This window comes from Halomonas sp. ISL-56, from assembly GCF_018612805.1.
Lineage (GTDB): Bacteria > Pseudomonadota > Gammaproteobacteria > Pseudomonadales > Halomonadaceae > Vreelandella.
On the sequence record NZ_JAGGRO010000018.1, the window covers coordinates 1 to 57,671 of the forward strand.

Below are 57,671 nucleotides of genomic sequence, written 5' to 3' on the forward strand. Positions count from 1 at the left end.
CTCAATCAGGGGGTGACGTCGAAGGCATCAATTCTGCTCATCAGCAGCTGTGCGCAAGATACCGCAGGACGGGCTATTGCAGCAGGCAAGGCGCTTGGTTTTCACATGCTCGGCTTTCTACCCAAAGCAAAGCTATTCACCGATCTAGCATCATTTCTTGAGCCATTCAAAAAAGCGCCCAAAGCGCCTACAAGCAATGAGTTGGCGAAAGCCATTCATGAAAAACAGCTGTTTCTCGTCTATCAACCCCAAATAGACCTTCAAAAAAACCAAGTCATCAGCGCCGAAGCACTGGTACGCTGGCAAGATCCCCAACGTGGAGTGCTTTACCCCGATAGCTTTATCCGCTTGGCAGAGCAGAGCGGGCTGATGCTTCCCCTCACCTGGTACGTTATTGAGCTTGCCATGAAGCAGCAAGCCCAATGGCTGTCACAAGGGTGGGATCTGAATATCTCGATTAATATACCGGCGGCCTTTATTCAAGCAGAAGGCGTCCTGGAGACATTTGATCAACTCACTCAAGTGCATAATGCTGTTCTTAGCAAGATCACCTTGGAACTCACCGAAACGGTGGGGGTGGAGTGTTTGGGCTACGCTTGCTATGTGCTCAAAGCGTTACGACAAAGAGGCTGTAAACTGTCGTTAGATGATTTTGGTACCGGTCACTCTTCGCTGAAGCAGCTCTATCGGTTGCCTTTCAGCGAGCTCAAAATTGATCGTAGCTTTGTCTCGCAGATTGACCGGGATCAAAAAGCACTGGTGATCACCGAGTCGATTATCGACTTAGGCAGACGCCTGGGATTGACTGTCGTCGCCGAGGGTATCGAAACATCGGCGCAGTTCACCCTGCTTGCTGAAGTTGGGTGTACGGTTGGACAAGGCTACTGTATTGCTCACCCGTTAACCGCTGGCGCTTTCAACACATGGCTACGCGAGTACTCACCCTCTACTCTAATAGCGCATCAAATGAGCATGCTTTCTTGCTCTAAAGCCTGCTGAGTAGTGACTTGGAGAGAAATTAAACGCTCCAGATAAATAGCCAATTCGTTTAATGGGGCTTCTAGCGCTGCCTGCTCCAATTGGCTGGCTTGTTCAGCAATCGCCGCACAACCTAGCGAAGAGGCGGCTCCCTTCAGTGAGTGCGCCTCTTGGCACAAGGCAGAGCGATCTTCTGACTGCCAGTAGGCGTTAAGACGGGCACTGCGCTCACTAAGCCGCATTAAAAATGTAGACAGCAGTGCCCCCAACGCTCTTGGCTCAAAAGTGCTTTTCAGCTCTTCACAAAGGCGCTTGTCGAGTACTTGAACAGCGCCGACGGTGTCACCCAGTGATTGGTGGCTTTTAGGCGAATAACCGTCAACGTTATCAACCGCTAAGATTTCATCGTTAGAAAGATAGCGGCAGACCACCAGGTTCAACTCATCCCGAGTAAAGGGCTTATGAATCATATCGTCCATACCGCTTTGCATACAGCGTTCGCGGTGCTCTGGCATAACATTAGCGGTCATCGCTACGATCGGTAGACGGGGTAGCTGATGCACGGCTTCGTAATCGCGCCAACGTTGGGTGGTTTCGGTTCCATCCAATTTAGGCATCTGCATATCCATTAAGACCAAATCGATCCTGCCGTGGTCTACGTTAAGCAGTTCAAGTGCTTCCACGCCGTTCTCTGCGATGGTCACCCGCTGGCCAAGGCGTTCAAGCATCACCCTTGCTACCGTTTGATTTAGCGGATTATCCTCAACCACTAAAATATGGTGCTTTTGCTTAGTAGTGAGTTCACGCTGGCTGTCACCGGCTTGATAGACCGTAAATGGCTCGGTTTCCGGCATTCTAACGGTAAACCAAAATCGACTACCCAGCCCCTGCTGGCTGTTAACGCCTATCTCTCCCTGCATGGCTTCAACCAACCGCTTACAGATCGCCAATCCAAGCCCTGTGCCCTCATGACGCCGCGCCATGGAGGTGTCCACTTGCGAGAAAGCCGAGAAGAGTTGTGAATGATCCACGTCTGCGATACCACAGCCGGTATCATGCACCTCGACGAGAATATTATCGTCGCCAAGTGGCTTTACGTGGCATTTAACGAAGCCCTCTTCCGTGAACTTCAATCCATTATTGATTAAGTTCATCATTACTTGGCGCAACCGCGCGATGTCGCCCACCACATATCGCGGCAAAGCAGGGTCGATAGCGTAACTGAAGGTGACCTTCCCCTTCGGCTCGCGAAGCGTGTAGCTTTCACATAGTTGGTCGATGCACTGATGGAGATCAAACGGCTGGACATCCAGATCAAGACGCCCAGACTCGATTTTGGTGTAATCAAGAATATCGTTAATCACTGCGCGTAGGCTTTCCGCACTGCGCTTCAAAGCAGCTAAATAAGTCTTCGCACTGGGTGTTTTTACTTCTTCGCTTAACAAATCCGCCATACCCACTACGCCATTTAACGGCGTGCGAATTTCATGGCTCATGACGGCCATAAACTCTGATTTTGCGAGGCTCGCTTTCTCTGCTCGCTTGGCAGCCTCATTTAACTCTTGCCCCTTGGCTTCTAACGCTTGAGCTTTGTGATGACTGGAGCGTCCTTCTAAAATCAGCGCGCGAACTAACATCCCACCAGAAAACATAAGCAAGATAATAAGCAGCAGCACCAATCCGTAGAGATGCGTTAATACGCGGCGTTCTTCGCTGCGCATATGTGAAACATGGGCATTGGTTTCGACCAGAATGGTACCGGTGAGCTGCTGTAGCTCAACCGTATCCTGCAGGAGGGTAGCTATTAGCGCGCTATTTAACCCGTCAGGGTTATCCCATAGCGTTTCGAGTAGGGTTTCCATCTCTAAAATGCGGGATTGAGTTTCTTTAACTACCTCCTCAATATCCTCAAGTTGCGCCACAATCCTGCCTATTTCACCTTGAAAAAAAAGTGACTGCCGACTGAAGAGAATTTCATAACGCAGCAATACATCGTCAACCATCACGTTATCGGATCTTTTTGATTCCATTAACGTTAAGCGAAACTCGCGCACCTCACGATCAAACTGATACCCGGCCCATAATAAGTTTTCGAGCAGGCGATTTTCCAGCGCATGCTGACGGTGGTAAATAACCCCGCCGGTGGTTAGCGCGGAAAGAAAAAAAAGGATCGCCGAAAATGTAGCGGCCCTCGTGCTGCGGGAAAAATAGAACTTAAAAAAGGCCAGCATAGCAATTACCCGGTTACATTATTCGACAACGATACGCGCCACCTGCCACACCGATCGCGAGAAGATTTCTTCATTCAGCAGCTCGGGGTGTGTATCAAAGGGGTAAATAACAAACAGCGGCCCTTGATCTCGAACACGTAGTGCTTTGCCGTTCGCCTGCATGGCTAAAATCACATCATAATGATCAACATCACTAACGGGTATGGTGGCCGCATACTCATTCAACGCTATCACACGCATGCTCTCCCCTTCGGCACCCGCAGCTTCCAATATGGCTCGCCCCAATGGGCCAGAGAAACGCGTCACGCCATCGTACCAGGGCGTGCGGGTAGTTGTTTCGTGCTGCGCCAAGGCCTCTAGCATCTCTTTATCAAAATGGGCCTCATCACCCACGTTTGGCTGCCCGACCTTACCACTCACCACTAATAATACCGGGCCTTCAGGTGCTTCCAAAGCGATAGCCTGGGCCGACAGCAAGGCAATTACCACTCCGGCTATGAGAACCTTGCATTTAGAAACCCTGCATTTATAAACCAAAGAACGACGCATTCAGTTGCACCTCAGTATTGGCGGTTGAGAGTACAAGGAGTATATATCGGCCATCTGCGGATAAACTGTGGACCTTTGTGTCAACGCATCATTATCAACTAAACTTTATGTATGAATTTTCCACGTCTACACGTGTGACGTTTATAAGACGACAATAAGGGAAATCACCATGCATATTGGCGTACTTGAAGATGACCTCGACCAGCAGGCCTTTATTGAGCAGTGCCTGCTAACGGCAGGCCACCAGGTTTCTTTATTTACTCGCGCAAGCGAGCTGCGTCGCGCGACCCAGCAGCGGTCGTTTGATTTCCTGATTATCGACTGGTGGTTGCCAGACAGCGACGGCATGGATGTTGTTGCCCACCTGCGCCAACACGATAGCTGGCGCGGCCCAATCCTGTTTATTACCGCTAGCCAGGGTGAAGACGATGTCGTGAAAGCCCTGGAACAGGGTGCAGACGATTTTCTCGCCAAGCCCCTTCGCCCCAGTGAGCTTATTGCCAGAGTAAGCGCTTTAGGTAGGCGGTCAGGGTATGCCACACCGCGCCCGGCACCGGCTTGCCCCGCAACCTTTAATTTGCATACTGATGAGCACTACATCAGTGTCGCGGGCAACCCCGTTGATTTAACCGAGCGCGAGTATCGCTTAGCCGCGCTCTTCTTCTCAAAAATTGGTGAGCTGATTACCCGCGCGCATTTATTAGAGCTGGTGTGGGGTATCAAAGGGGATGTTTCGACGCGCACCGTGGATACCCACGTAAGCCGCCTACGCAGAAAGTTAGAGCTGGATGGTCGTCATGGCCTTCGTCTGCGCAGCGTTTACCAGTCAGGGTATCGCATGGAGACCTGCCAAACTACCAACATAGAACAAGTGGCTAATTAGGGTTGACGCTCAGATGAGCATCGGTTAAAAGATAAGAGCTGCCTTGAAAAGGTAGCTTGGTTTTATTAACCAGAGTTTTATTAGCGAACTACTCTTAAAGTAAAACTTTTCAGAGATCTCATCATGCGCTGGCAAATCCCCGCGACACGAATGAATAAGCTGCATCGCATTATTAATAATGCGGTATCAGCTTATTATTGTCGCGTGCCAGAGATGTAGAGAGAAATTGGCCGCGGCAAGTGTCGCGGCCATGTGTTTTATCGTTACCTTTGATACTCCCTGATCGCGATGTTGCCCGGCCTCCTAACCCAGGAGACCGATTCCATGGCAATGGCAACCATTACTCGCAAGCTACTCAACGCGTTAAAGCACTCACGCACCCAGCGGCGCTTTTACGAAGATCCACGTTTTCATGACCCGCATCTGTTAAAAGATATCGGTTTACGCTGGGAGCAAGGCCAACTGGTATCCATTCACGGTGTGGAAGAGCCAAGCCAACGCAATCAGCGTCATCAGGCTGAAACCCGCGATGCCTACGAAAAATGTCCACATTGTGGGAGTATTTTGGCGTAGCCAACGCCCCGGTCACAGGAAGTGACCGGGGCGTTTTCAGTTTTAAGCCCGGCTTGGCGCACAATAAAAAAAGCCGATCCATTGGATCGGCCAAACTGATGGGAGTCTGCACAGCATGGGGGATACTGTGCAGAGATGCCTGGGGAAGGCATCGCCAAAACGCCGGGTTAAGCGGCTTGGCGATGCCCTCTCAGGGAGTTGCGACCTTTACGGGAGTAGCTGCCTTTGCCTTTTTTCGGCGTTTGCTGCTGCATTTTAAACATTGGTGTTCGTAGCTGCGCTTTTAATGCGTTGTCTTTAATCCTGCGCTGTTTCATTCACTTTCTCCATTGATTAGGTGCCTGCAAAAAGCAGGCACCGCTATGACAGACGCTAACGTTTAGCGTTCACCTCTTGTGTTCAAATGAGTGTTCAAAATTCTGGTTAAGCACACTGTTTACTCATCCCAAGCTGGTGCAAAGTCGGGGTTGGCAATACGCTCTTTACGATCAAGCGTAGCAATTTCCGCCATTTCGCTGTCGCTTAGCACTAAATCAAAGGCGGCAATGTTGCTTTGAATATTACGCGCTTTGGTCGATGAAGGGATCGTAATCATATTGCGCTGTTTCACCCAAGCAAGGGCAATTTGTGCGGGGGTGACGCTATGCGCCTCAGCGATCTGCTTAAGGGTCGGGTCGTCCATTACCTTGCCCACAGCCAGGGGCATAAAAGCAGTAATCTGAATACCATGCTGCTCGCAGTGATCAACCAGTTTACGGTTCTGTAAGAAAGGATGAACCTCGATCTGGTTGGTGAGAATTTCACCTTTGCCCAGAATACTGACTGCTTCGTCTACCTGCGCACAGGTAAAGTTGGAAATACCAATATTGCGCGTCTTACCCTCGGCTTTCACCTTTTTAAGCGCCGTCAAATAATCGACCATCGGCACTTCATCCTCTGGGGACGGCCAATGGATCAACAACAGATCAACGTAATCGGTGCCTAATTTCTTTAGGCTTTCATCCACGCTGGCTTCCAGCGTTGCGGGCTCCAGCTTATCGAACCACACCTTGGTGGTTAGACAAATATCGCTGCGTGGCACGCTGCTGTCGCGAATCGCTTCGCCTACGCCAGCTTCGTTGCCGTAAAACTGCGCCGTGTCGATGTGGCGGTACCCGGCCTCAAGCGCCGCGTGAATACTCTGCTTGAGCGTATCGCCTTCCAGGCGAAAAGTACCAAAACCGGGGTTCGGCATTACATGTTGCATCATTAACATCCTTTTCTATTGATAGCGTGTTAACTAACATGGGGTGGCAACTACGCTACTTCAACCCTTTGCTATTGAAACTTTGCTTACCATGAAGACGCCATGACCTCTAACGCCGCGCCAATCAACGCAACAGACGCTTTACTCCCGCTTCACCGCCAACCGGGCTTTTTAAGTTTTTTGCTGTCGCGGCTAGCCGCGGTATTTGCCATGCAGATTCAGGCCATCGTAGTGGCTTGGCAGGTTTACGATATCACCCGCGACCCGATGGCGTTGGCCTATGTGGGGTTGGCGCAGTTCCTGCCCATGGTGTTATTGCTGCTACCTGCAGGGGATTTCGTTGATCGCTTCTCGCGCAAACGTATTTTGCAGCTTAGCTGGATGGTGCAAGGGCTATGCAGCACCCTGCTGCTGACCCTTTCGCTGAATGAAAGTCATAATGTGGGCGGCTATTACGCGGTTCTGGCACTGTTTGGTGCTGCACGCGCCTTTACCGGCCCCGCCTTACAAAGCCTGCTGCCCAATATTGTGCCACGGGCGCAGCTGGCCTCTGCGATTGCCTTGAATAGCTCTATCATGAAAATTGCCGTGATTGCCGGCCCATTATTGGGCGGCATTCTTTATGGGTTAGGCGGTGGCAGCCTCGCATACAGCGTTTGCTTGGGCTGTTTTATTGCGGCACTCGTGCTGCTGCTCCCGGTACCTATTCGCTACGCTGAAACCGCCAAAATACTGGAAAGCACTGCCATAAAGCGCTTTACCGCGGGCATTCGTTATATCCGCTATCAGCCGATTATTTTGGGCGCTATTTCGTTGGATCTGTTCGCAGTGCTATTAGGCGGCGTCGTAGCGCTGCTACCTATCTACGCACAGGAAGTGCTTCACGTTGGGCCTGAAGGGTTAGGCGCGCTGCGTAGCGCTATTGCCGTGGGCGCCCTCCTCATGGGGCTCTACTTAGGTATTCGTGGTATTAAGCGCCGTGCTGGTTTGGTCATGTTTATGGCAGTAGCCGTTTTCGGCGTTGCCAATTTAGTGTTCGCTTTTTCAACGATTTTTTGGCTTTCCCTGATAGCCATGTTGGTGGCGGGTGCCGCCGATATGATTAGCGTCTATGTGCGCATGACGCTGATTCAGCTTGCCACCCCGGATGAGATGCGCGGCCGCGTGAATGCGGTCAACATGCTGTTTATCGGTTCCAGCAATGAGCTTGGCGAGTTCCGTGCGGGCAGTATGGCGGCAGGGTTTGGCGTAGTGCCCGCAGCTATCATTGGCGGCTTGGGCACTTTGGCGGTGGTCGGTGCCTGGATGAAGCTGTTCCCAACTTTGCGCCGGGTTGACCGTTTTGACGATGCCCGCTGATAACATTGCCCCCCTTCTTAACGCACTAACAGGGCAAACACCACAATAGCCAACAATAGCGACACGCCCTTCCAGAACAGCACAGGGTCTCGCTCCATCAGCGGTAACTGTGCGCGCTTCAGCATGTCTGAGCTTGGTGAGCGTAGCTCGAAGATAAGCTCCGAAAGCGCCGGGAAACGTTTATGGGGGCTGGGATGCAGCGCCTTTTTGAGCACCTCATCCACCCAGGCGGGCAGTTCGCGGTTTTCACTAAGCGCTGACTGATAGGCAAGCTTATGCTGCGCTGCCCGGGTGCGGGTCTTGGCCACCTCAGTGCCGTAGGGTAGCGTGCCGGTTAGCATTTGATAGGTAATCACCGCCAGGGAGTATTGATCCGAACGGGGCGTGCCGCCTTCCCCGAGAAAATACTCCGGCGCAGTATACTGGGCGGTGCCTAGAATATCGTCGCTAGCCGCCCTGCCCTCTTCGGCGATCCCCGCCACCTTGGCAGCACCAAAATCAATCAGCTTCACCGTGCCGTGGCCATCAATCATAACGTTGTCGGGGCGCAAATCCTGGTGCAGCATTTCCAGCCGATGAAAGGCGCGCAGCCCTTTGGCGATCTGCTCGACAATCGGACGTACGCTGGCTAAATCAGCGTCAGGATGGTCGCGCATCCACTGGGTCAGGGTTTGCCCTTCGATATACGCCAGCACGGTGTACAGGTAGTGGCGTGGCCGCTGTTGCACGGGCGCTTTTAGCACGTGCACATTATCAATGCGCCGGGCAATCCACTCCTCACGCACAAACCGCTCAATGCTTACCGGGTCTTGGCTTAACTCGGTCGAAAGCGTTTTCAGCGCTACTTTCTCACCGCTCTCTACTTCTTCTGCCAGAAACACATGGCTACGGCTGCTGGCATGCAGTTGACGCACAATGCGATAGCCATCCAGCTCGCTCCCCTCGCGCAACTCAGGCGGCTGCGGTAACGCGCCAAGCGCCGCGTAAAGCTCATTGGAATGGCGCTCTGGCAGGCTATCAATGCGCACAATCTGTGCGGTGAGGTTGTCATCGCTGCCATTGTCGAGGGCGGCGGCGATCAGTGCCTCAGCTGCCGCGTCCAGATCCCCCCAGTGGGCATAAATCAGCGCAGCCATTTCGGCGTCAGTCAGCCACTCATAAACGCCATCGGTGGCGAGTAGAAACACATCACCTGCATTTAACGATACCGCGCGGTAATCCAACTCCAGGTGCTGACCAGCTCCCATGGCACGGCTTAAATGACTGACCTCCCGCGAGGCCCAGAAGCGGTGATCCTCGGTCAACGGCTCCAGCGTATTACCGGAAAGCTGATAGATACGGCTATCGCCCACATGAAACAGGTGCGCGGTAGTGGATTTAATCACCATCGCGCTCAAGGTGCACACATAGCCACGGTCAAGATTGTAGCGGTATTGGCTCTGTCGGGTTTGGGCGTATAGCCACGCATTGGTGGCCTGCAGTACCCGCTGGGCGGAGGTTTTAACCGCCCACGTTGCCGGGGTGGCGTAGTAGTCTGTCAAAAAACCGCCCACTGCTGCTTCGCTGGCCTCGCGGCTTACCTCGCTGCTACTAATTCCATCGGCTAAAGCGATCGTAATACCCTTGGTGGCGCGCAGGGGTTCGCTGGGCAGGTAAGCGCCATAAAAATCCTGATTGCTTGGCTTGCGCCCTTTATCAGAGTGCTGGCCGAGCGAAATGGTCAGCGCTGCCATTATGCTTCCCCTAAAAAAAGCCTCCGCCGGAGCGAAGGCTTGGTTAATGACAAACTACTGCCTATCAAATCATAGGGCTTTTTGCGGCGCGGTACGTACGTGGGTGGTGTAGAGCGTCAGGCCGGTTAATGCCAAACCACCGATTAAGTTACCCAATACTACCGGTATCTCATTCCAGATCAGGTAATCCATAATCGAGAAATTACCGCCCATCATCAGCCCGGAGGGGAACAGGAACATGTTGACCACCGAGTGCTCAAAGCCCATGCCGAAGAACAGCATTATCGGCATCCACATGGCAATTACCTTGCCGCTCACCGTGGTTGAAATCATTGCACCCACCACGCCCAGCGAGACCATCCAATTACACAGTATGCCGCGAATAAAAATCGTCGCCATGCCGCCGGCACCATACTCCTTGTAACCCACGGTGCGTCCTTCGCCAACTTCGCCGATCACCCGCCCAACTTCGCTAGGCTCGGTACTAAAGCCGTAGGTAAACACAATCGCCATTAGAAAAGCGACCGTTAACGCCCCACCAAAATTACCCACAAACACAATACCCCAGTGCTTGAGAATACGCGGAATCGTCACGCCCGGCCGCTTATCCAGCCACGCCAGCGGGGTTAACACAAACACCCCGGTCAACAGATCAAAGCCCATCAAGTAGAGAATCGAGAAACCCACCGGAAACAGAATAGCGCCGATAATCGGGTAGCCGGTTTGCACCGCCACGGTCACCGCAAACACTGCCGCGATGGCCAAAATGGCTCCCGCCATAAAAGCACGAATCAGCGCATCGCGAGTAGACATATGCAGCTTTGCTTCACCGGCATCGACCATCTTGGTGGCAAATTCGGCAGGCAATAAATAGGACATAGAGTGCGTTTCCTTTGTTGTGAGTTTCAGGGTCAAATGAGAGGTGCAGCACAAACATCAGTGATTTTTACAACAGGTGTGGTGGCGACTCGCTGAACAACGCTGCCCACCACAATCAAGCAGGGTGATGGCAAGGGGGAGGCGGCAAGCTTCTCGGGCATATCCGCAAGCGTTCCCACCAGCGACTGCTGCTCACGCTGACTGGCGTTGGCCACCAGCATGATCGGCCACTCATCCGGCAGGCCTGCCAGGCGCAGCCCGTGGCAAATTGCGTCGACCTTGGAAAGCCCCATATAAAACACCAGGGTTTCATCCTTGCGCGCCAGCGAGGCCCAATCCGGGGTGCCGTCCTCGCGGCATAGCTGGGCAGTCACAAAGCGCAGCTGCTGGGCATGGCCGCGATCGGTGAGCGGAATGCCCATACACGCAGCAGCGGCAGAGGCGGCGGTAATCCCCGGGACGATAGCAGCGGGCACCTGGGCGGCAGCCAGGGCATCCAACTCTTCGCCCATCCGTGCAAATACCGCCGGGTCACCGCCTTTCAGGCGCACCACCGATTTTCCTTCGCCGGCGAGTTTTACCATCAGCTCGCCAATCTCAGCTTGCGGTACGCTGTGATGACCGCGGGCTTTGCCAACGTAGTAGCGCTCGCTGCTGCTAGGAATCAGCGCTAGCACGTCATCGCCTACCAAGCGGTCATACACCACCGCGTCCGCCTGCATAAGTAAGCGTGCAGCCTTGAGGGTTAGCAGCTCGGCATCGCCGCTGCCTGCACCGACCAGATAAACCTGCCCGGCGCGGCACTTATCCAGCCCCCCCCGCAGCGGCACATGTAACTCATCAGCATGGCGAGCCGATGGTAGGCGGGCACGGTGCGACAAACGCATAAAGGCGTTAAACCACTTCTGTAGCAAGGGGTTGCTTAGTGCGGGCATTGGGCCGCTCCTCTTCAATAAGTGATTTCAATTCGGGAATACAGCTACCGCACTGGGTGCCGCAGGCGAGCCTGGCACCTAGCGCCTCAACAGTGGTATCACCCTCGCGGATGGCGTTGGCAATGGTGGTTTGGCCCACTTGATGGCAGCTACACACCACCGGGCCAGTATCCGCAGCTCCGTCGTCGCAGCCCGCCAGTAGGCGGCGGCGGTGGCTATCGCTTAGTGCCAAGTCATTAAAACGCGCTTCCAACCACGCTAACCCTGGCAGCTCTTTGGGCGGGCCAACCATCAGCCACCAGCGCAGTTGATCGTTTTCCACGCAGGCGGCGCGCAGCCGCCCGTTAGTGGGGTCTTGACTGACGACCGATACGTCGCCGGGCAGCCATGTTTTCAGTTGCACCAGCCAGTCATTAACCGGCTGCGTATGGGCAAGCTGCCAACGCTGGCAACTGCGCATGGGAATACGTGTCCAGTAGGCGCTGGTGCACCAAGGCGTTGATTGCGTTGCCCCTTCGGCGACCAATAGGGTGGCCTGCCAATCAGTAGCAAGCGGCGCCAGCGCAACAGCGCCGTGCTTCGACTCCGGCTGCCCAGAGAGTGGATCGGTAATGCTGTCAATTAGCGCGCTGCTTCTGGCTTCCTGGGTAAAGCAGTCAGTCCAGTGGATAGGCACAAATATCTCACCGCGGCGCTGGGCATTGGAGACCCGCACCCGAGCGCGAAATTCGCCCTTCGCGGCGGTTAGCACGGCCAACCCCTGATCGGTGACACCGGCGCTATGGGCATCGTCCGGGTGCACGTCCATAAAGGGTTCGGCGCGGTGATTCATTAACCGCGGTGAGCGCGCGGTGCGGGTCATGGTATGCCACTGATCGCGGATTCGACCGGTATTCAGCCGCAGCGGGTAAACGGCGCTCAGCGCCTGTTCTGGCCCTTGGGGATGGATCGCCAGCAGCTTGGCGCGACCATTGGCGGTGGCAAATTCGCCATCCTCAAACAGCCGAGCAGTGCCGCGGGGTGCGGCCTTTGTGACCGGCCACTGAATGGGGGCCAAGGCGTCGTAGCCATCCCGGCCCAGGCCCACCAAACCCGAAATATCAAACAGCCGTTTTGGGCTGTCAGTCGAACCGTTATTTTCAAACCCCGAGAGCCGGGCGTGCTCGTCGAAAATCTCCCAGGGATGGGTGTAGTCAAACGCCTCGGCAAAACCCAACCGTTTTGCCACTTCGCACATTATCCACCAGTCGTGGCGAGCCTCACCTGGGGGCGGCAGCATGCCCCGCTGGCGAGAAATACGCCGCTCGGAGTTAGTCACGGTGCCATCTTTTTCTGACCACCCAGAGGCGGGTAACACGATATCCGCATAGGGCAGCAGATCGGTATGGGCCGCGCACTCGGAAACGATCACCAGCGGGCACTTTTCCAACGCAGCGCGCACCCGCGCGGCATCGGGCAGGCTGATGGCGGGGTTGGTGGCCATCACCCATAGCGCTTTTATCTCGCCGCGCTCAATGGCTTCAAACAGCTCCACGGCTTTGTAGCCCGGTTCTTCCGGAAGGGTTGGCGTCAGGCTGTCAGTAGCCCAGAAGCGGCTGACCAGATCGAGGGCGCCTGGGGTGTGGTAATCCATATGCGCCGCCAGCTGGTTGGCTAGCCCGCCCACTTCGCGGCCGCCCATGGCATTGGGCTGGCCGGTAATCGAGAACGGCCCCGCCCCCGGCAGGCCGATTTTGCCGCCGGCCAGATGGCAGTTAATAATCGCGTTGCACTTATCGGTACCGCTGGCGGATTGATTAACGCCCTGGGAGTAGAGCGTGACCACATGCAGCTGGCTGGCGAACCAGTAATAGAAGGTCTCCAGGCGCTCTGGGTCAACATCACAGGCCTGAGCTACCTCAGCCACTGTCCCCGCCGTTTGCTGCGCGGCTTCCAGGGCTTCGTCAAAGCCTTCGGTGTGGCGCTCAAGGTAGAGAGTATCGAGCTTGCGGCGCTTTGCCATCCACGCCAGCAGGCCATTAAACAGATAGGCATCGCTGCCCGGTTTTATGCCCAGGTAAAGGTCGGCGATTTCGCAGCTGTCGGTCACCCGCGGGTCGATCACTACCAGACGCATCAGCGGATTGCGCTCTTTAGCGACTTTAATGCGCTGGTAGAGCACTGGGTGATTCCAAGCCAGGTTGGAACCCACCAGCACGATCAGCTCCGCCTCTTCCAGATCCTCGTAGTTACACGGCACCGCATCGGCACCGAAGGCCCGCTTGTAGCCAACCACCGCCGAGGCCATACATAGTCTCGAATTGGTGTCTAAATGAGGTGTGCCCAAAAAGCCTTTAAACAACTTATTGGCCACGTAGTAGTCTTCGGTGAGCAACTGGCCGGAGAGATAGGCTGCCACGCAGTGATTACCGTGCTCGGCCCGCAGGTCATTCAAACGATCAGCGGTGGCGCTCAATGCAGTGCCCCAGGAGACCTCAACACCATCCACCCGAGGATGTGTCAGGCGGCCCTGCTCGCCCAAGGTTTCATGTAGCGCAGAACCTTTGACACACAGCCGCCCGAAGTTGGCCGGGTGCTCGCGGTCGCCCTCGACAGCGCTCAGCGTGCCCGCTTCAACGGTCGCCGTCACGCCACAGCCAACGCCGCAATAGGGGCAAGTCGTTTTGGCCTGAGTCATAGCTACTCCTCGGGTTGCTCATTAACGCCACGCATAAAAAAACGCCCAGTCCCTTTCTCTAAGGCGCTATATAAACGCATTAAGAGAAGAGGGCTGGACGTCGTTGCCGCAGCGCACCTTCGTCGGTGCAAAATTTACTTTAATCTCAGCTACACATTTTCTAACGGCTAGTTTTTTTTCGAACGGCTTTGGAATTGTTCGCTGCCATCGCCTAGCAATGAGCGCTTATCCCTTGTTAACTAACTTGTTGCCTATAATATGCAAAAGCCAAGCCTAAGAATGTCTTATTAAAAACTTATTTTTTATAAACAGTCACTTAAAAATAAGGAGATGACGACGCAGCACGCTTTTTGGCACTTGTTTAATACCTTTCACACGCTAAATGGTGTGCGAGAGTGCACGCCACCACCCTTTTCGCACCATCACTGTGCAGCCTATGTGAAGAACCGTGCCAGTGCTTATCCACCATCGACATCTAAACATCTGAAGTTATTTAAAAAAATATTCCAGACGGCCAATTGGCCAACTCCTTGCTTGTTACTGGGTAAGGTTTTTAATCAGCTGACAGCCAATGGCGGTTGTCGCAGGTTTAAAACATACGCTTTTAAATAGCGCTATCGGGCAACGACGCCCCTGCTGTGCTCTCCTTCTGCAAATTGCAGAACAGAGGGCGCGACAGGGGCGTTTTTTTGTTTGGTGCTCAAGCAGCCGCAACGACAAGAGGAGCCACCCATGGAAACCACTTCCCGGTGCTCACCCCACGACCATCTAGTGATTATTGGCAATGGTATGGCAAGCCACCGCCTCATCGAGGCGCTGGTCAAACAGCCCACACGCCCCCAGCGCATCACGGTGGTTGGCGCCGAGCCAACCCCTGCCTATAACCGTATTCTGCTTTCGCCACTGCTGGCTGGTGAGATGCAGCAAGATGCGCTTACCCTGCGCGATACCGCATGGTACGCCGATCAAGGCATCTCCCTGATACTGGGCGAAAAGGTCGAAACGCTTGACCGCGCACGCCAAACATTGACCACCGATAGCGGCCAATCGCTTGATTACGATCATTTGGTCATCGCCACTGGCTCGCGACCAGCGCTGCCCGACATTCCCGGTATTGAGCTTGAGGGCGTGCACGGTTTTCGTGACCTACAAGACGCCGAAGCACTTGAGGCAATTGCTCACAGCGGCGGCGACGCTGTCGTTATTGGTGGCGGCCTGCTGGGTCTTGAAGCGGCTGAAGGGCTACGTAAGCGCGGCAATGGTATCAAGGTTAGCGTGCTCCAGCGCAGCGAGCGGCTAATGAACCGACAGTTGGATGCTACCGCCGCGCACCTGCTCAAAGACACCCTCACTCAACGCGGCTTGAACATCATCACCGCTGCACAGCTAGCCCGGCTGGAGGGTGACGACCAGGGCCGGGTCGCCACGCTGCATCTTGCCGATGGCCGCCAGTTGAACGCCTCCAGTGTGATCGTTGCCGCGGGCATTACCCCTAATGCAGAACTGGGCCGCCAAGCGGGCCTGACCACCGAGCGCGCCATTGTTGTCAATGAGTTTCTAACCACCTCTGACCCGGCAATCTCCGCCCTCGGCGAGTGCTGTCAGTTTGACGACACCACCTACGGCCTGGTGGAGCCGATTTGGCGCCAGGTAGAGGTGCTTGCCGCAACGCTGTGCGGCACGGCTACCCAAGGCTACGCGGATGCCCCCAGCGCCACCAAACTTAAAATCAGCGGCGTAGCGCTCTATGCCTTTGGCCCTACCGAGGCCAGCGTCGAGCATGACGTGTTGAATTACCACGACATTGAGCGCGGCGACTACCGCCGCCTGCTGCTACGCAACGGCCAGATAGAGGGCGCGGTACTTTACGGCGACACCAGCCAGGGCCCCTGGTACTTCGAACAGGCGCTTGCGGGTAGCGACCTTGACGCTTACCGCCAAGCCCTGCTGTTTGGTGCGGCGGATGTCGACGTGCTTCGCGAAGCAGCATCTCAACATACCCCTGATTCGTCTGAACACTCTTCTAAATGCTCTTCTTCAAAACACTCTTCTCATACAACGTCGGAGGCGGCTTAGATGTCTACCCAAACGATGGCTTCACAACAGCAGCTTATTATTATTGGTAACGGCATGGTCGGCCACCACTTGGTCGAGCAGCTGATCGATAACGGCGGCCTTGAGCGTTATCAAGTCACCGTGTTTGGCGAAGAGCGCCACCGCGCCTATGACCGGGTGCACTTATCCGAATACTTCAGCGGCCGCGATGCAGACTCGTTAGCGCTTTGCGAGGCAGATTACTACGCCGTTAGCGGTGTGGAACTGCGCACCGGCGAAGCCGTGATTGAAATCGACCGCGACCAGCAAGAAGTGGTCACCGACCAAGGCCGTTACCCCTATGACCGCGTAGTGCTGGCCACCGGCTCTTTCCCCTTTGTGCCGCCGATTCCCGGCAACGACCGCGATGGCTGCCTGGTATACCGCACCCTGGACGACCTAGACGATATCCGTGCTGCCGCCGAAAACGCTACCACCGGCGTGGTGGTAGGCGGCGGTTTGCTCGGTTTGGAAGCGGCTAACGCCCTGCGCGGTTTGAATCTGGATACGGCGGTGGTGGAATTCGCCTCACGCCTGATGCCTATGCAGGTGGATAGCGAAGGCGGCGAGCTACTGCGCGAAAAAATCGAAGAACTGGGCGTACAAGTCCTCCTGGAACGGGCCACCCAGCGTATTGAAGATGGCGAAGCCAGCCGTCACCGCATGGTCTTCCAAGACGACAAGGTACTGGAAACCGACCTGATCGTGTTCTCCGCGGGCATCCGCCCCCGCGACCAGTTAGCCCGCGACTGCGGCCTGGAGATTGGCGAACGCGGCGGCGTGGTGGTAGATAACCACTGCCTGACCAGCGACCCGGCCATTCTCGCCATTGGCGAGGTGGCACTGTGGAACCAGAGTATTTTTGGCTTGGTGGCCCCCGGTTACCAAATGGCCAAAGCGGCGTTTTCGACGCTGACCGATGGTGACACCCAGTTTGGCGGTGCCGACATGAGCACCAAGCTCAAGCTGCTGGGCGTGGATGTGGGCTCGATTGGTGATGCCCATGGCAACCAGAACCCCGGCGCGCGGATGTTCCGCTACCTGGATCCCATCAAGCAGGAGTACCGCAAGCTGGTAGTCTCCAGCGACGGTAAAAAGCTGCTCGGCGCCATGCTGGTGGGCGACAACGGCGTTTACGACACCCTGCTGCAGTACTACTCCAACCGTATTGAGCTACCCGATGAGCCCGCCTCGCTGATACTGCCGCAAAGCAGCGGCGCAGCGCCCACGCTCGGCCCTGGTGCGCTACCGGAAACCGCCACCATCTGCTCCTGCCATAACGTCTCCAAGGGCGATATTTGCGCCTCTATTGATGCGGGTGCAATAGATCTAGGCGGGGTGAAAGGCGATACCAAAGCCAGTACCGGCTGCGGTGGCTGTACGGCGCTACTCAAAAGCGTTGTCGACCATGAGCTGGAAGCCCGGGGTGTCGAAGTCGACAAATCGATTTGCGAGCACTTCGCCCATACCCGCCAGGAGCTTTACGACATTGTGCGCGTGGAAGGCATCAAAACCTTCAGCGAGTTGATCGCCAAACACGGTAACCAGGACACCCATTGCCTGGGCTGCGATATCTGCAAACCCGCCGTGGCGTCCATTCTGGCCTCCTGCTTCAACGAGCCGATCACCGACGCGGCGCATATTCCCTTGCAGGACACCAACGACACCTTTATGGCCAACATGCAGAAGAACGGCACCTACTCGGTAGTGCCCCGCGTGGCCGGTGGCGAGATCACCCCAGACAAGCTGATCGTACTCGGCGAAGTAGCCAAAAAATACAACCTCTACTCCAAAGTCACCGGCGGCCAGCGCATCGACCTGTTCGGCGCCCGCCTGGAAGACCTGCCGGATATCTGGGGCGAGTTGATTGCTGCAGGTTTCGAGACTGGCCACGCCTACGGTAAATCCCTGCGCACGGTGAAGTCCTGCGTGGGTAGCACCTGGTGCCGCTACGGCGTGCAGGACAGCGTCGGAATGGCGATCTGGTTAGAGAATCGCTACAAGGGCCTACGCTCACCGCACAAGATCAAGTTCGGCGTTTCCGGCTGCACCCGGGAGTGCGCCGAGGCCCAGAGCAAAGATATCGGCATTATCGCCACCGAAAACGGCTGGAACCTCTACGTTTGCGGTAACGGCGGCATGCGCCCACGCCACGCCGAACTGTTCGCTACCGATCTCGACGACGAGCAGCTCTACCGCACCATTGACCGCTTCCTGATGTTTTACGTGCGTACCGCCGACCGGCTACAGCGCACCTCGGTATGGCGCGAAAACTTCGACGGCGGCCTGGAGTACCTCAAAGAAGTGATTTTGGAAGATAGCTTAGGCATTAACGACGAGCTGGATCGCCAGATGCAAAGCGTGGTGGATACCTACCAGTGCGAATGGGCCGACGCGATCAACGACCCGGAGAAGCTCAAGCGCTTCCGCAGCTTCGTCAACGACGACCGCCCGGATCCGTCAATCATTATGACCTCCGAGCGGGGACAGCTGCGCCCAGCCCAGTCCACTTCTCACTGACGCTTTCGAATAGCTAAAAAAGAGGCACCCAATGACCGCAACTGCATTGAAAAACGAGATGGATACCTTCGGGTCTAAAAACGCTATGGCATGGCAACAAGTATGTACCAAAGCTGACTTGGTGGCATTTTCTGGCGTCGCTGCCTGGCTCGAAACCGCCGAAGGCCCAGCACAAGTGGCGATCTTTTATCTCCCAAGCCCACATTCTAAAGGACTGAGCGGTGAGCTTTTCGCCCTTGACCACTTTGACCCTTTCTCCAACGCCAACGTGATCGCGCGTGGCATCATCGGCGACCTAAAAGGCGCCGCAGTGGTCGCCTCGCCCATCTACAAACAGCACTTCCGCCTTGAAGATGGGCAGTGTTTGGAAGATGAGAACGTCAAACTGCGCACCTGGAAGATCGAGTTTAAAGATGACGAGGTGTGGGTAGAGGGGAAGCCACATTGATTAGCTTTGTTAAATCGACAACGCCGATATTAGGGCAGCGTTGTCGCTAGCAGGCAGAAACTCTCAAACGTTCATCCAAAAAGGTAATCAGCGCCTGATTAAACTCATCAGTGGGCACTGATACCATCTGAATCGCCATGGAGAACTAGCGTGGGCATATCGATCTTGGGCAAGTCTTTGCGGAAATCGGTCACTAAACGCCTTAATACAGTCGTAGGTCGCTTGGGGTGACTCAAAGGCGGCAATATCGGCAGAAAATAAAGTGGGTGCGTGGCCTATAGTAGGAGTTTTTGCTAAAAGGCTTCCATTGGTAGGTCAGCGCAATAATGCTGCGTTTGCGCCATACCTTGATATGCTCGGTTTTCTCCCACGTCCACTCTTCATGTCGACTAGTACTCTGCTTCGCCTGTTGCGACCCCATTATCCACGCCATTAGGCCCATTCCCAATGGCCCTATACTCGCAATCACCAGCGAAGGATCCATTAAAATCAGCACACCCACGATGGGCAACAAAATAATCGCAGACCACTTCAGGAAAGAAGCAGCCGCAGCCTCTTGCGGTTTCCATGAATACTCCTCAGCCACTGTTTCGGTAAACCGGTAGACAAGGATAGTGGTGTCATGGGTTACGCTCATGGAGATCAGCATAAAAAACAGAAATGCCCCACCTCCCACTAGAAAGGAAAAAAATAACGTCTCTGCCAGGAGAGACACGGCATAGGCTGCACCTATATTAATTAATGCCAATACAAACAAAATTGTATTAGTCACAAAGGTATTATAATTCCGCGCTCGAACTTGCCAAGCCATAACCGCTGAATCATCGGCATGCTTCCAGGGTATTTCAGGAATATAGTCCTGCTTGGGTTGAATAAACCACATACCTGTATCCTTACTCTTTGGAAACCATGGAAACCGAAAATGCAAAATGGATGGGCGCGATGACTCACTGATATTCTCAAAATCAGCCCCAGAAAGTTACGAGTATCGGTACTGCCATGCACAAGGCATATTTATAAAAGAAACTTCTCTTCTACAATTTCAACATTTGGAAGCCTGACTTTAAAGAAATTTAAAACCTCTTCACGTTCACCTTTTCGACAATAAACTTCTCTAATGCCGTCCGGCTCTACTTCATGAGCATCTGGATGATACCAAGGTATATTAAGCCCAATAATGTCTCTTCCTGGATAAAGATAAATTTTATCGGTATCACGCCAATCAAGAGGGTGATGTCGACTATTACTCTGCTTCGCCTGTTGCGACCCCATCATCCCTGCCATCAACCCCATTCCTAATGGCCCGATACCCGCAATCACCAGCGAAGGATCCATTAAGATCAGCACGCCCACGATGGGCAGCAAAATAATCGCAGACCATTTCAGGAAAGAAGCAGCGGCAGCCGCTTGTGGCTTCCATGAATATTCCTCAGCCAACGTTTCGGTAAAGCGGTAAACAATAATGGTGGTATTATGGGTTACGCTCATGAAAATCAACATGGCCAACAGGAACGCCCCCCCCTCCCAGTAAAAATGAGCCTAACAATGATTGTGCGAATAAGGACATTACATACCCCCCTCCCAAGGCAATGAGTGACATTGGAATTAAAGCAAGGTTATCCGGAGTGGTGTTGTAATTACGCGCTCTAATTTGCCAAGCCATGACCGCTGGCTCATCGGCATGCTTCCAAGGTATTTCGGGAATATAGTCCTGCTTGGGTTGAATAAACCACATACCTTTATCCTTAGTCTTCTGGGGTTATGGGAACCATGAGTGCAAAACAGGTGGGCGCGCTGTCTCACGGCTCTCCTTAAAATTACCCTCTGGGCGATACGTGTATAAATATTTTCATGCACAAAGCGTATTCATAAAAAAAACTTTTCTTCCACAACCTCTACATTCGGCAGCCTGATTGTAAAGAAATTTAAAATTTCTTCTCGCTCACCTTTCTTGCAATAAATTTGTCTAACACCTTTAGGCATCGTCTTCTTTAATTCAGGGCTGTACCAAGGTATATTCAAGCCAATAATATCTCTTCCTGGATAAAGGTAGATTTTATTGGTTTTTTGCCAGGAAAGTGGATGGTGTTCATCTTCACTTTTTTTACCCCCCATCATTCCCGCCATTAGGCCCATTCCCAATGGCCCGATACCAGCTATCACGAGCGAAGGATCCATTAAAATCAGCACACCCACGATGGGCAACAAAATAATCGCAGACCATTTCAGGAAAGAAGCCGCCGCAACCTCTTGTGGTTTCCATGAAAACTCCTCAGCCAACGTTTCGGTAAAACGGTAGACGAGGATGGTGGAGTGATGGGTTATGCTCATTGAAAGCAATATGAGTATCAGGAACATCCCCCCCCCAACTACCAAGGAAACAGGAAGGGATCCCTCAGCAAGGGACGCAATATGGAAACCGAAATAGCCACCACCAAGACTAATGAGGGCCATTACGATTAATGAAAAATTAGATCCTGAAGTATCATAATTACGCGCTCTAATTTGCCATGCCATGACCGCTGGTTCATCGCCATGCTTCCAGGGTATTTCAGGAATATAGTCCTGCTTGGGTTGCATAAACCACATACCTGTATCCTTACTCTTTGGAAACCATGGAAACCGAAAATGCAAAATGGATGGGCGCGATGACTCACTGATCTTCTCAAAATCAGCCCCAGAAAGTTACGAGTATCGGTACTGCCATGCACAAGGCATATTTATAAAAGAAACTTCTCTTCTACAATTTCAACACTTGGAAGCCTGGTTTTAAAGAAATTTAAAACCTCTTCACGTTCACCTTTTCGACAATAAACTTCTCTAATGCCGTCCGGCTCTACTTCATGAGCATCTGGATGATACCAAGGTATATTAAGCCCAATAATATCTCTTTCTGGATAAAGATAAATTTTATCGGTATCCTGCCAATCAAGCGGGTGATGTCGACTATTACTCTGCTTCGCCTGTTGCGACCCCATTATCCCTGCCATCAGCCCCATCCCCAATGGCCCGATACCCGCAATCACCAGCGAAGGATCCATTAAAATCAGCACACCCACGATGGGCAGCAAAATAATCGCAGACCACTTCAGGAAAGAAGCAGCGGCAGCCGCTTGTGGCTTCCATGAATATTCCTCAGCCAACGTTTCGGTAAAGCGGTAAACAATAATGGTGGTATTATGGGTTATACTCATGGCAATTATAAGAAAAAAAACATACATCCCCCCTCCTAACAAAAAAGAGAAGAACAATGTTTCTGTCAAAAGTGAAGATACATAAGCCGCGCCTAAAAACAGGAACGCAAGTATAAAAAATCCAATATTTGCCACATGAGTATTATAATTTCGCGCTCGAACTTGCCAAGCCATGATCGCTGGCTTATCGCCATGCTTCCATGGTATTTCGGCAATATAATCCTGCTTGGGTTGAATAAACCACATACCTGTATCCTTACTCTTCTGGGGTTATGGGAATCGCAAGTGAAAAAAAGCGCGCTGACACCCCATCTCGAATCTCCCTATAAGGCATAGTTACTAAACACCTTAAGCTCTCGCTCGTGATACGGAACTTTTGGCAATGCCTTTCTCAGGTATTGGATATTTTCGTCAAAATTATGCGGCTGACAATAAATGGTGCTATAAAAAAAAGTCTCTATTCCATCTTCGTGAATGTCAGTAAAACGTAAACCAATTAAATTCCGCTTACGCCAAGCTACAATTTCCTCGGCTTCCGTCCATTTCACCTCTTTATGTTGACTTTTATTCTGCTTCGCCTGTTGCGTCCCCATCATCCATGCCATTAGGCCCATTCCCAATGGCCCGATACCAGCTATCACAAGCGAAGGATCCATTAAAATCAGCACACCCACGATGGGCAGCAAAATAATCGCAGACCATTTCAGGAAAGCAGCAGCGGCAGCCTCTTGTGGCTTCCATGAATACTCCTCAGCTAACGTTTCAGTAAAACGGTAGACAATAATGGTGGTCTGATGAGTCATACTCATACCAAGAAGAAGACCAAATAGAATCATCCCACCCCAAGCAAGAAGAGAGAAAACCAACGTCTCTGCCATCAGGGACATTACATACCCCACCCCAATGGCTAAGCACACTATAGGAATTAAAAAAATATTACTGATAAACGTATTATAATTACGCGCTCGAACTTGCCATACCATGACCGCTGGCTCATCGCCATGCTTCCAGGGTATTTCGGGAATATAGTCCTGCTTGGGTTGAATAAACCACATACCTGTATCCTTACTCTTCTGGGGTTATGGGTACCATGAGTGCAAAACGGGCAGGCGCACTGAGACCCTGGCTCTCCTCGCTATTGGGTTCGATCTCTTTTTTGCCTGCGGCAGCGTTGGGCTTGTAAAAGGTGAAACTTAAGTGATTTTCGCTTGAGAGCAACGTTTCGGCATAGTTTACCGTGAGGATGAAAGAGCCATTTTTGGCTTGTTCGCTGGCCGGTATCCAGGCCTGCCAGATTCGCACATCGCCAGGGTTATATTCTGCGTCGGCGGGTAACGCTGCTCCACGCTCCGCTTGTTGAGAGGGGTTTTGCGCAAAACTGTCGCCTGGTGCCCAGAAACCGCCTCCGGCGATTTCGGAGATTCTGACGGTGTCACCCGCTAGCGAAGCGGGGAAGGAGATTTGTAGCCAGTAGCCATGATACGTAGTACTCATTTTACCTGGGCTGTAATTGGACGCACTAGACATATCAAATGTCGTATGACTTACTTGGGTCAATTTAACGGAAGGGCGTAGCAGAGTTTCCATCAACGCCTGCCACTCGTTTTTTTCGCCTTCGTCGGTTTGCTCCCACTTATACTCTCCATTGCCCCAGGTGCTGGTGTATAGCCAAATGCGCACCCCTTCACGGTTATAGCGGGCAGCGAAATGTGAGGCGATTAGGTGAATAACACCCGCCGCAAACAGAATGCCGGAGACCCAGCCGCCAAGTATCCAAGCAAACCCAGCCCAAAAACCACGAACGGCACCAAGTATTTGAGCTCCAGCAGTTAAAAACATTACGCCACCCGCACTTGCTTTTGCTGCTAACGCTAAGCGCTCTTTCCCACTTGTCGCCTCTCCATAGTCACTTAGGCTATTCCACGTATCCAGCCCTGCAGAGATTGCCCCGATAGCCGACAAGCCCGCCACTCGGGTGGCTAATTTGGCCGCTAAACGCGCCGTTTGCGGCGAGTTCTGACCTGACCATTCGGTAATACCAACCTTTGCTACTTCTGTCATAGTTCGTGAAAGCATGAATTTTTGCGAAGCATACTTGTTCCAAAAGGGTGTGACCCATAGGCTCATAGTGGCCCCAGCGGCGAAACTGGCGGTCGTCGCCAAGTTCCGCGCTTCCTCTCCATCAATGCCTTCTTTGTTAGCGGTGCGTATCGCTTCCTGAAAGTTGTAAAGGTTCAGCCCCGCAATTAAAAGTGGCAAACCACCTCCCATGCGCTCAACGAACCCCGTTAGATGTCGGCGAGCCGCTCTTACGCCGCCCATGATTTTTGAACGATGTATTTCGCGCTGTTCGTAAAAGCCGACGGAGGCAAGATTATTCGCACGCGCCTGATTGCCTGGATTACTGCGATCTAGGGTATCGTCCGCACCGCTAACACGCCTGGGTTCGTCGTAGGCATGCTCATAGCGTTGTTGTTCCAGCCGCTTCATCTCATCGACATTTCTTTGCTGCTTTGCGGTACGAATGTCTCTGGTCAGCTTCCAGGACTTTTCCCGCCATTCGCGGTGCTTAGCCTCGTACTCAAGGTCAAGCACCAGCTGTGATGAAGCAACATCCGGGTGGACAAGCACGACCATAAGGGGATGCAACAGTGCTTTGGTTGCTTTTGCCACAGACACTTGGCCTCTGGCACTTAAGGAAGGTAGAAAGTGGTAGCCGATGCTTTCCCACACCTTAAGTGGGGGGCCACTTAGCATGCCGCGCAAAGTATCAAACGCCTCTTTCACATGCGGGGCGAGATTTTGGTAGATCTTTAAGTTCTGCACCTGCTCAAATTCAAGTATTCCGATAAAGCCACTGATCCGCGTTGCCACGCTTGCAGCGCCAATCCCATTATCGGCGGGCTCTCCATCTTCAGTACCTTGTTCGATGAAGTATTGTGCGATCGTCTCTAAGACTTCAGCTAAAGCGGGGTCAAAGTTACTCATCGCGAAACCTATCAATGAGTCGCTCGCTTGATAGGTGTCATATAGCCAAGCACGGCCGGTCTGCGTAGCGCCAAGGGCTTCAACCACCATGCAGCCAAATTCATGAATGCCCTGGTTCTGCTTGACATTGCAGGTATCAAAACAGAGCTCTTGAGCGGACAGCGGCAGACGTTCCAGCCAAGTAATCAGGTCGGCCAGGCTGTTTTCGATATGCGCCTGCAACCGCTCAAGCTGTGGTATTTTTTCGGTCAGAAAAGCGATGACCTCATTCAGTCTGACATCAACGCGGGGAAGCTCTTTACCGAGCCACTCTTGGTATCGTGGACTGCTGTAAGTGGGGGGATTGGGCATGCCAAGCTCGACTAGCTCTTCGCGAATCTCTTCAACATCATCCTCTCTATTGTCTATGCTCTGATCCGGTCCGCTAAGCACATTGCTCATGGCATCGAAAAGCTCGTAAGTCTTATCGGTCAGCGCTCGATAACGTTCGGGATCTTGGCGCGCTTCATCACTGATCATGTCATCAATATCGATCAGGCACAGGGATTTGACGACCTGCGCGGTCTCAAGCTTATGACCGTGTTCATCCAGAAACGCTTCTAACTCCAATTCGCGGCCAACCAGCGCCATATGTAGATCGTTAACAATTCCCAAATCGTCATCGAGCGCGACAAAGATGGCTTCATCGTGATTATCGATATTGGCGAGAACGCTGGCCTGGGTTATCTCCGGCTTGACCTCATAATGCCGATAAACGCTTGCCTCTTTACTCTCGTCTTCACGCTCCCCATTTTTATCTGCTCTGTTTTCGCTACTGTCGTCGCTTTCCGGTGCGGCCTCCCTCTCTACCGTCGAAACGGTCGTGCTGGTAAAACCATCAACCGCGCCATCGGGCGTAATGTCCGCTACGTGCTCGGCAAGCTGCGTGATAGGGGCAGCATGAGAAGAAAAGGACGCGCAGTCGCCCGTTGCGTTGATTGCCGCTATCAAACTGACGGAACGCATAATGCGTTGACGAAAATCCGCGTTCTCCAGCACGTATTCGCGAATACGTTCCGTCCATTGGACAGAGGAGTAAGCTAACGCGATAGAGGCGTAGGTGGGGTACGTTAGGTGAGGGGCTTTATTAAACGTTGCGCCCTCTATGCAGTATTCGTCAATGCGCGGCTCCTTCCCCGCCTCACTCACCCAGACATATAGCCAGCCATCGCGCAGTTGCCGAAGCGTATAATCGCGCGTTTCAATTGTGGGGTAGCCTGGCCCCTGCCACTCTTCATCAATCGGGTGTGGCGCTGGCGCGCCGACCTCAGCAGGCGCCTCGTCAATGGCGTAGCGCACAGGGAAAATATCGATATCGATAAACAGCGGACAAACCCCGCCACCAATGGGGGTTTCATCAAAGGCGGCATCGCGTGCCTGCGCCTGAACATCCGTGTTAGCCATTGGCTGCCTCGTTTATTGATAGGGGAGCTTGAGAAGGTGACCCGTGATGTTGATTGTGCTCAGCGGCGCTAGCAGCCGGTGTGCGGCTCCAGGCGTCCAGGGCATATAGTTTCTCCTGCCGGGGGAGACACGCTTGGTCAGATGAGTGCCTTGCCCACTGGGCATATAGCCCATCATCAGCCGTAATAAACGCTTTGCCCCAGTGCAAACTGAGATCTACCCAGATGGCGAGCTAACGTTCGGTACTGGCCCCCCATGCGATGGCATCGTCCAAGCATTCGTCAAGCCATCGGCCGTGATCACACTCAAGGTGTTGCCACGCATTAGGCGCATGCTGTTTAAAGTAGTCCGTTAACCGCTCTTTAAGCTGCCAGCGCGCCACGGCTTTGAGCGCTGCATACTGCTGATGCCCCATTGGCGGAAAATCGGGAGCTTGTGCCGCAGTAGTTGATTCAGGATGGTGGCTGGCTTGAAAGGCTTGCCATTTCAGAGCGCGCTGACCTGCCCAGTTAGGCGTCCAATCGGCGACCCACCATGTGTCGATGGGGCCCATGAGGGTAGCCGGTAACTCGTCGCCATCGCGTCTTAAATAGCTGCTTAACCAGTGGCGTGTCACCAGGGGGTCGGCGAAGCGCAATAACTGTTCTTGCCCTGCCTCGCCGTTGAAGGTAATGAACCGGCGGAGATGCTTGCTTAGCGCTTGGGTGCTTGCTTGGCTACTGAACAGTGAAAGCGAGCGATAAAGCGGCGTGTGGTCATTTTGGCAGGCTTGATTGATCAAGCCAGCTCCCTTAAGCGTGACCAGCATGGGCCCATGCTCGGCCACCGCGCTCCACCGAGTTGACAAGTAAAGTGGCTCAACTTCCTCAACACTATCGTGTCGATATAAGCGCTTCCATGCATTGGGATAGCAGACACCGTCTACCAGCGCATGGGTCGCGGATGACATAGGCTGCATTTAGCGTTCCCCCTGATTCGGCTCTTCACAAATGTCGCAGTAGGCAGGCGCTCTGAGCAGGGCTTTAAGCTGTGCGGCCTGATTGATCGGAGGGCTCAACAACGGCGAGTGCCCTATCGCCTCTGCCCGGTCATGATCTTTACCTTCTAGCACGGGCGGCAGTTTGGGCAGCTCGACCGCTTGCCCGGTGCCGCTGCCGGGGCTGCCACCGGCGTTGATCTTGACTTGGGGGCCGACGATGGTGATGCCGCTGGCGTTAATCTTGATAAAGCTGCCACCGGCTTTTAAAGTGATTTCGCCATCGGCTTCAAGTACCGCTTTTTGCCCCGACTTGATATGCAGTTCCTGGCCACTTTCGCTTAGCCAAGCTTGCCCGGCGCGCATATGCATAGTGCCTTCCACGCTGAGATGCTGGGCGCCTTCGGTGTGTTCAAAGCGATGGCGGTGTACCGTGTGGTGCTCGTCGTTATCGATCTCGCTGATGCGGTCGTTGTGTACCTTGAGATGGCTGTCGCGTTTGATCTCTTCCGTGCGGTCGTTAAGGGTGAGTAGTTCCAGGTCTTTCTGGGCATGCAGCCAAATCTGCTCTTCACCGGTGGCGTCCTCAAAGCGCAGTTCGTTAAAGCCGACGGACTTATGGCTCTGGGTGCGGATTACCGTGCGGGTTTTGTGTTCCGGTAGCGGGTACGGCGGGGTATTGACCGCGTGGTAGGTACGGCCGGTGATTATCGGCTGATCAGGGTCACCTTCCAAAAATGAAACGACCGTTTCATTTCCGATCCTGGGGATCGCCATGCTGCCGTAGCCGCCGCCCGCCCAGTCCTGGGCTACCCGTACCCAACAGCTGGCCGTCTCGTTGGGTTCGGCGTAGCGATCCCAGGGAAACTGCACCTTGACCCGGCCGTGTTCGTCGCAGTAGATCTCTTCGCCTTCCGGCCCGACCACAAAGGCCACCTGGGGGCCGTCCACTCGCGGCTTGGGAGTGGGCTCTGGGCGGAAGGTCTGATCCTTGGGCATGATGACCAGCTCGTTATAGTAGCGGGTCATCTGCTCGCCTGACGCATCCGACGGTGCCCCACGACTCAGAGCCCCATTGCCACCCCGGGCCATACCGTCCTCTTCCAATGCCTGGGGCTGCTCGCCGTGGTGCACTACAGCCACCACCTGCCACGCCTGGTTAAGGCTATCGATATCGTGGTCGGTCAGGGTAAAGCAGACGCCCGGGGCGAGTTCGGGAAGATCGCTTTCCGCCTCGGCAGTGGTGGCGTCGGCGCGCAGGGATTCTAACCGGTGGCGGGTAAACGGCTTGCCGGACGCGTCCTTCTTATAGCGGCCGGGGTAATCGAAGTGTTCGTAATCTTCGCGCTGGGCGTGTTCGCCCAGCTCCGATGCTTGATGCTCGTGGATCTGGGCGTAGGCAGGGTTCTTAAACGTGTAGTCTTTGAGCATCGCCGAGGCGGGGCGCACCCGGCTGACCTGGCGGAATTTACGTATATGACGTCGGGGCGGGGTGCCCCCGGCACGGCCGTGGTAGGTGCGCTCGCCCACACTGGGCAGTACCACCGTGGCGTCGGCAAACACCAACTGATGCTTACCGCCTTCGACGTTCTCGAACTCGTGGAAATAGAAACAGCCCTCTTCGGCAGCCACGCGCTCAATAAAGGCCAAATCGGTCTCCCGGTACTGCACCAAATACTCCCGATCCAATGGCGTGCGGGTAGTGGCAAAACCGATGTCGGTGAGGCTGCGTTCGCTGGCTAATGTGGTGATCGCATCATAGGGCGAGGTGTCCTGAAAGATGCGCGAGTTGTGGCGCAGCGATAGCCGCCACAGGGCCGGGCGAATCTCGACCCGATAAAAGCTGCGCCGATGTCCCCTGTCAGCGCGGTGCAGCTCTGAAATAACACCATGCACGCGGCGCAGCGGCTCGCCATCCTGCCAAATGGTGAGCGTTGCGTCCTGATCCAAACAGTCGCTGGGCGACAGGGTGTGGGTACGGCTGGCAAAGTCAACGGAGAGGGTAAACGGCTCCGACAGGGCCTCGCGATGGGTAAAACGCACCACGGCAGTATCATCGGCACCAGGTAGGGTCAGGGTAAATTGCAGGCCTGTCTTGTCCGCCATCGCTCCGCTCCTTGGATCGTTATCTGCTAATGAGAACGAATCAGGATATCGGCACAGGGCGAGAAAGCAAGCCTAAGAGGGCAAGTGACAGGGATCTCTTACACGGCTGTAAGATATGGCTTACACGCGTAAGAGATCTCTTACAAAAGAGCATTGGAAATTCATCAAACTGACAACAAAAACTCGCAAAGACGCTGACATTGAGACCAACGAAGTTGCTATGCTTACCGACTATTTTGATCATGTGTGCATTGGAGCAGAGCGTCTGTGAAGTCAGAATCGAGCACCTTAGCCTTCTCCGCCTTTATGGCGCTGCTGATTGGTTGCGCTGGCATCGTCGCCACGCTGGCATCTAACTCCCAAGCGATCCTGCTGGATGGGCTGTTTAATCTGATCTACTTCAGCGTCGCGCTGGTGACGATCAAGGTGAGCAAATTAGCCAGCCGCCCCGATAGCGAATCCTACCCCTTCGGCTATAGCTACTTTGAGTCGCTGGTCAATCTGTGCAAAGGCCTTCTAATCTTAGGCGTGTCTATTTTTGCCTTGGTGGATGCCATTGCGGCACTGCTCACCGGTGGTCGTGAGATCGCGGCGGGCTTGGCGGTGCTGTATGCCCTTTTCGCCACCGCGGCCTGTTCGCTAACCGCCTGGGTGATGCACCGCAGCCAACGCCATGTGAGCAGCCCATTGGTGGCGGCAGACAAGCTCAACTGGTTAGTCAACAGCGTTATCTCAGCTGCTGTGCTAGCCGCCTTCTGCCTAGTGATGCTGTTTGAGCGCTTGGGCTGGCAGACGATTCTGCCCTACGTGGATTCGGTGTTGGTGATTGCGGTGGTGGTGCTGTGTTTGGGCGTGCCGGTGCGTATGGCCTCCCAAGCGTTAAAGGAACTGCTCAATAAAACCCCGGAAGAGGCTATCGCGGCCCCTGTTCGCCAGGCCGTGGCAAACGCTCTGGCGGACACCGACACCCAAGAAGTACGCGTGCGTATGGTGCGCCCCGGGCGCCTGCTGTATGTGATTGTGCATGTGGTGCTGCCCGAGGCATCCGACGTTTCGGTCGCCAGCCAGGATTTGCTGCGGGTAAAAATCGATGACGAGGTGCGCCGCTACTACTCCCCTGTGGTGTGTGATGTAGTATTTACTGCCAATACCCGCTGGGCGGCGCCCTCCTGCGGGCTATTGGTTGAGAAGCACTGATCATGACAGCTTGAAACCCGTGTTTTCCTAACGCGCCTTGCGCAACAGAACGAGCGTGGCGAGTGCGCCGCCCAGTAGCGCGAGGCCAAATAACGCTAACGCCACCGTATGCCCCACGGCATCAATCAGTACCCCGGTGGTAATCACCGGGATACTAAAGCCCAGATAGGCCATCAAAAAGTAGCCCGCGCTGGCTTGTTGGCTCGTCGACGCGTCCGCTATCGCCAACACACCGCTTAATCCCCCCAGGTAGATAAACCCATAGCAGGCGCTGCTGGCAGCCACCGTGCCCAGCAGCACTGCTGCGAGATTTCCTTGAACGGCGCCCCAGGCGATCAGTGCATAGGCAATCGGCAGAATCACCAGCCCCAGCTGGGTCGCGGTAGCTGGCTCAAGCTTTCTCGCCCAAGGCTGAAAAAGCACCCCGCAGCTGCAAATAGCGAAGGTAGCGAAGCCGCTCCAGGCGGATAAACCGTGTTGGTTTAATGCCGAAGGTAGAATCGCAATGACCAGCCCCACCGTGGCCCAGGCGAGTAAAATCGCCAGTCCATAAGAGAGCGCCCCCTTGGGATAACGGGGTAGGCGTAGCATTGGGCTTTTAACAGCACTCGGTGCGCGATCCTTAAGCGTGGTGACCACCACTAGCGCCAGCGCAGCGATAGCGAGATAAAGCCACAGGCTGGGAGGCGATACGCTGGGAGTATGGAAAACAAACAGGCTAGTGACCGCCGCCCCCAGGCCAAACCCCAGCGCGGTACTGGCGGTGACATAGCTGGTCGCTATACGGTTATCCTGGCCAACCAACAGCATGTGCATGTAAGCGGGCGCCACCGCGGAGGTTAACCCGGTGCTGATACCCAGCAAAAAGCGAGCAACCCCCAGCGCCAGCAAACCGGGTGCTATCAAGGTCATTGCGGTGGCCAAGAGGCATAGCAGTAGCGCAGTAACGATTAGCGGCTTGTGCCCTATCCGGTCAGCCAGACCATTCAACCCCAGCAGCACCGGCACAATGCCCAACACATAGCAGGCGAAAGCGATGGTGGTGGCCCCGACGCCCAAGCCATCCCGCGCTGCCAGCGCATCGTAAAGCGGGGCCTGTAAGTTAACCGCCGTGGTAATGGTACATAGCGCAAAGGCCAGGCAGGCGGCACTTTTTGTATTGATCGTTGCAGTCGCAGCGCGGCTCATAGCAAAGTCCTAAATAAGCGAGTCGTTGAACCGCTAAGCTCGCACGCTTACCGGGCAGCGGTAAGGTACACTTCACCACCACTTTTCAGACACTGTTCCGCCCTTTTAGCGAACAGTTGAAACGACAAGGCATGTTATGCAGCTAGAGGTTAATCGCCACTCTGCGACTCCCATCGCGCAGCAGCTCGAAACGGCTATGCGCGCCTGGATTGCAGCCCACGGTGCCGGTGGTGGCCGCCGGTTGCCCTCTATTCGTCGCTTAGCGGCCACCCATCACATCAGCCGTAACGCGGTGATTGAAGCCTACGAGCGACTTGTGGCGTCTGGATTAGTGCGCTCACAACCGGGCTCAGGGTTTTACGTCGCGGATAACGCAGCAGCGCTGGTGTCACCACCGACCACAGCGAACGGCTTGGAAGAGGTCACCAACGGGCTGTGGGGGCTTTTTAGTGCGAATGAGCACACGCTAAAACTCGGCTGCGGCTGGCTGCCCAGTGATTGGCGCGAAGGCGACGACCTAACCCACGCCATCCGTCAGGTGGCACGTAAAAGTCGTTCGGAAATCTTCGAGTACAGTACCCCTCAAGGGCCCCAGGAGTTGCGCGGTTTGATCCAGGAACGCCTGCGCCCACTGGCGATTACCGCTGACGCCCAGCAGATCGTGATGACCGGCGGCGGCAGCCATTCGTTGGATTTGCTGGTAAGAATGCTGCTTGAGCCCGGCGACGTGGTATTTGTAGAGACGCCGGGCTATTACAACCTGTTCGGCCTGCTGCACTTACAGCGTGTTCGCGTGATTGGAGTGCCGCGATTAGCCGATGGGCCTGATATTGAGCGCCTGGAAGCGCTGTTAGCCCAGCACCGCCCTAAGCTGTTGTATATCAACAGCGTGTTTCATAATCCCACGGGCAGTACCCTCACCCCAGCGGTTGCGCACCGAGTTCTACAGTTAGCCGAACAGCACGATTTTGAGATTATTGAAGACGATATCTACGCGGACTTTCAGCACACTCCCACCACCCGACTGGCCGCACTAGATGGCTTAAACCGGGTGTTTTATCTAGGCAGCTTTTCGAAAAGCCTCTCCTCTTCACTGCGAGTCGGTTTTATCGCCGCGCCAACGACGTTGGTGCAGCGACTAGTGGATATCAAGATGTTGACCAGCATCTCAGCTTCACGCTTTGCCGAACAGGTGGTCACCGTCATGCTACAAAACGGCAGCTATCGGAAGCTTACCGAACGGCTGCGCATCAAACTGGCCAATCAAATGGCGATGGCACTAACGATGCTTAATAATGCTGGCTGGGAGGTATATACCCAACCGACAGGGGGAATGTTTGTGTGGGCAAAACCACCAGCAGTCATTACGCCTGAAAACCTGAACGAGCTGGCCAACCGCTGGGAAATTACCCTATCGCCGGGTCACTTATTCTTTGCTGATCATCAGCCGACGCCCTGGCTGCGGCTCAACGTTGCCTATATGCAGGATCCCAGGGCGAAGGCGTTTATTGAAGCAGCACAATAATTGCCCCACCCCCGCGCCAAACAAAGCATAAACAGCGACGATCAAGCGAGTCACTATGAGAGCACTCCGAAATAACGCATCAACCCAATCACCACGCTAAACGTCACAAAGGAGGCCAGCGTAGCGGCCATTAAAGCGCCTGCAGCCACGTCTGCCATGCCGTAACGCTGGCCTAACAGCGGATAGATACTCGCCATGGGGGCGGCAGCAAAAAGAATCGCTCCCGCAAGCAGCAGCGGATCTGACGTGGGCATGATTAAAAAGGCTAGCACGATGGCCAATGGATGGAGAATGAGTTTACCCACCACAATTTGGCTGACATCCATGACAACGCCGCGTACACGAAGGCCGTAGATCGCTCCCCCTATCACAAAGAGCGCCGCTGGCCCTGCCGCGTTGGCCACCATATCAATCGACTGGGTTACTGGGCCCGGTAAACTAACGCCTGATATGGCGATCACGACACCGATGAGAATGGCTATCAAGACAGGATTTCCTATCAGCCGACTAGCCGTCTGCTTAAGCGTGCGAGCAAGACCGCACCCCGACTGTCGCCCCATCTCCGCCAGTATCAACGCGGCGGGTATGATCAGCAGATTTTCAATAATCATGCTTAAGGTCATAAAGGTAACCGCCGGTGGCCCCAACACCATTGCGGCGACGGGATAGCCGGTGAAAGCGCTATTGGAGGCCGACATCCCCAGGGCAAACATCGCGCCGTTTTGCAGGGATTTTTTCTTGATAAAAACGGCTAGCCCTAAAGCCAGCGAGAAGATGATCGCCGAGCCTAATCCATAGGCCAATAAATAATCGACGTTAAATACCTCCTCAAGCGGGTTTTGCGTTAGGGCACGGATCACTAGCGCAGGTAGCGCAAAGTACATCACAAAGCTGCCAACCCCCTGCATCTGCTCGCGGCTAACGATCCTCAAGCGCATAGCCACAAAGCCCATACCGATAATTAAAAAAATCGGCGTGGTGATGGCTAATATTTCAAGCATGATTGCTTCATCCCATTATGGGTAACGCGGTTATTGGACAGTCAGTGCGTTGAGCTCGTCATACAGCGCTTTGGGGAAAGTAAGGCCATTGACTTGGCTTCGCGCTCTTGCCTCAAAGCGGCGCTGGGAGGGCAAACGCGCACCTTGATCCAGGATGCCCTCAAAAAGGACTTCAGCATGCTCGAGATGACTCGCTGCGTCCTTACCTAGAAACGCCTCAGGCGACATCGCGATAATTAGTTCGCCATGAAAAGGCTTGCCGGTTTTCTCTGCATTCGCTGCTTGGGTTTCATGGCCTAGCAAGTCGCCAATCAGCGAGCCCGCCAACAGCTCCACCATGGTGGAAAGTGCGGAGCCTTTATAACTACCAAAGGGCAGCATAGCCCCAGCTAGGGCTGCCACTGGATCCGTCGTCGAGTTCCCCTCGCTATCAATCGCCCACCCTTCGGGGATCGACTTACCTGCTCGCCGATGTAGCTCTATCTCGCCACGGGCGACCACACTGGTGGCAAAATCAAACGTATAGGGCGTATTCCCTGGGCGTGGCCAAGAGAAAGCGATGGGGTTGGTGCCAAAAAGCGGCGAAGTACCACCCGCCGGAGCCACAAAGGCGTGGCTGGGCGTCATGGCCAACGCTACCAGCCCTTCGACTGAAAGCGCTTCCACTTCGGGCCACAGGGCGGAGAAGTGAAAGCTGTTGTTAATCGCCAGCGCCGCAATTCCACTGCGTTTAGCTTTCTCAATCAAATGCGGCTTACCCATTTCAAACGACAGCAGCGAGCAGCCCTTATTGGCATTAACCTTGACGACACTGGCGGCTTGGTCAGTGATGGTCGGCTCGGCTTGGGTATCAACGCCGCCGTTCAAGGCGGTTTGGACACAGCCAATGAGCCGGTATAAACCGTGGGAGTGGCACTCATCGCGTTGGGCCGCCATGACGCTACGCGTAATCGCGTCAGCGTGGGACTGGCTAAAGCCGTTATGGGTGAGCACCTTGTGACTCAACGCTTCGGCTTGTTGTAGGGAAATAGTAATATCATCACTCATATAATCACCTAAAAAACTGTTTTTATTGATAATTTTATTAAAACTGACTTTAAAACCGCGCTAAAAAAAGCAGGCATTCAATGCCTGCTTTCGAACTTCAATATGAAAGTTATCTTTTACAGTTCGCGTTTGCCGTCAACTAACCGCGATACTTTCAGCGGGTTGCCCTCTTTAAGCGCCTCGGGCAGCAAGCCTTCAGGCAGGGACTGGTAACAAACCGGCCGTAGGAAGCGGTGAATGGCCGCCGAACCGACAGAGGTGGTGCGCGAATCAGACGTCGCCGGGAACGGCCCGCCGTGTACCATGGCATGGCAAACCTCGACACCGGTGGGCCAGCCATTGGCGAGAATACGTCCTGCTTTACGCTCAAGCGTAGGCATCAGCGCTTTAGCAGCATCCAGGTCGGCGTCGTCCATATGCAGCGTGGCGGTGAGCTGGCCTTCTAGCTGTTCAGCCACGCGTTTAACTTCCGCCGCATCTTCGCACTCAACCACCAGCGAGGTGGCCCCAAACACTTCCGCTTGCAGCGCGTTTGATGAGAGGAAATCGCTCGCTGAGGCAGCAAACAAACCCGTTTGGCACTGATAGTCACTGCCAGTTTGTCCGCGGGCAATTTCGCGTGCCCCGGCTGCGCCGCTTAGGCTGGTCACACCCTCTTGATAGGCACGGTGGATACCTGGCGACAGCATGGTTTGTGCACTGCTGGCTTCCACTGCACCACGTGCCGCCTCAATGAAGGCGTCCAATTCAGGGCCTTTTACCGCGATCACCAACCCGGGGTTGGTGCAGAACTGGCCCGCGCCCATATTGAGCGAACCGACAAAGGCTTCGCCCAACTCTTTACCACGCGCTTTTAGGGCCGCTGGTAGCAAGAAAACAGGGTTAATGCTGCTCATCTCAGCATAGACCGGGATCGGCTGGGGACGTGCCTGGGCGGTTTTCATCAGCGCCATACCACCGCTACGCGAGCCGGTGAAACCCACCGCTTGAATGCGCGGATCATCAACCAGCGCCTGACCGATTTCGTTACCAGCGCCAAACAGTAGCGAGAACACGCCCTCGGGTAAGTTACAGGCTTTCACCGCTTTTTGAATCGCCTTGCCCACAAGCTCCGAGGTACCCGGGTGCGCGGAGTGACCTTTAACCACGACCGGGCAGCCAGCAGCCAGGGCTGAAGCGGTATCACCACCTGCCACCGAGAATGCTAGCGGAAAGTTGCTGGCGCCGAATACAGCGACTGGGCCCAGGGCGATATGGCGCTGACGCAGGTCGGCGCGGGGCAGCGGCTGGCGATCCGGCATGGCCGGGTCAATGCGAACATCAAGCCACTCACCGGCACGTACAACTGAAGCGAATAAACGCAGTTGACCGCAGGTTCTACCCCGTTCGCCCTCGATACGCGCTTGAGGCAGACCAGTTTCGGCCATAGCTCGCTCAATCAGCTCACTGCCAATCGCTTCAATTTCGCTAGCGATGGTTTCAAGAAACGTAGCGCGCTCTTCGGGCGACGTTTCACGGTAGGTGGCATAGGCCGTTTCAGCCAGCTCGCAGGCTTGCTCAACGTGGGCTCGGTTGCCGCCGACATAAATAGGTTCAAGCTTTTCGCCGGTGGCGGGGTTAACTGCTTGAATGTTGGCTTGAGTGCCGGTCACTGGTTGTTGACCAATCAGCATTTCGCCTCGCAATGTCATACGTCGCTCCTTAGATGGTCAGTGATATCACTGGTCGCAACATCACTCGTCACGTTGCTACTGGCCGCGATGCTACTTTTCAAGATACTGGGAATACGTGTTATAGGCCCGGTTAAGGTGCTGAAACATCGTTTCGCGGGCAGCTTGCGCATCGCGGGAAAGAATAGCTTCGAGAATGTAGGTGTGCTCTTCCTGAACTCGCTCTAAATAGCGCTCAGAGGAGATCGGGTTGATATCAATACTTAGCAGTTTGGCGCGGGGAATCACGCTCTGACTCCACTGCTTGTAAAAAGATTGGAAAAAAGGATTTTTGGTCGCCGTGGCAATCGCAAAGTGAAACTGATAATCCTCTTCACGAGCTTGGGTTTTTCCAGCATACGCATTACTAAAGGCAAGGTGTTGCGCTTCGAGCCGCTGACGATCTTCATCGTCATGCCGTAAGGCAGCTAGTTCAGCCGCCGCGGGCTCTAAGGTTAGCCGCAGTTCAAGCAGGTGCAAGATATCTTCCACAGTCGTAGGGTTAATGCGCTCTGCAGGACGTGCCTCTACTGTGGATGAGCGCAGCACCGAGGTGCCTACGCCTCGCCGTGTCTCCACCAGCCCCAGGGATTTGAGGTGAGTAATCGCTTCACGGATAACTGTGCGGCTAACACCAAAAGAGTCACACAGGCTATTCTCAGTAGGTAGCTTCTCCCCCACCGCGACTTTTCCCTGAGTGATCAATGCTTCCAATTGGTCGGCCACGTGCACGGACAAGCTTCCCTGCTGCGTCACTTTAATTACTTGAAGCGGTTTTAGGGCAGATGCCGTTGCGCTAGGTTTGGCCATGAAAGCTATCCTTCGTTAAAGTCCAGGTTGTATTATATCGTACAACCTTGCTCTTTTAAGTGCCATCAAACGTCGTCAGGGTGACCTGATTTGGTGAATTTTCCACCTTGATAGCGCACGGCTAAATCGTTGCCATCAATATCACGATCAAGCTTCTCGGTTTCTTCCCGCCAAGGCTCGGAGCTATCTTTAGGTGCCCAGCCTAAGAAACCGGCATGGGAATTGTCCCACCACTTTTCAGCATTATCCGACGCGCCATAGATCACTGTATAACCTAAACGCGGTGTTACAAAAGCACGCTGCAATAGGCTAACGAAATCCGCCAGACTCAACCAAGTGGCCATCATGCGGGTATCGGCGGGCTTATCGAAGCAGGAGCCAATTCTAACGCTCAGGGTTTCTACCCCAAATTTGTCGTGATATAGGCTAGCGAGGTTTTCACCAAAGCATTTTGACACGCCATACAATGAGTCAGGCTTTTGCACTACCTGCGTGTCAATCAGTTGGCTACGCTCATAAAAACCGATGGTGTGGTTGGAGCTGGCAAACACGATCCGCGGTTTACCTTGTTTACGGGCCGCTTCATAAAGGTGGTAAGTCCCCATGATATTGGCCTGCAAAATCGATTCCCAAGGGCTCTCTACCGACATGCCGCCTAAATGAACAATACCGTCGCAATCACGAACCAGATCAGCAACGGCTTGCATATCACTCAGATCTGCTTGAACTAACTCTTCGCCTTCACCGGCAGTGCCTAAATCAGCAATATCGGAGAGCCTAACATGCTTGGCGAGTTTGGATAGATGAGGCCGCAGGCTTTTGCCCAGGCCACCGGCTGCGCCGGTGACTAGAATACGATTTAACATAGTAACTCCTTACTATTTCATAAAATAATGGACAGTCTTAGAAGCCGTATAGCGCGGCGGGGTTATCCACTAGGATCTTTTTGCGAGTATCCTCATCTGCCCAATGCAGCAAGACATCGAGCTGTTCTGCATCATCAGGATACTGCTCCCTGGGTACGCCAACATGCGGCCAATTTGAGCCCCAGATCACTCGATCAGGAGCATGCTGGATAAGCCGCTTAGCGATAGGGCCGACATCGTCGTACTCAGGCCCTCCGCTTAGGCTAGCTTCATAACCGCCGCAAATTTTTATCCATGCATTACCACGATCCAGCAAGCTTAGTATCTGGTCGACACGAGCATCATCAGCGGCCACAGGCGGCATAAATTTACCGATATGATCGATGATGTAATCAGTTTTTATCGCTTTCAGTGTGGCCATGTAATCGTCTATCTCATGGCCATTAAACTGCACCATCAAGTGCCAGCCAAACGCACGTATTCGCTCCTCAACCGCAGCCAGCCCCGCTATTCCCACGGCACCACCGGGTAGCTGCATAATTCTGGCGCCACGAGCGCCTTGGATGTGCATTGCTTCGATCTCTGATTCAGAGGCATCAGGCGCTACCGCCACGATCGCCCTGGCACGCTCCTGCCCGATTTCCGCCACGCCTTGTAAAATCGCCCGATTATCAAACTGGTAGGCATTGGGCTGGGTTACCACGACACGCTCTAGCGAGAGCCACTTTTGCAGCTTTTGGTAGTCAACAACGGTGGCCAGCTCAGGGATTTTGGGGCCACCCGGCTGCGCTTCATAGCCGGGTAGATAAAGGTGAACATGACAGTCAGTTGCCCCTGCAGGCGCTTTTAATGCAGGAGGTGATCCTGTTAACGGACGTGTATTAACTGGGATAGACAATGTTACTTCTCCTTGAGCGCGTAGTTGGACAGCGCGTCGCGATTAATTTCAATCCCCAACCCTGGGCCATCAGGAATCGTCACCACCCCATTTCTATGTTCAAGAGGCGTTTGCACGACGGCTTGCCGGAAGGGGTTTTCGGTGCGGTCGAACTCCATAATAGGTTCAATAGGCTTACGACGAGGCGGGTTAGGCGGTAGCGCAGCCATAAACTGTAGGCTGGCAGCCAGACACACCGCGGTGCCCCATACGTGGGGCACCAACCGCACGCCGTGCATGGCCGCCATATCAGCGACCCGGCGCATTTCGCTAAAACCACCTACGCCACAAATATCCGGTTGCACGATATCTACCGCACGACGGGACAACGGCGCCTGCATGGCATAGCGACCGTGCCAGTTTTCACCACTGGCAACGGGAATCGGCTGACCAGCGCGAACGGCTTCATAGGTAGAAATTTGCTCTGGCAACACAGGCTCTTCAAACCAGTCGATACCAAATGGTGCGGCGCGCTGCCCTAGCTCAATGGCTTCCAGGTAGTCATACCCGTGATTGGCATCGATCATCATGCGCATATCCGGCCCAATGGCATCACGTACGGAGGCAATCACTTCCAGATCCTCCTCGACATCGAAGCCGATTTTAATCTTGACGGCGTGAAAGCCTTCCCGGCGGTAGCCTGCCACTTCGGTGGCAATATCGGTTACCCGATCAACCCCTGCCCGGGCGAACGAACCGGTTGCATAAGCACGTACACTCTCACGGAAGCGCCCGCCCAGCAGTGTTGAGATCGGCACGCCAAAGTGCTTTCCTTTGATATCCCACAGCGCAATATCAATACCGCTCAAGGCCGTCACGGTTAAGCCACGCTGGCCTTGATCACGCAACCGGTTATAAAGGGTTAGCCAAATCTTTTCCGTTTGCAGCGGATCTTCACCGACTAGCGATTGCGCGTAGACCTCCACAATCGCTGCGTTAGGCTTAGCCGGCCCTAAGCACTCACCCCAGCCGATGGTGCCATCATCGCAGACGATTTCGACCAGGCAGTGCTGACGCCGCGAAAAGTGCATGGAAGCACTCTCAAACGCTGTCTCAAGTTGGTAATCGAGTATATGGGTGTTTACGGCGACGACTTTCATAATTGATGTATCCTTTTCGCGGCTTTATTCAAAGCGCCCTTATTGGAAAAAGCTGGGCAGCGTCAAAGAGATAGCAGGTACATAAGTCACCAGCATCAAGGCCACAAACAGCGCTAAGAAGAACGGCCAGATTGTGCGCACCGCCTCCTCAATTTTAATTTTGCCAATCACACAACCGACAAACAGACAAGCACCTACGGGTGGCGTACACAGGCCTAGCCCCAGGTTCATCATTAAAATAATGCCGAACTGTATAGGATCCATGCCGAACTGCATGGCTACCGGCAGAAAAATAGGCGTGCAAATAAGGATTAACGCCGCCATGTCCATAATCATGCCTAAAATCAACAGGATGATATTAAGCATAAGGAAAATAACCAGCGGCTTATCGGAAATAGCCATCAGCCCTGTCGTCAGCATTTCCGGAACATTGTAGAGCGCCAGCAGGTAAGAGAATGCCGATGCACACCCAACTAAAATCATCACTAGCGAGGTGGTTTTTACCGACTGAACAACAGCGGCTTTGAAAGAAGCCCAGGTCAATTCACGGTAAACTAGGCCGGTCACCACAATCGCGTAGATAGCCCCGAAGGCACCGGATTCTGTCACGGTTAGAATGCCCGAGAGCACCCCGCCGACGATAATCACTGCGGTCATCAGGCCAGGCAGGGAGGCAAAAAAGCTGATAATTAGCGCATTCCAACCAGGAAAGGCTTCGCCTTTATAGCCACGCTTAACCGCCACGATATAGGCTGCAACGGCTAAGCTAATACACATCAAAATGCCTGGGACAATACCGGCGATAAACAGTTGGGTAACGGAGATACCACCACCCGCCGCAACTGCATAAAGAATCATGTTATGGCTAGGGGGTATCACTACGCCTGCGATTGATGAGGTCACGGTCACGTTGACGGCATAGTCAGCGTCATACCCCTTCTCTTTCATCACCGGGATAAGGATAGAACCTAACGCCGATGTGTCTGCCACTGCCGAACCAGAGATTCCTCCGAAGAGCATGGAAGAGCTAATGTTCACCATTCCCAAACCGCCACGCACCTTGCCCACCATCGCTGAAGCCAAGCGCACAAGGCGAGTGGAGATACCGCCGTGCATCATTAACTCACCAGCAAAGATGAAGAAGGGAATCGCAAGCAGTGAAAAAACGGAAATACCGGATAGGATACGTTGAAAGGCAACAAATAGAGGCAACCCTTCATAAAGGAAGGTCACAACGGCGGCCAATCCGACAGCAAAAGCAACCGGTGCGCCGACTATAAGGCCTAAGAAAAAGATCCCGAAAAGAATAATCAGACCCATCGTTTATACCCTCTTAACTTTTCGAGACATTAAACGCTGCGCTATATCAGCGGCTGCAAAAAGCATGATTAACACACCACAAATCACCAGGGGAGCCGCCCGCCAACTCTCAGATAGACCTATCATGGGAATAGCCCTTTCCAAGTTTGACATCACTAACGTCCAGCCTTGGAAAGCCATGAAACCGCCAAAAAAGAAGATAAAAAGGTCAGAAAGGTGGTGCATCAAACCGCGCAATGGGCCAGCAAAGCTTTCACGAATAAAATCAATATTCAGATGGCTATGGTGCCTAACCCCTGCCGCTGCGCCTAAGCAGGTAATATAAACAACCAGTACTAACGAGGCTTGCTCAACCCAAGTAGGCGTATTATTCAGCACATACCGGCCGAAAACTAACCACCCAAATATTAGAATAAGAGTGACTAATAAGATCCCCGCAATAAGAATACATAAGCTGGCGACACCATCTAAGATTCGATTCAGCGAGCCGCCTTCTTCCGCGTCTTCCTTATCGACCTGCGATTCAAGTTCGATACTCACGGCACATTTCCTTTTCAACTTCTGGCAGCATTAGCTGCCAGAAGCGTGTGGGTGACAAAGTTTACTCGGTAGCGCGAATTTCCTCGATCAGCTCACCTGTGCCAGGATTACTAGCGATGAAGTCTTCATACATGGGTTCCATAAGCGCCTGGAAGGCGGCTTTATCGTCCACTTCATTAATTTCAACGCCGTGGTCGAGGACGATCTGACGACTCTCTTCTGAGCTTTCTACCCATAGCTCACGCTGACGTTTGGAAGCCTCTTCGGCTACTTCACGAACAATGTCCTGATCTTCTTGCGAGAGTTTTTCCCAACTTGATTTAGCCACACACAAGCACTCAGGAATAATTAAGTGCTCGGTTAACGAGTAGTAGCCCGTCGCTTCATAGTGGTTGCTTGACTCAAAAGAGGGATAGTTATTTTCAGCACCATCAAGCACGCCAGTGGTTAAGCTCTGATACACCTCACCATAAGACATCGGCGTGGCATTACCACCCATAGCAGCGATCATATCGACGTAAAGATCGTTATTCATTACCCGAATCTTTAAGCCTTTAACATCTTCAGGGGTTTTAATAGGGCGTTGGGTGTTATAAATGCTGCGAGCACCCGAATCGAACCATGAAAGAACCACCAATCCTTTGTTTTCTAAAGCGTCGGCAAAGCGCTCGCCAATTTCTCCGTCCATTACTGTATGCATATGTTCAACGTCATTGAACAGGAAGGGTAACGAGAATACGTTGGTTTCTGGCACGATGGGCCCCATCGGACCCATATTAAAGTTGGCAAAATCCAATGCCCCGTTACGGGTCTGCTCAATGGCGTCTGACTGGTCACCCAGCACGGCATTGTTATAAACACGTGGAGTAATGCGGCCTTCCGTTTGTTCCGCCACCGCGTCAGCAAACTCTTCTAACGCTACCGTATTAGGATAGCCGTCAGGATGAATGTTCCAACCACGCCAGTTATCTGCTTGAGCAGGCAGTGCAAAGGCGATGAGTGCCATTATGCTAGCGGTAGGCAGCAATGCTTTTACAGAGCTGGTTTTTAAAGAGCTAGTTTTCAATGAGCTGGTTTTCATGGCGCTGTCGCTCATGCAGTTATTGTGTGTGCGCATGTTTAACGTCCTCTTATTATTGGTAATAGTTAGTAGTGAATTAATACTTCTTTGCTACATCAATAAGTGCTTCAAGCTGCTGGCACTCATCTTTAGTGGGCATAGCCAGCGGTGCGCGGACACTGCCCGCAGGGCGGCCGACAATTTCAGCACCTGCTTTGATGAGGCTCACGGCATAGCCTGCTTTTCGATCCCTGAGATCCACGAAAGGAATAAAAAAGTCATTGGTGATCTGCTTCACAACTTCTTTATTGCCTTTGCGTAACTCCTTGTAAAACGTTACCGCCATTTCCGGTACGAAGTTGAAAACGGCAGAAGAGTAAGTATTCACACCAATGGAGACGTAAGCTTCAGCAAAAATTTCCGCCGTGGGCACGCCGCCGATATACACCAATCGGTCGCCAACAGTTTTGACGATCTTGTTGAGTGCTTGGATATCGCCTTTGCCATCTTTTAGCCCCACCAAGTTAGCGCAGTGGTCGGCGAGTTGCTGAACCGATGAGGCATTCAAAATGCCATTGCCACGATTGTAATAAATCACGTTGATAGAGGTGGCATCACAAATTTGGCGTGCATACTCCACTAAGCCATCCTGTGGGCACTCGGTAAGGTAAGGCGGCATCAACAGAATGCCATCGGCGCCCGCCTCTTCAGCCGCTTTTGCAAAGGCTTTGCCTGTCTCTACGCTTAAGCCAGCACTGGCGATGACCGGCAAGCGCCCGTCAATCACTTCGACCGCCACGCGAACAATTTCGCGATATTCCTCTAGAGAAAGACTGAAAAACTCTCCTGTACCACCCGCGACAAAGACCGCGGAAATCTCGTGGCTAATGAACCACTCAAGCCGCTTGCGATAGCTCGCTTCATCAAAACGGCCCTGACTATCGAAGTCCGTGATGGGGAACGATAGCAAGCCATCGCCGATGGCTTTGGTTACTGCTTCTCTTGAAAACGTCACGTTACGCCCTCTTTGTGAATGCGTTGACCATTGAGTGAGCAGATATCAGCCGGCCAACATCTTATGTAATACATCATACAACCATCAAGATAAGTATCGTTGAAGCGTGGCGCAAGCAGAACTGTTAAAATTTAAACCAAAGTAGCAGTTACTAGGATTAACGAACCAAGGCAGGCTGCTTCGGATCAAACTCCCAACCAGGTATTAGAAACTGCATGGCCATGGCATCATTTCGCTGCGTGGTATCAAGCGACTTATAAAGAGCGTGCGCTTCCATAAGTTTCTCTTTATCCAGTTCAACACCTAGCCCTGGCGTAGTGGGCACCTTCAGCTTGCCATCGCGAATGAGTAGGGGTTCTTTAGTAATACGTTGGCCGTCTTGCCAAATCCAATGAGTATCAATCGCAGTAATCTCGCCCGGGCAAGCAGCGGCAACGTGGGTCATCATGGCGAGCGAAATATCGAAGTGGTTATTGCTGTGAGAACCCCAAGTCATCCCCCACTCATTGCAAAGCTCACCCACTTTGACAGCACCTTGCATGGTCCAGAAATGACAATCTGCCAAAGGTATATCAACGGAATTAAGTTGGACGGCGTACTGCAGCTGTTTAAAATCTGTCGCAATCATATTGGTAGCCGTAGGCAGGCCAGTGCGCTTCTTAAACTCGGCCATCGTCTCGCGCCCAGAGTAGCCCTCTTCTTGGCCACAGGGGTCTTCAGCGTAGCTGAGCAGGTGTTTGATAGGCTCCAGCACTCGTACCGCTTCATCAAGCTTCCAGGCACCGTTGGGATCAAGCGTTAGTCGCGCATCGGGGAATGCATCATGGAGCGCGCGAATGCAATCGGCTTCGTCTTCGCCACGTAATACTCCGCCTTTTAATTTAAAGTCTTTAAACCCATACCGCTCATAGGCGGCTTTGGCTAAGTTCGCCACGGCTTCGGGTGTCAGTGCTTCTTGGTAGCGTATTTCGTCCCAGGTATCTTGAGGGTTATGCGCTTTAGGATACGGCAGGTCTGTCTTGGCCGGGTCTCCCAATAAAAACAGGTAGCCCAATGCCTCGACTTCATCACGCTGACGACCGTACTGCCCCAGCAGATCGGCGACGGGCAGTTGCAGTGCCTGCCCATAGAGGTCTAATAGCGCCGATTCAATCCCCGTGATGACATGCACCGCTACACGCAAATCAAACGTCTGACGCCCCCGTTCTTCGCGCCCGTTCTGGGCTAACCGCAGGCGAACCTGATTGAGGGTGTGCTTGATGTTATTGATTTTCGAGCCTTCCACCAGCTCACGGCACTGCTCCAATCCCTTAAGAATTCCACCGCTGGACGGAATCTCACCAACGCCTTGGTTACCGGCATCATCCTCAAGGATAACCACACAGCGAATAAACCAAGGTGCATGACCGCCGCTGAGGTTTAGCAAAAAGCCGTCAAGGCCCGCTACGGGTATAACACGCATAGTCTTGATTTTCGGGAACATATATTTATTACCTATTATATTATTGATCCAGTAATTGTTTCTTTAACGGGCCTAACCCGTAGCTGCATTATCAAATGAAACCAAATCATGGTTACTGTTTGAATAGACGCGAATGACGCAAGCAATAACTTTTTACATCAATATAAATTCACTGGACATTGAGCGCACCGACAATATGGGTTACTAATCTGACCATCAAATATGTAATACATCATACAAATAGAAAGATAATTATCATACAGTGATGGCGCAAGCAAAAGCCGTAGAATTTAAACCAAAGTAGCGAGCAAAGACCTTTCACCACCGATGTCAAAAACGCTCAACCTTTATAGCTAACCTATTGTAAATAATTATATTTTTAAACCTCAACTACCCAATCTGGCTTAAACAGCACTGGGTTGAACTCGTCGGGGTAACCGCCAGGGTTGGCAATGACACGCGTGCCGTTGCGCAGAATGTCCACGGGCTCGTGAACATGCCCGTGCACCCAAACATCCATCTTGCCCATTAGGTGAGGCAAGTGGGAAGCAAACGCTGGGGATAACGCGTCGCCCAGGTATTGGCCTGGGATGCAATCGTGCAGCGGGGCGTGGTGGCTAACCACCACTTTTGGGCCATCAAATGACTGTGACAGCTCGTTTTCTAGCCAAACGAGGGCTTCAGCGTGTACCTGCTGGCTCGCCTGCGGTGTGAAGGTTACGCCAGGGGGCATTTGCACGCTTTTAAAATCGGGCATGTAGCGTAGCGCCTTAGATTCAGTATCGGCGGGGTTTTGAGTTGGATCACCGGCGTAAAGCGCAAAGTCAGTCCATAGCGTAGTACCGTAAAAGCGCACGCCATTGAGAGTTACGGCACGGTTATCCAGTAGTTCAATGTCGAGCCGCTCGGCTTCGAGCGCCAGCTCATCACGCAGCAGCGGCATGCAGGTACCGTAAAACTCATGGTTACCCGGAACATAGATAATCGGCGTGTCCGGAAAGCGGGAACGCGCCCAGGCAAGACCTTCGCAGTGGCGGTGAATATCTCCAGCCAGGATGACTACATCGGCAACCACCTCAGGCAGCTCGCGGTTGCCGTCAAAAAATTCCAGGTGTAGGTCAGACAAAATACGTAGACGCATAGGGCTCCTCGTCGCCAATATTTATGCAAACCACCATAACCATCTCAAACTACCGTAACCAGCCTAGGTCACTTTGTCGCATAGCACGGTGCAGCACCACATTCATGCTGCATTGCAGCAAAAATAGGCTACAATAAAGAGGTAGTCCCAAAAGGAGGACCGCACAATGAGTTTTTTAATAACATCCCCTGCTCGCGATAATGAAGTTCTAGAGTACTGGAGCTTGAATGCTCAGTGGCATCGTGCCGCAGCTGAAGCGCTGAAAGCCTACCTAGGCTAAATCAGGTGCTTTTCTACCCTTAAGACCAAAGAAAAACACCGAAGCCGGAATATTTTCCGGCTTTTTAATGCTTATGAAAACCTTTTCCATTCAAAGACCTAATATCGTTCTACAGGCATATGTAAGCCATAGCTTACAAAAAATGGCAAATCACCTACATCGTTAGGACTAGCTCTTCGCAGAAAAAGCTCTTAATATCTCACAACAGCTAAATTGCTGCTATGCACAACACAGGCTGTGTACAACATAAGCTTTTTACAGCATCTGATTTTATAACATGTTTTTACAACATTTTTTACAACAAGGTCTCAACGAATTCTCTGACCCCCTGAAAGAGGAATGAACGCCATGCAACACTTAGTTACCCCTGCACAAGCGTTGGAAGTTGATGTTATGGAAGTGTGGGCAAAACGCGCTCTACAGCAGCGTGCGGCACTTGACGCTATTAAGGCCTACCTGCGTTAAGCATAGATACGGCATGCTGTTTTAGCTCCATACAACGCCTCGTTTACACGAGGCGTTTTTTATTCTTACAGTCAATTGTAATGGGCAGGCTTCGCTATCAATTGGCTGGTCGGGTCAAATGCCCTCAAGGTGTTTTTATCATTTATGGATCAATGACTTACGCAGTAATTTTGCAAACTGCTGTATTTTTATTGAAAACGGATGTCAGCACAAGAAAACCTCCTCAATTAAGCGTTCTCCTCGTAAAGATAAATCGCTTTAATGTTATCCATCGCTACGATTAATTACACTTTTGAAATTTTCAAGCAGTAACAATCAGCGCTACGCTTAGCGAAGTAATGGCTTTAAGCACAACAATACGGTGTTCGTAGTCGACCTCAATAATCTTCTTTACAGTAGGGTATGGAGTTACACAAAGGAATGGTCTAATATTAGTTCGGCTAATAAAGGCGCAATACTCAACGTGCAGACTCTTCTTGTTATGCACGCACATTGACGAAGGAACGGACGATGCAAACACCTTTTTTGGTTCGCAAAACATCTTATGCTTTAGGTTTAGCGGCAGCACTTGCCCTTAGCGGCTGCCAGTCAGGCGCTGACCTTGGAGGTCTGATGTCTGCGGGCTCCAGTTTGGCTGGCGCTGCCACGATGTCGGATCAACAAATGCAACAACTTGGCGATCAAACCATTGCCCAGCTGGATTCTCAAAACCGCCTTGTTGCAGACGACAGTCAGTATGCACAACGTTTGGCGAAGCTAACCCAGGGCTTAGAAACAGTCGACGGCCATACGCTTGACTATAACGTTTATCATTTAGACGACGTTAATGCTTTTGCGGTACCCAACGGCTCCATCCGGTTGCATAGCGCGCTGATGGATGAGATGACCGATGATGAAGTACGCTACGTTATCGCCCACGAGATCGGACACGTCGCGTTAGGGCACTCCAAACGTGCTTTCCAGGTTGCCTATGCCGCGTCCGCTGCACGTGAAGCAGCTGCTGCTAGTGGCAGCACCACCGCCGCCGCACTTTCAAGCTCTGAGCTTGGTGATTTGGGCGAAAAGCTTGTCAACGCTCAGTTCTCGCAACGCCAAGAGAATGAAGCTGATGACTATGCCATTGAGCTAATGCAGCGCCACAACCTGAATGCAGAGGCATCCGTTGCAGCCCTACGCAAGCTAGAAGCCAAATACGGCAATGACAGCAGCGTCTTTTCCAGCCACCCAGCAGCGGGTGATCGTGCAGAGCGCCTAGAAGCTTCCTTCCAGTAAGATGAAGAAACCTGTACTCCTGCTAAATTCGCCCCGGTGATGCCTAGCGGGAGTACAGGTTGCTACTAACAATAAAGCAAAAGGGCAACACCCCCTCACTCTAGGCCCATTCGCCACTCTCTTCTTGCTGTTCTGACAATTGGGTTAGGTAGGTGCCCTGCAAGATATACATCCGCTTTACATCGCGGTACTTGCCATTGATAAAGAACTCCTGCACCAAGTGGCCTTCTTCAATAAAACCACTCTCTTCGTAAAGATGGATCGCTTTAACGTTCTCCACCGCCACAATGAGGTATACCTTGTGTAGGTTTAGAATTGTGAATGAGTAGTGCAATGCTTGGCGAATTAAGGAGCGGGCAAACCCTTTCCCCTGGTGATCCGGGGTAATAATGATTTGAAACTCGCCGCTGCGATGGATGTAGTCGATCTCAATCAGTTCTACCAGGCCAATGGCATTTCCATGGCTGTCCTCCGCGACAAAGCGCCGTTCGGCGTTGTCATGGATGTGCTTGTTATACAATTCCTCCAGCTCATCAAATGACTCGTAAGGCTCTTCAAACCAGTACGACATAATGCTCTGGTTATTGTTTAGTTCATGAACAAAGCGCAGGTCGTTGCGCTCCAGTGCACGCAAATAAAGTTGGTGGCCCATTACCCGCTATCCTTATGAATATCCGTTAAGATATACGCGTTTTAAGCTTGCCTGCTACCCAATTTTTGCATTTAGGCTAGGCCATTTTGGCTAAGCGTTTAAATGAAAACAGCTCCGCCAAGGGGTGCTCTCTACCCTCAATAAGCGCTCGCAGCAGTTTGGCGCCTATCATGCTGTAGCTGATGCCGTTGCCGCCATAGGCCATGGCGAAATGTACGCGTGGGCCCAGGGCATCATGAGGCCCGAAAAAAGGCAAGCCATCGCCGGTTTCCGCAAAGGTACCGCCCCAAGAGAATGTGGGGTTAATATCTAGCCTAGGCCATAGCGCTTCTATCTTAGCTGCCAGCCCCTCGGCCTTCTCTTCTACCCTCGCGTCGCGGCGCTTGGGAATATCTTCGTCGTCATCGTCTCCGCCCACGAGGAGTCGCCCATCGCAGGTAGTGCGCATATAGAGGTAGGGTCGCGCTGACTCCCATACCATGGTGTGGCGTAACTTACCCAAGGCCTCTGGCGGTAGCGGGTCAGTGATAAGCGCATAGCTGCTGAGATTGTCGGCCACCTTTTCTGGCAGCCAGGCTTGCGACTCATACCCTGCAGCCATCACCACGTACTGGCAGCGCAGCTTGGCACTATTGGCCAATGTCAGCGTGACACCCTGGTCGTCCGGCGTTATCGTCTCCATTTGCGTGCGGTCATATACCTCTCCCCCGCGCTCGACCACCCTGGAAAACAGCTGATACGCCATACGATAAGGATCAATCGTGGCGGCTAGCTGAGTAAGAATAGCACCGGGTGCCTCAAAGCCGTACTCCGCCAAAATAACCTCGCGCTCAAGCCATTCGGCTTCAAACCCGTTTTTTTGGCGCAGTGCTAACTCCTCCTTAAGCGGCGCGACATCCTCTTCGCTACTGGCGTAGTAAAGGCTTTGCTGACGCTCAAAATCCACATCACCCAGCCCTGCCGCCAGGGATTCAAGTTCGCCAATGGCTTCGGCGCAGGCACGGTAGGCAAGCACTGCATCGGCCTCCCCATAGCGCTCGGCTAACGCTGTCATATGGGTATCAATTTCGTACTGCAGTAACGCAGTACTGGCGGCTGAACTACCCCAGCCCACATCCCGGCGCTCCAGCACCACCACGTGGTGGCCGTTGCGGCTTAGCTCATCAGCAATCAACGCGCCTGTAATGCCGCCACCAATCACTACCACCTCGCATTGGTGATCGCGGGTCAGTTGAGGAAAGGTTTTCAATAGGCCATTTTTGACCGCCCAAAAGGGATAACCACTTTTCAGATCCATCTGTTTGCCTTTGCTTGAGAGACTTGCAGTATGCTGTTAACCATAGATGGTTCCCCAGAACTTGCATGAGAAAACGCTTCCGAGTGATTGCCCCACACAATAAAGGAGATGCGCATGATTGATTTACGCAGTGATACGGTGACCCGTCCGACCTCTGCCATGAAAGACGCCATGATGGCCGCCCCGGTTGGCGATGATGTGTGGGGCGATGATCCAACGGTCAACGCGTTTCAAAACAATTTAGCCGAGAAGGCAGGCAAACAAGCGGCGCTTTTATTTCCTAGCGGCACACAAAGTAATCTGGTGGCGCTCATGGCCCACTGCGAGCGCGGCGATGAGTACATCGTTGGGCAGTCGGCCCATACCTACAAATATGAAGGCGGAGGAGCAGCTGTACTGGGCAGCATTCAGCCACAGCCGATTGAGAACGCTGCCGATGGCACCCTGCCCCTGGAGAAAATTAGTTCCGCCATCAAAGCCGACGACTTTCACTTTGCCCGCAGCAAACTGCTGGCACTGGAAAATACGATTGGCGGCAAAGTACTGCCCGCAGACTACGTATTGAAAGCCACCGAACTGGCCCGGGAACGGGGATTGGCAACGCACTTGGACGGCGCGCGGCTATTCAATGCCGCTGTTGCTACCGACACCTCACTCAAGCAACTGTGTCTGCCGTTTGACAGCGTGTCGCTATGCTTTTCAAAAGGCATGGGCGCCCCCATCGGCTCGGCCCTGGTGGGCTCGCAAGCATTGATCGACCGCGCACGACGCTGGCGGAAAGTAGTGGGTGGCGGCATGCGCCAATCAGGTATTATCGCCGCCGCCTGCCAGTATGCGTTGGACCATCACGTGGCGGACTTGGCCGACGATCATCGCCGTGCAGCGCGACTGGCAGAGGGCTTGGCTAGGCTGCCCGGTGTCGAAATCACCTCTCAAGACACCAATATGGTGTTCGCGCACTTCCCCGACGAGCATGTTCAGCCGCTCTCTTCATGGCTCAAAGAGCACGGCATTTTGATCGAGCTACTCTACGCCACGCGTTTTGTTACCCATCGCGATGTGAATGACGCGGATATCGACAAGGTTATCGCGGTGATGGAGGCCTACTTTAGCCGCCACTAATAACTAGCTGGCATTGAGCGCTAGATGCATGGCGATGCCAGCCATCATCAAGCCAATCAGACCGTCAATAATGCGCCACGCGATGGGCTTTGAAAGCCAAGGCGAAAGCGCGGCACCGCCCCAGGCCAGCAGGCTAAACCAGAGTATGGAAGCGGTAGAGGCCCCCGCCACAAACACACCGGCGCTCTCCTGCTGGGCGCCAATGGCAGGTATCAGCAGCAGCGTGTCCAGGTACACCTGTGGATTGAGTATGGTGACCGCAAGAGTGGCGAAAATCACTTTGGTTAAACTGGGCGCTTTGCCCGCCTCGGCGCGAAGCCCCCGCCGCCCGCTAAAGGCCCTAAACAACGCCTGGGCCGCCAGCCAGCTTAAAAACACTACGCCCACCCAGCGCATGACTTCCAACGCGCTGGGCATCGTCAGCAGAAAAGCACTCACCCCAAACATGCCCGCCGTAAGCAGGATAATATCCGCACTCATGCACAGCCCCGCCGACCACCAGTGATACTCCCGGCGAATGGCCAAGCCTAATATGTAGGCGTTTTGCGCCCCAATCGCCATGATAATGCCGCCGCTCACCACCAGCCCGGTGATATAACTTTCCCACATTGCCCCGCTCCCAGTGCCAGAATAAGCGTCGTGTTGATCAATCTGGCACTAAGATAATGGGCACCACTGATAACTAAAAATCATCCTGCTAATGGGGTATTAGTTTTTCTTATTATAAAACCGTTTATCAATGTCGGAAAAACGCACGGCGAATCAGCGTTCCGATGAAGCAGTGGGCTGAGGCTCAGTGGGTGCTTCAGGCCTGTGACTGGGCAGAATCAAAAGATTAATTGCTAGTACTGTCTTCAAAGGCTTCGACTAACGATGTTGAGAACTGATATGCAGAAGGTAGTGCACCGAACACCCAGAATGGAGGAACTGTTAATAAATTGTTTTCTCGAATGCTGGGTACATACTGCCATAGGCCACGGTCGGAAAGCTGAGTTGCTATATTCCCGGAAAGTTGTGGGCCTTCCACGATTACTAGTCGCGCATCAATGCCGATTAGCGCCTCGACTCCAACAATCGAAAATCCCTTCTGGTTTGTTGGTTCTTGCCAGGCGTTGGAAAGACCCAACTGGTCAAGTACGGCTTGAACTAAGCTATTTTGTCCATAAACCCTCACATGGTTTAAATCTAAAGCGCGAATAATTAGCAGTGGTTCGTTCCATTCCGTGATTCTATTTTTTAGGTGTTCAATTTTATCTTCAAGGTCGGCAATATATACCTCGCCAGAATCTGGCAACATAATAGCCGAGGATAATTTTCTTGTGAAATCTGTAAGTTCATTCCATCTGTCTACGTCTTCTTGGTAGATAGTGAAGCGATGTGTGTTGTATGTGTCTGATAGTTGCTCATCGGATACGGCAAAAACGCTGTCTGACACTATTATGTCTGGATGCATTGATGTAATAAGTTCAAGGTTTGGTTGAAATGAGATACCAACTTCCACTGTGTCTTCCGGAAGGGATCTGATGCTTCCCCATTTTTGATAATTATCTCTCATTGACATACCTATTGGGGGCGCACCAATGGCGACCAGCGTTTCGGCAGTAGTCCAACTAAGGGCTATCGTAGAAGGAGGAGAGGAAGCATGACTGATGGTTGATATAAAAAAAGAAAGATATAAAACCAATGCGCGCAGACAAGATTCGTTGCTTACATTTAATTGAGAGAGAATATTCATGTTTTCTCTATATAGGGTAAGGATTGTAGCAAGAGGCTTATAGATCTCTCATTTGGCGGCAATTTTAACACCCAATTTAATGAATTTTAAATTGCCGCCAAGTTAGTGTTCTTTAGAATGGCAGGTTTACTCCCCTGCTCATGGCTTATTAGAAACTATAATCCATAGTAAGCATAAAATTTCTTGGCGCACCGTAATAATTATGCCTATTTCCGCCTCTAACTGTAGAGTAGTACTCCTTATCAGTTAGGTTATTGCCATTCAATGAGATGTCCAAGCTCTCACTGACTTGATAGCCGAGCAGTGCTGAAACAGTGGTGTATCCACCTTGCTCAGTTCGAATATCCCCACTTTGGGCATAAATTCCACTAAAGGTATTTACACCTGCACCAATGCGCCATCCCTGATTTTCAGTGTCACTAAAGCGATAACGTGACCATAGGTTGAAATTATGCTCAGGTGTGTCCGGTGAAAGCGTGAGGCCTTCTGAGTTAGCGTCCTTCACGAACTCTGTCTGCGTATAAGCATAGCCAGCACTGAGATCCCAGCGAGGCAACAACTGACCGCTGACTTCAAGCTCGACCCCCTCACTCCTTGCTTCGCCGATAGGAATTGAGAAACCAGGATTATTAGGATCCGTATAAGCACGGTTGGTGTCTTCAATACGGAAAACTGCGACATGCCAGTTTAACTCGCCCTCAAGATTGGATCCTTTGATCCCTATCTCTATTTGGTCACCTTCACGTGGATCGATAAAATTGCCATTTCGGCCTGTGGACAGTTGCGGTTCGAAGAAACCGGTGTAACTGGCGTAAAGATTGATTTCAGGGTTGAGTCCATAGATCAGGCCCGCATAAGGAATGAATTTAGATCCACTGCTATCATTCTCGCTCTTTGCACCTCCAGCGCTGAGGAAAGTCTCCGTTTCCCACCAATTAATGCGCCCCCCTAAGGCAAGAGTAAGAGGATCAAATAAGTTGAAATTAGCTTGGCTATAGACTGAATACTGCGTGCTGGCCTGGTCAGAACGAACAGGGTTTTGATCGAAAGTAGGAGGCTCTGAAGTTCTATGGTCGGAAGAGAAAATACTGGCTGGAACAGTGATCGGGTTGCCAGACGCAAATGTACGGTTAACTTCCCTGCTCAAATAGCTGGTGCCGAGTACGGCTTCGTGGGTGCTCCCAGCCAGTTCAAAGGGAGTACGTGCCTGAAGTTCGAGATAATCATCCTGGCGTTCTTGATCCCACTGGATTCGGCGCATCAAGAATTCACCGGTACCAGGTGAAACGGACGAATGGCTTTCACTCTTTTGGAGGTTGGAATCTCGGTTCAGGTGATTGGCTTTAAAAGTGATTTCAGCACCATTGCTCAACCGATGCTCCAATTCCACAAAATAACGCTGTGCATCACCGGCTTGTTTTTCCCAATCTGAGCCTAGATACGTAGAGCGACTAACATTGAGTAGAGAACCATCACTGTAGATCGGTAGTCCCGAGTTAGGGCGGAACTCTTCGTCTTGTATGGTTGCCCCCAAGGACAGTGTGGTATCCGGGGTCAGGTCAAATTCCAAGGTTCCATAACCGACTTTATTATCCGAATATACATTATCGATGAAGGAGCCTCGATCATCATAGACACCGACGAAACGGCCCCGGACTCGCCCATCACTATCCAGTGCGCCAGTTACATCAACTACCCCCCGATAAGCATCATCTGTACCGGCAGAAAGGGTAACTGAGGCTTGGCTTTCAGCTAAAGCACGTTTGCGCACCAGGTTGATGGTACCGCTGGGCTCGCCAGACCCATGGAGAATACCCGCAGGCCCACGTAGAACCTCAATACGATCGAGTAAGGCTGTATCAAATACTCCAGCGCTTTCCCAGGCACTTTCTGGACTCTGAGCAGGACTACCATCAATGAGAAAGGAGTTAATATTATAGCCTCGAGACTTGAGCTCGTACTGATTGGGCCCGTACTCACGCACGGTCATACCAGTAACATTGCGCATGGCCTCGGCCAATGAGGTCGTACCTTGATCATCCAGCCGTTCCCGCGTCACGACGCTGACGGACTGAGGCGTTTCCTTAACTAACTGAGACGCTAAACCGATACTAGCGCTTTCACTCGTATAGGAATCGCTGTTCTCGGTCATGCCGTAGGGCAGACGCGCTCCTGTCACCTCAATAGTCGACAGCGCCATCCCATCTGGCCGCTCCTCCAGCCGATAGCTTCCATCCCCCTGCCGTACGGCCCTAAGGCGGGTGCCATTCAGCAGCCGTTCGAGCCCTTCATCTACCCCATACTGGCCCTGCAGGCCAGGGCTTTGGCGCCCTTCGCCTAGCTCGCCAGCACCGCTGATAAAAACACCAGCCTCAGAGGCAAAGCGGTTGACTACCGTGCTGACCGGGCCCGCAGGGATAGCGTACTGGCGTATTTGCTGCTGGGTGGTTTGCGCCATGGCGGGTAGCGATAGCAGCGGCGTGGCTAGCAAACCGGCGGCGGCGAGGTGAACTGCCAGCGCGAGGGCGCGGCGGCGCTTTGGAAACGGACGGGTGGCGGTAGGCGATGGAGGTAATACAGAGCGTTGTTGCGGCATATCGGTTCCCCTTGCAGATGGTTTTTGGCTGCTTATATAGGGGAATCGAACCAGCGCGAAAAAAGGGAACCAAGAAAATTAATTTTTTCTATTTTATTCTTGGGGCGCTTTTATTCGCGCTCTGACCCGACCGCCTCAATCTTGATCCACCAGGGCATCACTTGCCACACCGTCACCGGTAGCGTGGTCTCGACCATGTGCAGAGTGCGCTCCAGGTCGTCAAGGGGGAAAGCGCCGAGCAGCGTGAGATCCGCCACCGCCGGGTCGACCTCAAGGCGACCACGGTGATGCTGACTCAGCTCCGCGGCGAACGTTTTCAGCGACATATTTTCCGCCAGCAAAACGCCGTTGGCCCAGGCAGCCCGGCTGCCGTCGGCGGGGTTGAGTTCGCCAATGCCGCCAGCGGCGTAGCTGGCCTGTTGCCCGGCGTCGACCACCTGGCGCTGGCTGGCATGGTCGGCATCGCCACGGGTTTGGATAGCCACCGCGCCCTCAAACACCGCCAGCAGTTCATCGGTTTGG

48 protein-coding genes (1 of these 48 running past the window's edge) are annotated in these 57,671 nt (G+C 53.1%); 11 read left to right on the plus strand and 37 right to left on the minus strand.

From position 1 onward, the window contains the following. On the plus strand, nucleotides 1-999 hold a 999-nt coding region (locus J7J49_RS15515), incomplete at its 5' end, for an EAL domain-containing protein (RefSeq protein WP_215093837.1). On the opposite strand, the gene J7J49_RS15520 is transcribed toward J7J49_RS15515, so the two are convergent. Both J7J49_RS15520 and J7J49_RS15525 read right to left on the minus strand, forming a co-directional pair. Further along, the gene (locus J7J49_RS15520; protein WP_064234483.1) at nucleotides 963-3,209 is read right to left on the minus strand and encodes an ATP-binding protein; all 2,247 of its coding nucleotides are present in this window, start codon (nucleotides 3,207-3,209) and stop codon (nucleotides 963-965) included. The two genes, J7J49_RS15515 and J7J49_RS15520, sit on opposite strands and share 37 nt — an antisense overlap. A gap of 18 nt (nucleotides 3,210-3,227) precedes the next feature. Next, complete coding sequence (locus tag J7J49_RS15525; protein ID WP_353048384.1) at nucleotides 3,228-3,686, minus strand: putative pterin-binding protein; 459 nt, start codon at nucleotides 3,684-3,686, stop codon at nucleotides 3,228-3,230. 241 nt (nucleotides 3,687-3,927) lie between these two features. Here J7J49_RS15525 and J7J49_RS15530 point away from each other — a divergent pair, with 241 nt between their 5' ends. After that, complete coding sequence (locus J7J49_RS15530; RefSeq protein ID WP_215093841.1) at nucleotides 3,928-4,641, plus strand: response regulator transcription factor; 714 nt, start codon at nucleotides 3,928-3,930, stop codon at nucleotides 4,639-4,641. Nucleotides 4,642-4,965: 324 nt separating this feature from the next. After that, on the plus strand, nucleotides 4,966-5,214 hold the full coding sequence (locus J7J49_RS15535; protein WP_215093843.1) for a hypothetical protein: 249 nt from the start codon (nucleotides 4,966-4,968) through the stop codon (nucleotides 5,212-5,214). Between the two features lie 167 nt (nucleotides 5,215-5,381). Here J7J49_RS15535 and arfA read toward each other — a convergent pair whose 3' ends face one another. Beyond that, nucleotides 5,382-5,531: an alternative ribosome rescue factor ArfA gene (gene arfA / locus J7J49_RS15540; protein ID WP_215093845.1), complete on the minus strand. Its 150-nt coding sequence runs from the start codon at nucleotides 5,529-5,531 to the stop codon at nucleotides 5,382-5,384. Between the two features lie 119 nt (nucleotides 5,532-5,650). Next, nucleotides 5,651-6,469, minus strand: coding sequence for a 2,5-didehydrogluconate reductase DkgB (gene dkgB, locus J7J49_RS15545; protein ID WP_215093847.1), 819 nt, complete (start codon nucleotides 6,467-6,469; stop codon nucleotides 5,651-5,653). Nucleotides 6,470-6,562: 93 nt separating this feature from the next. Between dkgB and J7J49_RS15550 the strand changes: the two genes are divergently transcribed. After that, nucleotides 6,563-7,819 (plus strand): MFS transporter, encoded by a 1,257-nt coding sequence (locus tag J7J49_RS15550; RefSeq protein WP_215093849.1) that lies wholly within the window; start codon nucleotides 6,563-6,565, stop codon nucleotides 7,817-7,819. 17 nt (nucleotides 7,820-7,836) lie between these two features. Here the strand turns inward: J7J49_RS15550 and J7J49_RS15555 are convergent, their stop codons facing one another. From J7J49_RS15555 to J7J49_RS15570, 4 genes are all read right to left on the minus strand, one after another. After that, nucleotides 7,837-9,552: a bifunctional protein-serine/threonine kinase/phosphatase gene (locus J7J49_RS15555; protein WP_215093851.1), complete on the minus strand. Its 1,716-nt coding sequence runs from the start codon at nucleotides 9,550-9,552 to the stop codon at nucleotides 7,837-7,839. A 69-nt stretch (nucleotides 9,553-9,621) separates the two neighbouring features. Then, entirely contained in the window at nucleotides 9,622-10,431 is an 810-nt protein-coding gene (locus J7J49_RS15560) for a formate/nitrite transporter family protein (RefSeq protein ID WP_215093853.1), read from the minus strand. A 32-nt stretch (nucleotides 10,432-10,463) separates the two neighbouring features. Further along, complete coding sequence (gene cobA, locus J7J49_RS15565; RefSeq protein WP_215093855.1) at nucleotides 10,464-11,366, minus strand: uroporphyrinogen-III C-methyltransferase; 903 nt, start codon at nucleotides 11,364-11,366, stop codon at nucleotides 10,464-10,466. Beyond that, entirely contained in the window at nucleotides 11,326-14,043 is a 2,718-nt protein-coding gene (locus tag J7J49_RS15570) for a nitrate reductase (RefSeq protein WP_215093857.1), read from the minus strand. The genes cobA and J7J49_RS15570 overlap by 41 nt, the downstream gene beginning before the upstream one ends. A 732-nt stretch (nucleotides 14,044-14,775) precedes the next feature. On the opposite strand from J7J49_RS15570, the gene J7J49_RS15575 reads away from it, so the two are divergent. Genes J7J49_RS15575 through nirD form a run of 3 tightly spaced genes read left to right on the plus strand, consistent with a single transcriptional unit; the run spans nucleotide 14,776 to nucleotide 19,105 of the window. After that, the gene (locus tag J7J49_RS15575; protein ID WP_215093859.1) at nucleotides 14,776-16,119 is read left to right on the plus strand and encodes an NAD(P)/FAD-dependent oxidoreductase; all 1,344 of its coding nucleotides are present in this window, start codon (nucleotides 14,776-14,778) and stop codon (nucleotides 16,117-16,119) included. A gap of 15 nt (nucleotides 16,120-16,134) precedes the next feature. Beyond that, entirely contained in the window at nucleotides 16,135-18,657 is a 2,523-nt protein-coding gene (gene nirB / locus J7J49_RS15580; protein ID WP_215093930.1) for a nitrite reductase large subunit NirB, read from the plus strand. 31 nt (nucleotides 18,658-18,688) lie between these two features. Then, nucleotides 18,689-19,105 (plus strand): nitrite reductase small subunit NirD, encoded by a 417-nt coding sequence (nirD, locus tag J7J49_RS15585; protein ID WP_215093861.1) that lies wholly within the window; start codon nucleotides 18,689-18,691, stop codon nucleotides 19,103-19,105. A gap of 232 nt (nucleotides 19,106-19,337) precedes the next feature. Here the strand turns inward: nirD and J7J49_RS15590 are convergent, their stop codons facing one another. The 9 genes from J7J49_RS15590 to J7J49_RS15625 all read right to left on the minus strand — a co-directional run bounded on the left by J7J49_RS15590 (nucleotide 19,338) and on the right by J7J49_RS15625 (nucleotide 29,812). Beyond that, complete coding sequence (locus tag J7J49_RS15590; protein ID WP_215093863.1) at nucleotides 19,338-19,988, minus strand: hypothetical protein; 651 nt, start codon at nucleotides 19,986-19,988, stop codon at nucleotides 19,338-19,340. Nucleotides 19,989-20,119: 131 nt separating this feature from the next. Further along, nucleotides 20,120-20,593, minus strand: coding sequence for a hypothetical protein (locus J7J49_RS15595; RefSeq protein WP_251048346.1), 474 nt, complete (start codon nucleotides 20,591-20,593; stop codon nucleotides 20,120-20,122). Continuing rightward, nucleotides 20,577-20,840, minus strand: a complete 264-nt coding sequence (locus J7J49_RS22560; RefSeq protein WP_251048347.1) for a hypothetical protein — start codon at nucleotides 20,838-20,840, stop codon at nucleotides 20,577-20,579. The genes J7J49_RS15595 and J7J49_RS22560 overlap by 17 nt, the downstream gene beginning before the upstream one ends. Before the next feature lie 131 nt (nucleotides 20,841-20,971). Further along, the gene (locus tag J7J49_RS15600) at nucleotides 20,972-21,694 is read right to left on the minus strand and encodes a hypothetical protein (RefSeq protein WP_215093865.1); all 723 of its coding nucleotides are present in this window, start codon (nucleotides 21,692-21,694) and stop codon (nucleotides 20,972-20,974) included. Between the two features lie 131 nt (nucleotides 21,695-21,825). Further along, a complete protein-coding gene (locus tag J7J49_RS15605; RefSeq protein ID WP_215093867.1) occupies nucleotides 21,826-22,545 on the minus strand; it encodes a hypothetical protein in 720 nt (239 codons plus the stop codon). Between the two features lie 77 nt (nucleotides 22,546-22,622). After that, the gene (locus tag J7J49_RS15610; RefSeq protein ID WP_215093869.1) at nucleotides 22,623-23,354 is read right to left on the minus strand and encodes a hypothetical protein; all 732 of its coding nucleotides are present in this window, start codon (nucleotides 23,352-23,354) and stop codon (nucleotides 22,623-22,625) included. A gap of 10 nt (nucleotides 23,355-23,364) precedes the next feature. Beyond that, nucleotides 23,365-26,730 carry a T6SS effector BTH_I2691 family protein gene (locus J7J49_RS15615; RefSeq protein WP_215093871.1) on the minus strand — a complete coding sequence of 1,122 codons (3,366 nt, stop codon included), beginning with the start codon at nucleotides 26,728-26,730 and terminating at the stop codon, nucleotides 23,365-23,367. A 232-nt stretch (nucleotides 26,731-26,962) separates the two neighbouring features. Further along, complete coding sequence (locus tag J7J49_RS15620) at nucleotides 26,963-27,688, minus strand: DUF4123 domain-containing protein (RefSeq protein WP_251048348.1); 726 nt, start codon at nucleotides 27,686-27,688, stop codon at nucleotides 26,963-26,965. Then, nucleotides 27,689-29,812 (minus strand): type VI secretion system Vgr family protein, encoded by a 2,124-nt coding sequence (locus tag J7J49_RS15625; protein WP_215093872.1) that lies wholly within the window; start codon nucleotides 29,810-29,812, stop codon nucleotides 27,689-27,691. A gap of 267 nt (nucleotides 29,813-30,079) precedes the next feature. Between J7J49_RS15625 and J7J49_RS15630 the strand changes: the two genes are divergently transcribed. After that, a complete protein-coding gene (locus tag J7J49_RS15630; protein ID WP_215093874.1) occupies nucleotides 30,080-31,009 on the plus strand; it encodes a cation diffusion facilitator family transporter in 930 nt (309 codons plus the stop codon). Nucleotides 31,010-31,036: 27 nt separating this feature from the next. Here J7J49_RS15630 and J7J49_RS15635 read toward each other — a convergent pair whose 3' ends face one another. Further along, on the minus strand, nucleotides 31,037-32,197 hold the full coding sequence (locus tag J7J49_RS15635) for an MFS transporter (RefSeq protein WP_215093877.1): 1,161 nt from the start codon (nucleotides 32,195-32,197) through the stop codon (nucleotides 31,037-31,039). Nucleotides 32,198-32,333: 136 nt separating this feature from the next. Here J7J49_RS15635 and J7J49_RS15640 point away from each other — a divergent pair, with 136 nt between their 5' ends. Continuing rightward, nucleotides 32,334-33,722 carry an aminotransferase-like domain-containing protein gene (locus J7J49_RS15640; RefSeq protein WP_215093879.1) on the plus strand — a complete coding sequence of 463 codons (1,389 nt, stop codon included), beginning with the start codon at nucleotides 32,334-32,336 and terminating at the stop codon, nucleotides 33,720-33,722. 53 nt (nucleotides 33,723-33,775) lie between these two features. Here the strand turns inward: J7J49_RS15640 and J7J49_RS15645 are convergent, their stop codons facing one another. The 13 genes from J7J49_RS15645 to J7J49_RS15705 form a co-directional block, all read right to left on the minus strand. Next, entirely contained in the window at nucleotides 33,776-34,723 is a 948-nt protein-coding gene (locus tag J7J49_RS15645) for an AEC family transporter (protein WP_215093881.1), read from the minus strand. 30 nt (nucleotides 34,724-34,753) lie between these two features. Then, complete coding sequence (locus J7J49_RS15650) at nucleotides 34,754-35,770, minus strand: Ldh family oxidoreductase (RefSeq protein WP_215093883.1); 1,017 nt, start codon at nucleotides 35,768-35,770, stop codon at nucleotides 34,754-34,756. Between the two features lie 116 nt (nucleotides 35,771-35,886). After that, nucleotides 35,887-37,461, minus strand: a complete 1,575-nt coding sequence (locus J7J49_RS15655) for an aldehyde dehydrogenase (NADP(+)) (RefSeq protein ID WP_215093885.1) — start codon at nucleotides 37,459-37,461, stop codon at nucleotides 35,887-35,889. A gap of 72 nt (nucleotides 37,462-37,533) precedes the next feature. Continuing rightward, nucleotides 37,534-38,289 carry a FadR/GntR family transcriptional regulator gene (locus J7J49_RS15660; RefSeq protein ID WP_251048349.1) on the minus strand — a complete coding sequence of 252 codons (756 nt, stop codon included), beginning with the start codon at nucleotides 38,287-38,289 and terminating at the stop codon, nucleotides 37,534-37,536. 65 nt (nucleotides 38,290-38,354) lie between these two features. Continuing rightward, entirely contained in the window at nucleotides 38,355-39,155 is an 801-nt protein-coding gene (locus tag J7J49_RS15665) for an NAD-dependent epimerase/dehydratase family protein (protein WP_215093887.1), read from the minus strand. 37 nt (nucleotides 39,156-39,192) lie between these two features. Then, on the minus strand, nucleotides 39,193-40,053 hold the full coding sequence (locus tag J7J49_RS15670; protein ID WP_215093889.1) for an amidohydrolase family protein: 861 nt from the start codon (nucleotides 40,051-40,053) through the stop codon (nucleotides 39,193-39,195). Between the two features lie 2 nt (nucleotides 40,054-40,055). Continuing rightward, nucleotides 40,056-41,192 (minus strand): mandelate racemase/muconate lactonizing enzyme family protein, encoded by a 1,137-nt coding sequence (locus J7J49_RS15675; protein ID WP_215093891.1) that lies wholly within the window; start codon nucleotides 41,190-41,192, stop codon nucleotides 40,056-40,058. Nucleotides 41,193-41,231: 39 nt separating this feature from the next. Beyond that, on the minus strand, nucleotides 41,232-42,512 hold the full coding sequence (locus J7J49_RS15680; protein WP_215093893.1) for a TRAP transporter large permease: 1,281 nt from the start codon (nucleotides 42,510-42,512) through the stop codon (nucleotides 41,232-41,234). Between the two features lie 3 nt (nucleotides 42,513-42,515). After that, a complete protein-coding gene (locus J7J49_RS15685) occupies nucleotides 42,516-43,052 on the minus strand; it encodes a TRAP transporter small permease (RefSeq protein WP_215093895.1) in 537 nt (178 codons plus the stop codon). Between the two features lie 61 nt (nucleotides 43,053-43,113). Next, nucleotides 43,114-44,148: a TRAP transporter substrate-binding protein gene (locus tag J7J49_RS15690; protein WP_215093934.1), complete on the minus strand. Its 1,035-nt coding sequence runs from the start codon at nucleotides 44,146-44,148 to the stop codon at nucleotides 43,114-43,116. Nucleotides 44,149-44,209: 61 nt separating this feature from the next. After that, on the minus strand, nucleotides 44,210-45,127 hold the full coding sequence (gene kdgD, locus J7J49_RS15695) for a 5-dehydro-4-deoxyglucarate dehydratase (protein WP_215093897.1): 918 nt from the start codon (nucleotides 45,125-45,127) through the stop codon (nucleotides 44,210-44,212). A 157-nt stretch (nucleotides 45,128-45,284) separates the two neighbouring features. Then, entirely contained in the window at nucleotides 45,285-46,610 is a 1,326-nt protein-coding gene (locus J7J49_RS15700; protein WP_215093899.1) for an enolase C-terminal domain-like protein, read from the minus strand. Nucleotides 46,611-46,968: 358 nt separating this feature from the next. Beyond that, a complete protein-coding gene (locus tag J7J49_RS15705; RefSeq protein WP_215093901.1) occupies nucleotides 46,969-47,730 on the minus strand; it encodes a metallophosphoesterase in 762 nt (253 codons plus the stop codon). Nucleotides 47,731-48,985: 1,255 nt separating this feature from the next. Here J7J49_RS15705 and J7J49_RS15710 point away from each other — a divergent pair. After that, nucleotides 48,986-49,747, plus strand: coding sequence for a M48 family metalloprotease (locus J7J49_RS15710; protein ID WP_064236180.1), 762 nt, complete (start codon nucleotides 48,986-48,988; stop codon nucleotides 49,745-49,747). A gap of 100 nt (nucleotides 49,748-49,847) precedes the next feature. On the opposite strand, the gene speG is transcribed toward J7J49_RS15710, so the two are convergent. Both speG and J7J49_RS15720 read right to left on the minus strand, forming a co-directional pair. After that, on the minus strand, nucleotides 49,848-50,399 hold the full coding sequence (gene speG, locus J7J49_RS15715; RefSeq protein WP_064236179.1) for a spermidine N1-acetyltransferase: 552 nt from the start codon (nucleotides 50,397-50,399) through the stop codon (nucleotides 49,848-49,850). Nucleotides 50,400-50,475: 76 nt separating this feature from the next. Further along, nucleotides 50,476-51,696: an NAD(P)/FAD-dependent oxidoreductase gene (locus J7J49_RS15720; protein ID WP_215093903.1), complete on the minus strand. Its 1,221-nt coding sequence runs from the start codon at nucleotides 51,694-51,696 to the stop codon at nucleotides 50,476-50,478. Between the two features lie 114 nt (nucleotides 51,697-51,810). On the opposite strand from J7J49_RS15720, the gene ltaE reads away from it, so the two are divergent. After that, nucleotides 51,811-52,818, plus strand: a complete 1,008-nt coding sequence (gene ltaE, locus J7J49_RS15725; RefSeq protein ID WP_215093905.1) for a low-specificity L-threonine aldolase — start codon at nucleotides 51,811-51,813, stop codon at nucleotides 52,816-52,818. 3 nt (nucleotides 52,819-52,821) lie between these two features. Here ltaE and J7J49_RS15730 read toward each other — a convergent pair whose 3' ends face one another. The 4 genes from J7J49_RS15730 to J7J49_RS15745 form a co-directional block, all read right to left on the minus strand. Next, the gene (locus J7J49_RS15730) at nucleotides 52,822-53,427 is read right to left on the minus strand and encodes a LysE/ArgO family amino acid transporter (RefSeq protein ID WP_215093907.1); all 606 of its coding nucleotides are present in this window, start codon (nucleotides 53,425-53,427) and stop codon (nucleotides 52,822-52,824) included. Nucleotides 53,428-53,653: 226 nt separating this feature from the next. Next, a complete protein-coding gene (locus tag J7J49_RS15735) occupies nucleotides 53,654-54,553 on the minus strand; it encodes an ABC transporter substrate-binding protein (RefSeq protein ID WP_215093908.1) in 900 nt (299 codons plus the stop codon). 148 nt (nucleotides 54,554-54,701) lie between these two features. Further along, the gene (locus tag J7J49_RS15740) at nucleotides 54,702-57,149 is read right to left on the minus strand and encodes a TonB-dependent siderophore receptor (protein WP_215093909.1); all 2,448 of its coding nucleotides are present in this window, start codon (nucleotides 57,147-57,149) and stop codon (nucleotides 54,702-54,704) included. Between the two features lie 110 nt (nucleotides 57,150-57,259). Further along, a protein-coding gene (locus J7J49_RS15745) for a FecR domain-containing protein (protein ID WP_215093910.1) crosses the window boundary here: on the minus strand, nucleotides 57,260-57,671 show its 3' end. The gene runs 608 nt beyond the window's last position; 412 of the gene's 1,020 nt are visible here — the last part of the coding sequence; its start codon lies beyond the right edge, outside the window; it ends in the stop codon at nucleotides 57,260-57,262.

Excerpts from the sequence above, each read along its gene's own strand:
- J7J49_RS15595 (WP_251048346.1), bottom strand. The coding sequence starts at position 20,593 with ATGAGCGTAACCCATAATACCACCATTATTGTTTACCGCTTTACCGAA.
- J7J49_RS15570 (WP_215093857.1), bottom strand. The coding sequence starts at position 14,043 with ATGACTCAGGCCAAAACGACTTGCCCCTATTGCGGCGTTGGCTGTGGC.
- J7J49_RS15650 (WP_215093883.1), bottom strand. The coding sequence starts at position 35,770 with ATGAGTGATGATATTACTATTTCCCTACAACAAGCCGAAGCGTTGAGT.
- J7J49_RS15625 (WP_215093872.1), bottom strand. The coding sequence starts at position 29,812 with ATGGCGGACAAGACAGGCCTGCAATTTACCCTGACCCTACCTGGTGCC.
- J7J49_RS15535 (WP_215093843.1), top strand. The coding sequence starts at position 4,966 with ATGGCAATGGCAACCATTACTCGCAAGCTACTCAACGCGTTAAAGCAC.
- J7J49_RS15655 (WP_215093885.1), bottom strand. The coding sequence starts at position 37,461 with ATGACATTGCGAGGCGAAATGCTGATTGGTCAACAACCAGTGACCGGC.
- J7J49_RS15705 (WP_215093901.1), bottom strand. The coding sequence starts at position 47,730 with ATGCGTCTACGTATTTTGTCTGACCTACACCTGGAATTTTTTGACGGC.
- J7J49_RS15635 (WP_215093877.1), bottom strand. The coding sequence starts at position 32,197 with ATGAGCCGCGCTGCGACTGCAACGATCAATACAAAAAGTGCCGCCTGC.
- dkgB (WP_215093847.1), bottom strand. The coding sequence starts at position 6,469 with ATGTTAATGATGCAACATGTAATGCCGAACCCCGGTTTTGGTACTTTT.
- J7J49_RS15730 (WP_215093907.1), bottom strand. The coding sequence starts at position 53,427 with ATGTGGGAAAGTTATATCACCGGGCTGGTGGTGAGCGGCGGCATTATC.
- J7J49_RS15575 (WP_215093859.1), top strand. The coding sequence starts at position 14,776 with ATGGAAACCACTTCCCGGTGCTCACCCCACGACCATCTAGTGATTATT.
- ltaE (WP_215093905.1), top strand. The coding sequence starts at position 51,811 with ATGATTGATTTACGCAGTGATACGGTGACCCGTCCGACCTCTGCCATG.
- speG (WP_064236179.1), bottom strand. The coding sequence starts at position 50,399 with ATGGGCCACCAACTTTATTTGCGTGCACTGGAGCGCAACGACCTGCGC.
- arfA (WP_215093845.1), bottom strand. The coding sequence starts at position 5,531 with ATGAAACAGCGCAGGATTAAAGACAACGCATTAAAAGCGCAGCTACGA.
- J7J49_RS15550 (WP_215093849.1), top strand. The coding sequence starts at position 6,563 with ATGACCTCTAACGCCGCGCCAATCAACGCAACAGACGCTTTACTCCCG.
- J7J49_RS15720 (WP_215093903.1), bottom strand. The coding sequence starts at position 51,696 with ATGGATCTGAAAAGTGGTTATCCCTTTTGGGCGGTCAAAAATGGCCTA.
- J7J49_RS15555 (WP_215093851.1), bottom strand. The coding sequence starts at position 9,552 with ATGGCAGCGCTGACCATTTCGCTCGGCCAGCACTCTGATAAAGGGCGC.
- nirB (WP_215093930.1), top strand. The coding sequence starts at position 16,135 with ATGGCTTCACAACAGCAGCTTATTATTATTGGTAACGGCATGGTCGGC.
- J7J49_RS15605 (WP_215093867.1), bottom strand. The coding sequence starts at position 22,545 with ATGTGGTTTATTCAACCCAAGCAGGATTATATTGCCGAAATACCATGG.
- J7J49_RS15590 (WP_215093863.1), bottom strand. The coding sequence starts at position 19,988 with ATGTGGTTTATTCAACCCAAGCAGGACTATATTCCTGAAATACCCTGG.
- J7J49_RS15740 (WP_215093909.1), bottom strand. The coding sequence starts at position 57,149 with ATGCCGCAACAACGCTCTGTATTACCTCCATCGCCTACCGCCACCCGT.
- J7J49_RS15560 (WP_215093853.1), bottom strand. The coding sequence starts at position 10,431 with ATGTCCTATTTATTGCCTGCCGAATTTGCCACCAAGATGGTCGATGCC.
- J7J49_RS15600 (WP_215093865.1), bottom strand. The coding sequence starts at position 21,694 with ATGTGGTTTATGCAACCCAAGCAGGACTATATTCCTGAAATACCCTGG.
- J7J49_RS15690 (WP_215093934.1), bottom strand. The coding sequence starts at position 44,148 with ATGAGCGACAGCGCCATGAAAACCAGCTCATTGAAAACTAGCTCTTTA.
- cobA (WP_215093855.1), bottom strand. The coding sequence starts at position 11,366 with ATGCCCGCACTAAGCAACCCCTTGCTACAGAAGTGGTTTAACGCCTTT.
- J7J49_RS15610 (WP_215093869.1), bottom strand. The coding sequence starts at position 23,354 with ATGTGGTTTATTCAACCCAAGCAGGACTATATTCCCGAAATACCCTGG.
- J7J49_RS15530 (WP_215093841.1), top strand. The coding sequence starts at position 3,928 with ATGCATATTGGCGTACTTGAAGATGACCTCGACCAGCAGGCCTTTATT.
- J7J49_RS15700 (WP_215093899.1), bottom strand. The coding sequence starts at position 46,610 with ATGTTCCCGAAAATCAAGACTATGCGTGTTATACCCGTAGCGGGCCTT.
- J7J49_RS15675 (WP_215093891.1), bottom strand. The coding sequence starts at position 41,192 with ATGAAAGTCGTCGCCGTAAACACCCATATACTCGATTACCAACTTGAG.
- J7J49_RS15615 (WP_215093871.1), bottom strand. The coding sequence starts at position 26,730 with ATGGCTAACACGGATGTTCAGGCGCAGGCACGCGATGCCGCCTTTGAT.
- J7J49_RS15665 (WP_215093887.1), bottom strand. The coding sequence starts at position 39,155 with ATGTTAAATCGTATTCTAGTCACCGGCGCAGCCGGTGGCCTGGGCAAA.
- J7J49_RS22560 (WP_251048347.1), bottom strand. The coding sequence starts at position 20,840 with ATGTGGTTTATTCAACCCAAGCAGGACTATATTCCCGAAATACCTTGG.
- J7J49_RS15660 (WP_251048349.1), bottom strand. The coding sequence starts at position 38,289 with ATGGCCAAACCTAGCGCAACGGCATCTGCCCTAAAACCGCTTCAAGTA.
- J7J49_RS15680 (WP_215093893.1), bottom strand. The coding sequence starts at position 42,512 with ATGGGTCTGATTATTCTTTTCGGGATCTTTTTCTTAGGCCTTATAGTC.
- J7J49_RS15735 (WP_215093908.1), bottom strand. The coding sequence starts at position 54,553 with ATGAATATTCTCTCTCAATTAAATGTAAGCAACGAATCTTGTCTGCGC.
- J7J49_RS15640 (WP_215093879.1), top strand. The coding sequence starts at position 32,334 with ATGCAGCTAGAGGTTAATCGCCACTCTGCGACTCCCATCGCGCAGCAG.
- J7J49_RS15710 (WP_064236180.1), top strand. The coding sequence starts at position 48,986 with ATGCAAACACCTTTTTTGGTTCGCAAAACATCTTATGCTTTAGGTTTA.
- J7J49_RS15645 (WP_215093881.1), bottom strand. The coding sequence starts at position 34,723 with ATGCTTGAAATATTAGCCATCACCACGCCGATTTTTTTAATTATCGGT.
- J7J49_RS15620 (WP_251048348.1), bottom strand. The coding sequence starts at position 27,688 with ATGCAGCCTATGTCATCCGCGACCCATGCGCTGGTAGACGGTGTCTGC.
- J7J49_RS15520 (WP_064234483.1), bottom strand. The coding sequence starts at position 3,209 with ATGCTGGCCTTTTTTAAGTTCTATTTTTCCCGCAGCACGAGGGCCGCT.
- nirD (WP_215093861.1), top strand. The coding sequence starts at position 18,689 with ATGACCGCAACTGCATTGAAAAACGAGATGGATACCTTCGGGTCTAAA.